The 56400-nt window shown below is 69.6% G+C and carries 51 protein-coding genes and 2 pseudogenes (1 of these 53 only partly in view); 25 read left to right on the top strand and 28 right to left on the bottom strand.

Annotated features, from left to right (window positions below):
* Together MFF55_RS17975 and MFF55_RS17970 are read right to left on the bottom strand one after the other, a co-directional pair.
* Positions 1 to 848, bottom strand: the 5' portion of a protein-coding gene (locus MFF55_RS17975; RefSeq protein WP_238245477.1) for a tartrate dehydrogenase. Its footprint begins 229 nt before the window's first position; the window shows 848 of its 1077 coding nt (coding positions 1-848); the start codon lies at positions 846 to 848; its stop codon lies beyond the left edge, outside the window.
* A 31-nt stretch (positions 849 to 879) separates the two neighbouring features.
* Positions 880 to 1074 (bottom strand): hypothetical protein, encoded by a 195-nt coding sequence (locus MFF55_RS17970; RefSeq protein WP_238245476.1) that lies wholly within the window; start codon positions 1072 to 1074, stop codon positions 880 to 882.
* A 179-nt stretch (positions 1075 to 1253) separates the two neighbouring features.
* Between MFF55_RS17970 and MFF55_RS17965 the strand changes: the two genes are divergently transcribed.
* Entirely contained in the window at positions 1254 to 1958 is a 705-nt protein-coding gene (locus MFF55_RS17965; protein WP_238245475.1) for a GntR family transcriptional regulator, read from the top strand.
* A gap of 45 nt (positions 1959 to 2003) precedes the next feature.
* On the opposite strand, the gene MFF55_RS17960 is transcribed toward MFF55_RS17965, so the two are convergent.
* On the bottom strand, positions 2004 to 3371 hold the full coding sequence (locus MFF55_RS17960) for an NAD(P)H-dependent oxidoreductase (protein ID WP_238245474.1): 1368 nt from the start codon (positions 3369 to 3371) through the stop codon (positions 2004 to 2006).
* Between the two features lie 148 nt (positions 3372 to 3519).
* On the bottom strand, positions 3520 to 3987 hold the full coding sequence (locus MFF55_RS17955; RefSeq protein WP_238245473.1) for an Lrp/AsnC family transcriptional regulator: 468 nt from the start codon (positions 3985 to 3987) through the stop codon (positions 3520 to 3522).
* A 127-nt stretch (positions 3988 to 4114) separates the two neighbouring features.
* On the opposite strand from MFF55_RS17955, the gene MFF55_RS17950 reads away from it, so the two are divergent.
* Complete coding sequence (locus MFF55_RS17950) at positions 4115 to 6472, top strand: thiamine pyrophosphate-binding protein (RefSeq protein WP_238245472.1); 2358 nt, start codon at positions 4115 to 4117, stop codon at positions 6470 to 6472.
* Positions 6473 to 6643: 171 nt separating this feature from the next.
* Positions 6644 to 6907 carry a cysteine rich repeat-containing protein gene (locus MFF55_RS17945; protein ID WP_238245471.1) on the top strand — a complete coding sequence of 88 codons (264 nt, stop codon included), beginning with the start codon at positions 6644 to 6646 and terminating at the stop codon, positions 6905 to 6907.
* Positions 6908 to 6937: 30 nt separating this feature from the next.
* Here the strand turns inward: MFF55_RS17945 and MFF55_RS17940 are convergent, their stop codons facing one another.
* Positions 6938 to 7108 carry a hypothetical protein gene (locus MFF55_RS17940; RefSeq protein WP_238245470.1) on the bottom strand — a complete coding sequence of 57 codons (171 nt, stop codon included), beginning with the start codon at positions 7106 to 7108 and terminating at the stop codon, positions 6938 to 6940.
* 206 nt (positions 7109 to 7314) lie between these two features.
* Here MFF55_RS17940 and MFF55_RS17935 point away from each other — a divergent pair, with 206 nt between their 5' ends.
* Positions 7315 to 7572, top strand: a complete 258-nt coding sequence (locus MFF55_RS17935; RefSeq protein WP_238245469.1) for a DUF6894 family protein — start codon at positions 7315 to 7317, stop codon at positions 7570 to 7572.
* Positions 7573 to 7604: 32 nt separating this feature from the next.
* Positions 7605 to 8420, top strand: a complete 816-nt coding sequence (locus MFF55_RS17930) for a hypothetical protein (RefSeq protein ID WP_238245468.1) — start codon at positions 7605 to 7607, stop codon at positions 8418 to 8420.
* A gap of 404 nt (positions 8421 to 8824) precedes the next feature.
* Here MFF55_RS17930 and MFF55_RS17925 read toward each other — a convergent pair whose 3' ends face one another.
* Positions 8825 to 9736 carry a LysR family transcriptional regulator gene (locus tag MFF55_RS17925; RefSeq protein WP_238245467.1) on the bottom strand — a complete coding sequence of 304 codons (912 nt, stop codon included), beginning with the start codon at positions 9734 to 9736 and terminating at the stop codon, positions 8825 to 8827.
* 134 nt (positions 9737 to 9870) lie between these two features.
* On the opposite strand from MFF55_RS17925, the gene MFF55_RS17920 reads away from it, so the two are divergent.
* Genes MFF55_RS17920 through MFF55_RS17905 form a run of 4 tightly spaced genes read left to right on the top strand, consistent with a single transcriptional unit; the run spans position 9871 to position 13365 of the window.
* Positions 9871 to 10818 carry an ABC transporter substrate-binding protein gene (locus tag MFF55_RS17920; RefSeq protein WP_238245466.1) on the top strand — a complete coding sequence of 316 codons (948 nt, stop codon included), beginning with the start codon at positions 9871 to 9873 and terminating at the stop codon, positions 10816 to 10818.
* On the top strand, positions 10815 to 11678 hold the full coding sequence (locus tag MFF55_RS17915) for an ABC transporter permease (RefSeq protein WP_238245465.1): 864 nt from the start codon (positions 10815 to 10817) through the stop codon (positions 11676 to 11678). Before MFF55_RS17920 ends, MFF55_RS17915 begins: the two co-directional genes overlap by 4 nt.
* A complete protein-coding gene (locus tag MFF55_RS17910) occupies positions 11671 to 12450 on the top strand; it encodes an ABC transporter ATP-binding protein (protein ID WP_238245464.1) in 780 nt (259 codons plus the stop codon). The genes MFF55_RS17915 and MFF55_RS17910 overlap by 8 nt, the downstream gene beginning before the upstream one ends.
* A gap of 9 nt (positions 12451 to 12459) precedes the next feature.
* On the top strand, positions 12460 to 13365 hold the full coding sequence (locus MFF55_RS17905; protein ID WP_238245463.1) for a polysaccharide deacetylase family protein: 906 nt from the start codon (positions 12460 to 12462) through the stop codon (positions 13363 to 13365).
* Between the two features lie 215 nt (positions 13366 to 13580).
* Here MFF55_RS17905 and MFF55_RS17900 read toward each other — a convergent pair whose 3' ends face one another.
* From MFF55_RS17900 to MFF55_RS17850, 11 genes are read right to left on the bottom strand one after another with little or no spacing between them, the layout of a single operon-like run.
* On the bottom strand, positions 13581 to 13928 hold the full coding sequence (locus MFF55_RS17900; protein ID WP_238245462.1) for a Rieske (2Fe-2S) protein: 348 nt from the start codon (positions 13926 to 13928) through the stop codon (positions 13581 to 13583).
* Complete coding sequence (locus MFF55_RS17895) at positions 13921 to 14625, bottom strand: ABC transporter ATP-binding protein (RefSeq protein WP_238245461.1); 705 nt, start codon at positions 14623 to 14625, stop codon at positions 13921 to 13923. The genes MFF55_RS17900 and MFF55_RS17895 overlap by 8 nt, the downstream gene beginning before the upstream one ends.
* Positions 14618 to 15433, bottom strand: a complete 816-nt coding sequence (locus MFF55_RS17890; protein ID WP_238245460.1) for an ABC transporter ATP-binding protein — start codon at positions 15431 to 15433, stop codon at positions 14618 to 14620. The genes MFF55_RS17895 and MFF55_RS17890 overlap by 8 nt, the downstream gene beginning before the upstream one ends.
* Positions 15430 to 16467: a branched-chain amino acid ABC transporter permease gene (locus tag MFF55_RS17885; protein ID WP_238245459.1), complete on the bottom strand. Its 1038-nt coding sequence runs from the start codon at positions 16465 to 16467 to the stop codon at positions 15430 to 15432. The genes MFF55_RS17890 and MFF55_RS17885 overlap by 4 nt, the downstream gene beginning before the upstream one ends.
* Positions 16464 to 17336, bottom strand: coding sequence for a branched-chain amino acid ABC transporter permease (locus MFF55_RS17880; RefSeq protein WP_238245458.1), 873 nt, complete (start codon positions 17334 to 17336; stop codon positions 16464 to 16466). The genes MFF55_RS17885 and MFF55_RS17880 overlap by 4 nt, the downstream gene beginning before the upstream one ends.
* 29 nt (positions 17337 to 17365) lie before the next feature.
* Entirely contained in the window at positions 17366 to 18514 is a 1149-nt protein-coding gene (locus tag MFF55_RS17875) for an ABC transporter substrate-binding protein (RefSeq protein WP_238245457.1), read from the bottom strand.
* 29 nt (positions 18515 to 18543) lie between these two features.
* Entirely contained in the window at positions 18544 to 19740 is a 1197-nt protein-coding gene (locus MFF55_RS17870) for a xanthine dehydrogenase family Fe-S subunit (protein ID WP_238245456.1), read from the bottom strand.
* The gene (locus tag MFF55_RS17865; RefSeq protein WP_238245455.1) at positions 19737 to 20603 is read right to left on the bottom strand and encodes an FAD binding domain-containing protein; all 867 of its coding nucleotides are present in this window, start codon (positions 20601 to 20603) and stop codon (positions 19737 to 19739) included. The genes MFF55_RS17870 and MFF55_RS17865 overlap by 4 nt, the downstream gene beginning before the upstream one ends.
* On the bottom strand, positions 20600 to 22954 hold the full coding sequence (locus MFF55_RS17860) for a xanthine dehydrogenase family protein molybdopterin-binding subunit (RefSeq protein WP_238245454.1): 2355 nt from the start codon (positions 22952 to 22954) through the stop codon (positions 20600 to 20602). Before MFF55_RS17860 ends, MFF55_RS17865 begins: the two co-directional genes overlap by 4 nt.
* Positions 22951 to 23835 (bottom strand): alpha/beta hydrolase, encoded by an 885-nt coding sequence (locus tag MFF55_RS17855; protein ID WP_238245453.1) that lies wholly within the window; start codon positions 23833 to 23835, stop codon positions 22951 to 22953. The genes MFF55_RS17860 and MFF55_RS17855 overlap by 4 nt, the downstream gene beginning before the upstream one ends.
* A 10-nt stretch (positions 23836 to 23845) precedes the next feature.
* Positions 23846 to 25120 (bottom strand): amidohydrolase/deacetylase family metallohydrolase, encoded by a 1275-nt coding sequence (locus tag MFF55_RS17850; protein ID WP_238245452.1) that lies wholly within the window; start codon positions 25118 to 25120, stop codon positions 23846 to 23848.
* 94 nt (positions 25121 to 25214) lie between these two features.
* Between MFF55_RS17850 and MFF55_RS17845 the strand changes: the two genes are divergently transcribed.
* Positions 25215 to 25733, top strand: a complete 519-nt coding sequence (locus tag MFF55_RS17845) for a MarR family winged helix-turn-helix transcriptional regulator (protein ID WP_373874830.1) — start codon at positions 25215 to 25217, stop codon at positions 25731 to 25733.
* Between the two features lie 144 nt (positions 25734 to 25877).
* Here the strand turns inward: MFF55_RS17845 and MFF55_RS17840 are convergent, their stop codons facing one another.
* Complete coding sequence (locus tag MFF55_RS17840) at positions 25878 to 26252, bottom strand: transposase (protein WP_238245451.1); 375 nt, start codon at positions 26250 to 26252, stop codon at positions 25878 to 25880.
* A gap of 235 nt (positions 26253 to 26487) precedes the next feature.
* Here MFF55_RS17840 and MFF55_RS17835 point away from each other — a divergent pair, with 235 nt between their 5' ends.
* The 12 genes from MFF55_RS17835 (at position 26488) to MFF55_RS17780 (ending at position 39915) form a co-directional block, all read left to right on the top strand.
* Positions 26488 to 27720: a transporter substrate-binding protein gene (locus MFF55_RS17835; protein WP_238245450.1), complete on the top strand. Its 1233-nt coding sequence runs from the start codon at positions 26488 to 26490 to the stop codon at positions 27718 to 27720.
* Between the two features lie 59 nt (positions 27721 to 27779).
* Positions 27780 to 29390: an urea ABC transporter permease subunit UrtB gene (gene urtB / locus MFF55_RS17830; RefSeq protein WP_238245449.1), complete on the top strand. Its 1611-nt coding sequence runs from the start codon at positions 27780 to 27782 to the stop codon at positions 29388 to 29390.
* The gene (gene urtC / locus MFF55_RS17825; protein ID WP_373874829.1) at positions 29387 to 30493 is read left to right on the top strand and encodes an urea ABC transporter permease subunit UrtC; all 1107 of its coding nucleotides are present in this window, start codon (positions 29387 to 29389) and stop codon (positions 30491 to 30493) included. Before urtB ends, urtC begins: the two co-directional genes overlap by 4 nt.
* Positions 30490 to 31200, top strand: coding sequence for an ABC transporter ATP-binding protein (locus tag MFF55_RS17820; protein WP_238245448.1), 711 nt, complete (start codon positions 30490 to 30492; stop codon positions 31198 to 31200). The genes urtC and MFF55_RS17820 overlap by 4 nt, the downstream gene beginning before the upstream one ends.
* Positions 31197 to 31934 carry an urea ABC transporter ATP-binding subunit UrtE gene (urtE, locus tag MFF55_RS17815; protein WP_238245447.1) on the top strand — a complete coding sequence of 246 codons (738 nt, stop codon included), beginning with the start codon at positions 31197 to 31199 and terminating at the stop codon, positions 31932 to 31934. The genes MFF55_RS17820 and urtE overlap by 4 nt, the downstream gene beginning before the upstream one ends.
* A 20-nt stretch (positions 31935 to 31954) precedes the next feature.
* Positions 31955 to 32902, top strand: coding sequence for an acetamidase/formamidase family protein (locus tag MFF55_RS17810; RefSeq protein WP_238245446.1), 948 nt, complete (start codon positions 31955 to 31957; stop codon positions 32900 to 32902).
* A gap of 80 nt (positions 32903 to 32982) precedes the next feature.
* Positions 32983 to 34473 carry an ABC transporter substrate-binding protein gene (locus MFF55_RS17805; protein ID WP_238245445.1) on the top strand — a complete coding sequence of 497 codons (1491 nt, stop codon included), beginning with the start codon at positions 32983 to 32985 and terminating at the stop codon, positions 34471 to 34473.
* Between the two features lie 35 nt (positions 34474 to 34508).
* Entirely contained in the window at positions 34509 to 35453 is a 945-nt protein-coding gene (locus MFF55_RS17800; RefSeq protein WP_238245444.1) for an ABC transporter permease, read from the top strand.
* A complete protein-coding gene (locus tag MFF55_RS17795; protein WP_238245443.1) occupies positions 35450 to 36352 on the top strand; it encodes an ABC transporter permease in 903 nt (300 codons plus the stop codon). The genes MFF55_RS17800 and MFF55_RS17795 overlap by 4 nt, the downstream gene beginning before the upstream one ends.
* 1 nt (position 36353) lies before the next feature.
* The gene (locus tag MFF55_RS17790) at positions 36354 to 37370 is read left to right on the top strand and encodes an ABC transporter ATP-binding protein (protein WP_238245442.1); all 1017 of its coding nucleotides are present in this window, start codon (positions 36354 to 36356) and stop codon (positions 37368 to 37370) included.
* Complete coding sequence (locus tag MFF55_RS17785; RefSeq protein ID WP_238245441.1) at positions 37367 to 38290, top strand: ABC transporter ATP-binding protein; 924 nt, start codon at positions 37367 to 37369, stop codon at positions 38288 to 38290. Before MFF55_RS17790 ends, MFF55_RS17785 begins: the two co-directional genes overlap by 4 nt.
* A 44-nt stretch (positions 38291 to 38334) precedes the next feature.
* On the top strand, positions 38335 to 39915 hold the full coding sequence (locus MFF55_RS17780; RefSeq protein ID WP_238245440.1) for a gamma-glutamyltransferase family protein: 1581 nt from the start codon (positions 38335 to 38337) through the stop codon (positions 39913 to 39915).
* 28 nt (positions 39916 to 39943) lie between these two features.
* On the opposite strand, the gene MFF55_RS17775 is transcribed toward MFF55_RS17780, so the two are convergent.
* The 4 genes from MFF55_RS17775 to MFF55_RS17760 are packed head-to-tail and all read right to left on the bottom strand — an operon-like array spanning position 39944 to position 45470.
* On the bottom strand, positions 39944 to 40864 hold the full coding sequence (locus MFF55_RS17775) for a polysaccharide deacetylase family protein (RefSeq protein ID WP_238245439.1): 921 nt from the start codon (positions 40862 to 40864) through the stop codon (positions 39944 to 39946).
* Between the two features lie 32 nt (positions 40865 to 40896).
* Positions 40897 to 43335 carry a branched-chain amino acid ABC transporter ATP-binding protein/permease gene (locus MFF55_RS17770; protein WP_238245438.1) on the bottom strand — a complete coding sequence of 813 codons (2439 nt, stop codon included), beginning with the start codon at positions 43333 to 43335 and terminating at the stop codon, positions 40897 to 40899.
* A 22-nt stretch (positions 43336 to 43357) separates the two neighbouring features.
* Positions 43358 to 44227, bottom strand: a complete 870-nt coding sequence (locus tag MFF55_RS17765) for a branched-chain amino acid ABC transporter permease (protein ID WP_238245437.1) — start codon at positions 44225 to 44227, stop codon at positions 43358 to 43360.
* Between the two features lie 55 nt (positions 44228 to 44282).
* Entirely contained in the window at positions 44283 to 45470 is a 1188-nt protein-coding gene (locus tag MFF55_RS17760) for an ABC transporter substrate-binding protein (RefSeq protein WP_238245436.1), read from the bottom strand.
* Between the two features lie 192 nt (positions 45471 to 45662).
* Between MFF55_RS17760 and MFF55_RS17755 the strand changes: the two genes are divergently transcribed.
* Entirely contained in the window at positions 45663 to 46079 is a 417-nt protein-coding gene (locus MFF55_RS17755) for a nuclear transport factor 2 family protein (protein ID WP_238245435.1), read from the top strand.
* A gap of 4 nt (positions 46080 to 46083) precedes the next feature.
* On the opposite strand, the gene MFF55_RS17750 is transcribed toward MFF55_RS17755, so the two are convergent.
* From MFF55_RS17750 to MFF55_RS17730, 5 genes are all read right to left on the bottom strand, one after another.
* Entirely contained in the window at positions 46084 to 46809 is a 726-nt protein-coding gene (locus MFF55_RS17750; protein WP_238245434.1) for a GntR family transcriptional regulator, read from the bottom strand.
* Positions 46810 to 47541: 732 nt separating this feature from the next.
* Complete coding sequence (locus MFF55_RS17745) at positions 47542 to 47799, bottom strand: hypothetical protein (RefSeq protein ID WP_238245433.1); 258 nt, start codon at positions 47797 to 47799, stop codon at positions 47542 to 47544.
* A gap of 268 nt (positions 47800 to 48067) precedes the next feature.
* Positions 48068 to 51040, bottom strand: a complete 2973-nt coding sequence (fdhF, locus tag MFF55_RS17740) for a formate dehydrogenase subunit alpha (protein ID WP_373874828.1) — start codon at positions 51038 to 51040, stop codon at positions 48068 to 48070.
* Positions 51041 to 51146: 106 nt separating this feature from the next.
* Positions 51147 to 52865, bottom strand: a complete 1719-nt coding sequence (locus MFF55_RS17735) for an NAD(P)H-dependent oxidoreductase subunit E (RefSeq protein ID WP_238245432.1) — start codon at positions 52863 to 52865, stop codon at positions 51147 to 51149.
* 126 nt (positions 52866 to 52991) lie between these two features.
* Positions 52992 to 53366 (bottom strand): hypothetical protein, encoded by a 375-nt coding sequence (locus MFF55_RS17730; protein WP_238245431.1) that lies wholly within the window; start codon positions 53364 to 53366, stop codon positions 52992 to 52994.
* Positions 53367 to 53649: 283 nt separating this feature from the next.
* On the opposite strand from MFF55_RS17730, the gene MFF55_RS17725 reads away from it, so the two are divergent.
* Entirely contained in the window at positions 53650 to 54207 is a 558-nt protein-coding gene (locus tag MFF55_RS17725; RefSeq protein WP_238245430.1) for a DUF2059 domain-containing protein, read from the top strand.
* A gap of 966 nt (positions 54208 to 55173) precedes the next feature.
* Here the strand turns inward: MFF55_RS17725 and MFF55_RS17720 are convergent.
* A pseudogene (locus MFF55_RS17720) lies at positions 55174 to 56085 on the bottom strand (LysR family transcriptional regulator).
* A gap of 138 nt (positions 56086 to 56223) precedes the next feature.
* On the opposite strand from MFF55_RS17720, the pseudogene MFF55_RS17715 reads away from it, so the two are divergent.
* Positions 56224 to 56400 (top strand): annotated as a pseudogene (locus MFF55_RS17715) (type 1 glutamine amidotransferase domain-containing protein); the annotation flags it as partial.

The following is a 56400-nucleotide window of genomic DNA, read 5'->3' as shown; positions in this document are numbered from 1 at the left end:
GAGCCGTGTATCGGCTCGAACATCGACGGGTAGGTGCGCTCCGGGTTCAGGTTGGCGGTGGGCGCGATGCCGAGCGAGCCGGCGAGCGCCGCGGCGAGGTCCGAGAGGATGTCGGCGTGCAGGTTCGTGGCCACGATGGTGTCCAGCGTCTCGGGCTTCATCGTCATGCGCATGGTCATGGCGTCGACCAGCATCTTGTCCCAGGTCACGTCGGGGAAGTCCCGGGCGACTTCCGCCGCGATCTCGTCCCACATCACCATGGCGTGGCGCTGGGCGTTCGACTTGGTGACGACGGTCAAGAGCTTGCGCGGCCGCGACCGAGCGAGCTCGAACGCGAAGCGGATGATGCGGTCGACGCCCGAGCGGGTCATCATCGAGACATCCGTGGCGACCTCGTTCGGGTGGCCCTGGTGGACGCGCCCTCCGACGCCCGCGTACTCGCCCTCGGAATTCTCGCGCACGATCACCCAGTCGAGCTCGGGGCCGGTGACGTGGCGCAGCGGGCTCGTGATGCCGGGCAGAATCCGGGTCGGGCGGACATTGGCGTACTGGTCGAAGGGCTGGCAGATGGCGAGCCGCAGGCCCCAGAGCGTGATGTGGTCGGGCACGTCGGGGGCGCCGACCGCGCCGAAGAGGATCGCGTCGTGGTTGCGGATCTGGTCGCGCCCGTCCGCCGGCATCATCACGCCGTGCCGCTTGTAGTAGTCCGAGCCCCAGTCGAAATGGTCGAAGGCGAAGGCGAACAACCCGGTCTTCGCGGCCAGGGCGTCGAGCACCTCGATCCCGGCGGCGATGACCTCGACGCCGATGCCGTCGGCGGGGATGGCGGCGATCCTGTAGGTCTTCATAGCGGGTCTCCGTAGGAACGAGGGCTTGGCGTCAGCGCGCCACGGCGCGGCCTGCCGCCCCGATCGGGCGACGATAAAGGTGACGGCCGCCGAGACTGCCGATCGCGTTGAGCGCGGTGACTGAGGCCGCGCCGCCGGTCGGCATCAGGCCCATGGAGGCGACGAGTCGGGCGACGAAGGAGAGAAGGCAGAGGAACGGAACCAAGCGCGATGCGACCTTGCGCATAGTGCCTGCCCAAAGGAGCGCCCCATCCCTTCCTCCTGCGCGCGTCTGACGGGCGGTAAAACTTGAGCGCCAACTTCCATGCAAGGTGATACGAGATAGGAGTCTGGCGGTTCGGCTGTCAATCTTCCATCACAACCTCCATGGAAGTTGGCGGGCATGGGTTCTGCTTGGAGATCGCGATGATTCGGGGCCGCGCTGACAAGGATGAGTCCGCCGACCGACGTCCGTCGCTCGTGGAGGACGCCTACGCGGCGATGAAGGATGAGATTCGCGAATCCCGCTTCCCGCCCGGCTATCAGGCGTCAGAGCAGGAGATCGCCCTGCGCCTGGGCATGAGCCGCACCCCCGTCCACGAGGCCGCCATCCGCCTGCAGGAAGACGGTCTGGTCCGGATCCTCCCCCGGAAGGGCATCCTCATCTGTGCGCTGGCGCCGGAGGATGTGCGCGAGATCTACGACGTCGTCATCGCCATCGAGGGACGCGCGGCGGCCTTGCTGGCGGATATGCCGGAGGTCCGGCGCGAGGCCACCGCCGCGGAGCTCTCCCGCCTGACGACGACCATGGCGGAAGCCGAGGCGGCAGGTGATCTCGCAGCCTGGGGGCGGGCGGATGAAGGCTTCCACCGCACGCTCGTCGAGCGGGCCGGGAACGGCCGCATGATCCGGATCAACCAGACGATCAACGACCAGGCGCACCGCGCTCGCATGCTCACCCTCAAGCTCCGGCGTGAGCTCAACGCCTCGGTGTCGGAACACCGGCAGATCATCGAAGCGATCCGGACCGGCGACGCCGAGGCGGCCCAGGAGCGGGCGCACCGGCATCGCGTGCGGGCCCGCGACGAGCTTCTTCCCTTGCTCGCCAGTTTTGGCCTGAAGCACCTCTGAGACCGTCGATGGCGAGGATTGCCAAGGGCTCGCTCGTCGGCGGCCTCAGGCGCCGGCCGGATCGAGGCCCATTTCCGTTCTGAACAGCGCCTCCATGTCTCGACGAAAGCCGATGGCGTGATGGGTCGCGTCATAGGTCACGTCCGACCATCGGATCGGCCGATGCTCTGCGACGGCGTTGCGCAGGATCAGCCCATGCGCCAAGCCCATGGGAACGGCCCCGAGGGACAACGATGTCTCGGCGGGGACGACCTTGCCGAACACCGTGAAGCCACCCTCGCCGTCGAGGGTCTCGCCCTCGGCGAGCGCACGCTTGGCGACGGCGATCACGTCGGCGCGCCAGTCCTTCGTCGCGCCGGTCGGCTCGCCGCGCGTGGCGATGCTCGCGACCGAGGTTCCGAGTTCGAGCCCGATCAGGTGATAGGGCTTGTACATCGCCGCGTAACGGCCGCTGGCGTCGGTCTTGAGGCCGTACTGCGCGAAGCAGTCCCGCACGTACTCGGTCGGCGCATGGAACACCGCGTAGACGCCCCAGCGCAGGTCGCGGAACACGGGCCGCCCATCGCGCTCCAGCGACGAGACGACCTCGACGGTGCCCCGCTTGGCGAGGATCCCCCCGTCCGCGGCGGGACGCAGCACGGTGGGCAGATCGTCCACGCCGCACGGGGGGAAGGCCAGCCCGTCGTCCGGCGGGCTGAGGTCGCAGGCATTGGCGACCGCCGCCATCTCGAGGGCCGACTTGGTGCCGTCGAGGAAGGAGTTGAACATCTGCGGGTTGAAGTCGCCGCCCGCGACCTGTTCCTCCGTGAAGCCGTAATGGCCCCAGACCGTGTCCGGCGTCGATTGGTGATAGGCCGGAAGGTACTTCGTGCCCTTGCCCGCGCAGATCACCTCGAGGCCGATGGTGCGCGCCCAGTCGACGAGTTCGGCGATCAGCGCCGGCTGATCGCCCGAGGCCATCGAGTAGATGATGCCGGCCTCCGCGGCGCGGCGGGCCAGAAGCGGACCGGCCAGCGCGTCCGCCTCCACGTTGACCATGACGATGTGCTTGCGGTGCTCGCAGGCCCTCAGCACGTGGCGGATGCCGGCCGCCGGGCTGCCCGTCGCGTCGATGACGATGTCGATGAAAGGGCTGGCGATCAGCGCCTCGGTATCCTCGGTCACGAAGGTGGCCGAAGTTCGGGCAGCCTCCTCCAGCGATCCGACCCGGAAGCGCGCGTCGGGCCAGCCGACGCGCCGCATCGCGTCCTGCGCGCGGGCGGGCGAGAGATCGCACACGCCCACCAAGTGGATGCCGGGAACCCGCCACGCCTGGGACAGGAACATCGAGCCGAACTTGCCGGCGCCGATCAGGCCGACGCGGGCCGGCCTACCCTCCGCCGCGCGAAGCGCGAGCTTGGCGAACATCGACATGGCCTTCCTCCGCTAACGGGGGACATGCGTGCGACGCCCCGGCTCTCGATCATTCGTCCATGGGTCCACGACAAGTCACCACGGCGGTTCCGGCGGGAACGCGGGCCCGAGCAATCCGTATGCGCAACAATCCCACGACGGGTGAGAGCTAAACCGGCAAGACGTTGGTGTACTTCACCTGTCCCAACGCGAAGCTCGACTCGATCGATCCGACGCCGTCGAGGCGCGTGAGCTTGTCCTTCAGGAAGCGCTCGTAGGCGGCGAGATCCGGCACCACGACGCGCACGAGGTAATCGTGCCGCCCGGTCATCAGGTAGCACTCGACCACCTCCGGCCAGCGCGCCACCGCCTCGGCGAAGCGGTCGAGTTCCTCCTCCCGCTGCCGCTCCAGCTTCACCGAGGCGAACACGCTGATCGGCAGCCCGACCTTGGCCTGATCGACGAGGGCGACATAGCCCTTGAGGATGCCTGCCTCCTCCAGCCATCGGATCCGGCGCAGGCACGGCGAGGCCGAGAGACCGATGCGGGCGGCGAGATCCTGGACCGTCACCCGGCCGTCCCGCTGCATCTCGGCGAGGATCTTCCGGTCGATGGCGTCGATCTGGCGCCTCTGCATGATTTCACCCTGAACCGGCGCGCGATTGGCGGATGTCACCGAAATCCTGGATGCGGGCGCCGAGTTTGGCAAATCCTGCCCCATCGGCGGTGGCATGGTACGGGTCTCCTTCGAGGGCCCGACATCGATGCGAAGCGACCCGCGCCTGCCCTACCTCGCCGCGCTGGAGCGCAAGGCGCTGTGGCTGTCCACGTGGATGATCCACCACGCCAACCACGTCCGGCCGAACCATGACGGGATGAAGGTCGGCGGACACCAGGCGTCCTCGGCTTCGCTGGCGACGATCATGACGGCGCTCTACTTCGCGGTGCTGCGGCCCGAGGATCGCGTCGCGGTAAAGCCGCATGCGAGCCCGGTCTTCCACGCGATCCAGTATCTGGCCGGCAACCAGACCCGCGCGAAGCTGGAGAACTTCCGCGGGTTCGGCGGCGCGCAATCCTACCCGTCGCGGACCAAGGACACCGACGACGTCGACTTCTCGACGGGCTCGGTGGGCCTGGGCGTCGCGCAGACGCTGTTCGGGTCGCTGGTGCGCGACTACGTCCGCGCCCACGGCTGGGGCCTCGACCGGCCGGAGGGCCGGATGGTGGCGCTGGTCGGCGACGCCGAGATGGACGAGGGCAACATCTTCGAGGCCCTCATGGAGGGCTGGAAGCACGGCCTGCGCCGGACGTGGTGGATCATCGACTACAACCGGCAGAGCCTCGACGCCGTGATCCGCGAGGGCCTCTACACCCGCTTCGAGGAGATCTTCCGCGCGTTCGGCTGGGACGTGGTGGTCCTGAAGTACGGCTCGCTGATGGATGCGGCCTTCCTCGAGCCGGGCGGCGAGCGCCTGCGCGCCTGGATCGACACGGCGCCGAACCAGCTCTACGCGGCCCTGACCTTCCAGGGCGGCCCGGCGTGGCGGCGGCGCCTGGAGGCCGACCTCGCCGACGATCCGGACGCGCTGGCGCTGCTCGGCCGCCGCTCGGACCAGGAGCTCGCGGCGTTGATGGGGAACCTCGGCGGACACGACCTCACCAACCTGATCCGCGCCTTCGAGGCCGCCGACAACGATCGTCCGACGGTGTTCATCGCCTACACCGTCAAGGGCTTCGGGCTTCCGCTCGCCGGCCACAAGGACAACCATTCCGGCCTGCTCACCCCGGCGCAGACGGCTCTGTTCCGCGAAAGCATGGGCATCCGGGAGGGGCAGGAATGGGAGCCGTTCGAGGGGCTGACGCTGGCCGCGGACGATCTGCGCCGCTTCATCGCCGCGGCGCCGTTCTTCGCCGAGGGGACGCGACTGCGCGAGGCGCCCCGGCTTCCGGTGCCGGCGGACTTCCCGTGCCCGCGCCAGGCCGTGCAATCGACCCAGTCCGGCTTCGGCCTGATCCTCAACGAGCTGGGGCGCTCCGACGCGCCGATCGCGGAGCGCATCGTCACCACCTCGCCGGACGTCACCGTCTCGACCAATCTCGGCGGATGGGTGAACCGGCGCGGCCTGTTCGCCCGCGAAGAGCGGCGCGACCTGTTCAAGGCCGAGCGCATCCCCTCGACCTTCGCTTGGGATGCCTCGGCCAAGGGCCAGCACATCGAGCTCGGCATCGCCGAGATGAACCTCTTCCTGCTGCTCTCGGCGCTGGGATTGTCGCACCGGCTGTTCGGCGAGCGTCTGATCCCGATCGGCACGCTCTACGATCCGTTCATCAGCCGCGGCCTCGATGCCCTGAACTACGCCTGCTACCAGGATGCGCGCTTCATCATCGCGGCGACGCCCTCGGGCGTGACGCTGGCGCCGGAGGGCGGCGCCCACCAATCGATCGCCACGCCGCTGATCGGACTGGCGCAGGACGGGCTGTCGAGCTTCGAGCCGGCCTTCGTGGACGAGCTGTCGATCCTGATGGCGCACGCCCTCGACCACGTGCAGGTCGAGGGGCCGGAGGGCGGCTCGATCTATCTCCGGCTCTCGACCCGCAGCCTCGCCCAGCCGCAGCGCGCCATGTCGGCGGCGCTGTCCGAGGCGATCGTCGCCGGTGCCTACTGGCTGCGTGAGCCTGGGCCGAACGCCGAGATCGTGGTCGCCTATACCGGGGCCGTCGCACCCGAGGCGATCGAGGCGGTGGGTCTGATGGCCGAGGATCGGCGCGACATCGGGCTCTTGGCCGTCACCTCCGCCGATCGGCTCCATGCCGGCTGGACGGCGGCGCAGCGCGCCCGTGAAGCCGGAGACCGGAGCGCTCGCAGCCATGTCGGCACGCTGTTGGCCGACCTGCCCCGGCATTGCGGCCTCGTCACGGTCATCGACGGGCACCCGGCGACGCTGGGCTGGCTCGGCGCGGTGGGTGGCCACCGCACCCGGGCGCTCGGCGTCGAGCGCTTCGGGCAGACCGGCACGGTCGCCGACCTCTACCGGAACCACGGCCTCGACGCGCGCGGCATCGTCAGCGCAGCCCTTGCGCTGGCGCCGGAGCGTCCGATCCGCAACCTGCGGACCGTGTGAGCGCGCGAACGCCGCTGCCGCGCAGTCGCGGGGGAATGAGGGCGGCATCACCAAAGCATTGCTGCAAGAGATCCTTACTCTCGTCACGTTGAGGCCATCGTCCCAGGTCAGTGCCCGCCGGCAGGTCGACCCGCTCCACGTGGTCGGCTTCGGCAACGGACAGGAGTTCACATGACCCCGAGCAAGGCGGCGTTCTTCGCCCTCGGCCTCATCCCCGTCGCAGCGTTCGCGCAGCAATCGCCCGGACGCGAGGCGCTGAAGCGGGCCTGCACCGGCGACTACATGCAGCATTGCAGCGAGTACGCACCGGGCGGCCCGGAGGTGGAGGCCTGCTTCAAGGCCAACCTGAAGAAGCTCAGCCCCACCTGCTCGGCGGCCATCACGGCCTACAAGCAGGAGCAGCGCACGACCCGACGCGTGAGCGAGGCCCGCTGACGCGCCCTGGGTGACAGCCGGCGCGACGGGTCAGTCTTCGCGGGACCGAAGAGCGTCGAGTGCCGAGAGAAGCCGGATCGAGGCCGTGTGCTCCTCGGCCGGCGGGAACGACAGGGCCAGGGCGCGCTGGATGCCCTCGATGGTCGGGCTCGTGGGCGTATCCGAGGGGGAGAGCCACAGAGGGGGCGGGCAAACGATCATGGTGGGTCCAAACACGGGGGCTGCGCAGGTTGCCGGGCGGGCCGTCCCTTCGCCTCCGTGACAGGGCAATGATGCGGGTGGCGTGAAGTTTCACCGCCGCCGTGCCGGACGGCACATGCGAGCATCGGGCGACCGCGCCGCTCAAGGTTGTGGTCGAACATCCACGTCCCTCGGGAACATCCGTCGGCCGCCGGGGATGTCGGCGCATGCCCCTCTATTTCTTCAACACCCACATCGACGGCGACGTCATCCCTGATCAGGACGGCATGGAGCTTCGCGACGCAGTCCAGGCTCTGGAGGTTGCCCGGGATACGGTTCAGGCGATGATGCAGGATCCGACCAATCAGATCACCCTCTTGGCCGCCGCCCTAGTCGTCACGAAGGAGGCTGGCGGGGTAGTGGGAGAGTTCCCGTTCGCGGACGCCTTCAAGCTGCTGCCCCGCGCTGCTGGGAGCGAGCGTTAGGGCCTCCCTCAGGGCCGGATGGGGTCACCCTGGTGGTGCAGCGCTCGGAGGATCGCGGCGCGACCCTGCGGGCGGCGGATGGCGAGGGCCGTACCACCACCTACCGCCGCGGCCCGCGTGGGCTGCTCTCCGAGATCGAGGACCTGCAGGGCGGGCGCGTCCGCCTCGCCTATGACGACCAAGAGCGCCTCGCCCAGGTTGTTAACCAGACCGGTCGCACCTGGAGCTTCGTGCGCGACGCCGTGGGCCACGTCGTCGAGGAGACGGACTTCGACGGGCTGACCACGGCCTACGCCTACGACGAGGCGGGCCGGCTCGGCGAGACCCGCCACGCCGACGGCACCCGCGCGGCCTACGCTTACGATAGGTCGGGCCTTCTGGTGCGCGAGGCGGTGCACGATCCGGGGCGCGCGGCCGCCTGCGTCACCACCTTCGGCTACGACGCGAGCGGGCTTTTAGTACGTGCCGAGAACGACGACGCGCTGGTGCTGTTCGAGCGCGACGAAATGGGCCGGGTCGTGGCCGAGATCGTCAAAGGCCGGCGGATCGAGAGCACCTTCGATTGCTGCGGCCGGCGGGTCGAGCGGCGCATCGGCGGGCAGGTGACCGAGTACGCCTACGATCCGGTCGGCGCGCTGGTGCGCCTGACCCTCGCGGGCCACGCCCCGCTGAACTTCACACGCAACGCCCTCTGGCGCGAGACGCGGCGGCGCAACGGCGGGGGCTTTCAGCTCGACCAGGGCTGGGACGCGGTGGGCCAGCTCCTGCACCAGAACGTGGCGTCCGCCGCGCCGCCTGGACCGGGCGGTGGCGCGGCGGGCCTGGGCGTGGAGCGGCGCTACTCTTGAAGCCGTGCCTTTGAGCCGCGCACCATCGTTGATGCCGGCTGGGGCGAGACGGCCTATGCCTATGACGGCAACGGGCAGGTGGCGCAGGCCCGTTTCGGCGACGGTGGGGCGGAACGCTATGAGTACGACGCGGCGCTCAACGTGGTCGGCTCGGACCAGCGGGAGCCGGGCGAGGCGTTGTCCCGCGAGCTTGCGGGGTCGAGCATGGTCTTGCCGCCCTGGCTGGTCTCACCAGGCGGGCGGGTGCGGCAGGCGCGCGGCCCGCGCGGCGAGGCGGTGAGCCTGAAGCACGACGCACGCGGGCGGTTGGTGGCGCGACGCGTCGAGCGGCGCGGCTTCCGGGTGCGGCTGTGGCGCTATGCCTGGGACGGGCGCGATTTGCCTGGTGATCAACACACGATGGCTCAATCCGTCACGGAGGACTGCATGCGTCGATGCAGGCTGGCGGCGAGCTGGTCGGCGAACTTGGCGGCGGCCACGGACAGCATCCGACCCTGCAACTGCGCCAGGACCACGGTCATCGGCTCCAGATCGCGATCGTCGATGGGCCTGCTCCGCAGGCGAGGATCGTCGGGAATGCCGTTGGGGATCTGCAGACTTACGACGTCCTCGCGCAGGGCGAGATTGCGCAGGAACTCGAGCGAGCCGGACTCTACGGCGCATTTCAGTTCAACGCCCCGTCGGGCCAACGCCTGATCCAGGTGAAGGCGAATGGCGAGCGACCGGTCGGGAAGCGCCATGGGATGGGCAAGGCAGTCGCGCAGTCGCACGGGACCGTCGGATTTCGCGAGGGGATGTTCGGCCCGCATCAGCGCGCGAAGCTGCTGCCGGCAGGAATATAGGAGGTGAAGCTCGGCGGAGGGCGGAGGCTGGATGATCAGGGCGAGATCCGCCTCGAAGGCGACGACCGCGGCCACCGCCTGGATGTGGTCACGGACCTGCACCGTGAAGCCGACCTGCGGGAACCGGGCGCGGTAGGCCTCCACCTCCTCCGGCACCACCCGCGTGACGAAGGCCTGGCTGCAGGCCAGGGCGACGTGGCCGCGACGCACACCCGACAGGTCGGCGATCTGCGAGCGGACCCGCTCCAAGTCAGCGACCTGGTCCCGGATGTGACGGACCAGCAACTCGCCCGCCGCGTTGAGGCGCATCCCCTGCGCCAGTCGCTCGAAGACCGGCGTGCCGAGCTCGTACTCGATGTCCTGAACCTGCCGCGTCAGGGCTGAAGGCGCGATATTGAGCCGCTCGGCCGCACGGCGGATCGAACCGCTGCGTGCGATCTCGGCCACGTAGCTGAGCGTGCGTAGGTGCTTCACGGCTCAAGCTCCTGTGTTGCGCGAGGCTGCATCGGTGTTGCCGAAAATGCAACGAGCCCTTCGAAAACTAGCACTCGCTCGCAACAGGCGAGCTGAGTAGCGTTCATGGGTCCGAACTTCGACGAGGCCGCCCCATGATTCACCGCCGCACGCTTCTCGCTGGCCTCGGAGCAGGCCTCGTCTCCGCGCCCCTCGTCGGTCGCGCCAAGGCCGCGCGGACGGTGATCCGCATGGGATCGCTGAAGCTGATCCACTCGATCGCCCCCTACTTCTACGAGCGCTTCACGCCCGAGGGCGTCCAGGTCGAGGTCGTGCCCTTCGAGAGCCCGACCGAGTGCAAGAACGCCGTCGTGACCAGGTCGGTGGATTTCGGGACGTTCGGCATCGCGGCGGCGACCCTTGGCGCAGCGGCCGGAGAACCGATCGTGGTGATCGCCTCCACCTGCAACCGCGGCATGGCGATCATCTCCAAGAGGGATTCGGAGATCCGCGCGATCAAGGATCTCAAGGGCAAGCGCGTGGCGATCTGGCCGGGCAGCACGCAGGAGGTCTTCGCGCTCGAGCGCATGCGCATGGAAGGGCTCAGCGTCCGCGACATCACGCCGGTCCGCATCTCCTTCTCCGAGATGCACATTGCCCTGGCCCGCGGCGACATCGACGCCTATGTCGGCGCCGAGCCCGGTCCCGGCGTCAGCCTCTCGACGGGCGTCGGCCAACTCGTCGAATACCCCTACGCGACCGAGATGGGCGCGCTGAACATGGTCTTCGGCGCGCACCGCGACACGCTCGCGCAGCGGCCCGAGGTGGTGCGCACCATGCTCGAGATCCACCGCAAGGCTTCGGATTTCGCGGGCAAGGACCGCGAGGCGATGATCGCCATGGCTGTGTCCAAGCTCGGGCAGAAGCGCGAGGCGCTAGAACTCTCCGCGCCCAACGTCGAGTTGAAGTGGAAGCTCGGACCGGACGAAGTGCGCCAGGCCAAGGCCTATGCCGAACACATGCTGGCCCTGAAGCAGATCAAGCGCCTGCCGGAGCCGGGCTTCATCGACACCCGCTTCGTCGATGCGATGAGGGACGCGTGAGCAACGCGACCGAGGCGGGCGCTCTTGCAGCGGCAAGCCTGCCCGCGGCCGAGCCTGTTGCACGAAGGAACAGTGTGTCGCTCTCGGCCCTGCGCCGAGCGGGCCTTGCGCTTGCTATTCCCCTCGGCCTTGCCCTCGTCTGGCACCTTGCCACCGCGGACCGGCCCTACAGCCTGATCCCGGCACCCGCTGCCGTCTGGACGCAGCTTCAGGACCTTGCCTTCGGCGGCATCAACGACGACGCCTTCAGCGGAACGCTGGGCGTGCATCTCCTCGCCTCGCTCAGCCGTGTCTATGGCGGCTTCGCGCTGGCCGCGGCGGCGGCGCTGCCGCTCGGTCTGCTGATCGGCCGCATCCCCCTGATCCGGGCGCTGCTGGACCCGACCTTCCAGATCCTGCGGCCGATCCCGGTGACGGCCTGGCTGCCGCTCGCGATGATCCTGTTCGGGCTGGGACCGCGCTCCGCCTACTTCCTCGTCTTCCTGGGCGCCTTCTATCCAATCCTCGTCAACACGATCTTCGGGGTACGATCCGTCGAGCCGCGCCTGTTCGAGGCCGCGGCGATGCTGGGCTGCACGGGGCCTGCCCAGTTCGCTCGGGTCGTGCTGCCCGCAGCGCTCCCCTCCATCTTCACGGGCCTGCGGCTCGGACTCGGCTTCGCCTGGGTCGTGATCGTGGTCGGCGAAATGACCGGCGTTCAGACGGGTTTGGGCGCCATCATCATGGAGGCGCGCCAGCTCTCGCGCACCGAGATCGTGATCTGCGGCATGGTCGTGATCGGCATCGCCGGCTTCGTCTCCGACTGGATCGTCATGCAGGTCGGTCGCCGCCTCCTGGCCTGGAGCCCGACCCATGGCTGATCCGACCGTCCCGATCCTCGATCTGCGCAACGTCGCGAAGACCTACGTGGCGCAAGGGCGCAGCATCGAGGCGCTGCGCGGCGCGAACCTTCAGGTCAGGCGCGGCGAGTTCGTCTGCCTGCTGGGGGCCTCCGGCTGCGGGAAGTCGACGCTTCTGCGCATCGTCGCGGGCTTCGAGGCGGCAAGCGCCGGACAGGCCTTGATGTGGAACACGCCAATCTCCGGCCCCGGTCCGACGCGCGGCATGGTCTTCCAGGATTACGGCCTGTTCCCGTGGCTCACCGTGCGCGACAACATCGGCTTTGGACCGAAGTCCCGCGGCCGACCGGTCGCCGAGGTGCGGGAGACCGTCGGCCGCTACATCGACCTCGTCGGGCTGCAGCGCTTCGCCGACGCCTACCCGCACCAGCTCTCGGGCGGCATGAAGCAGCGCGTGGCCATTGCCCGCGTGCTCGCCAACGACGCCGAGGTGGTGCTCATGGATGAGCCCTTCGGTGCCCTCGACGCCATGACACGCGAGCGGCTGCAGGACGAGCTCCTGGATCTCTGGTCCCGCACCGGGCTGACCGTGCTCTTCGTCACCCACGCGATCGAGGAGGCGATCTTCCTCGCCGATCGCGTGGTGATGATGTCGCCCGGGCCTGGGCGCATCGAATCCATCCACGAGATCGACCTGCCGCGGCGCCGCGACGTGTCGAGCCCCGCCTTCAACGACGTGCGGCGGATGCTCTCGGCACAGCTCCACAGCCATCACGCCCCGAAAGCCGCCTGAGGGTCGGGCGTGACGGACGATCCGCGCCGACCTGAGAACCGTCTGGCCTACCGGGCGGCGATCGACCGGCCGCCGCTCGCACTGCCTGGAGGCAAGCGGGTGGCGCTCTGGCCCGTGGTCAATATCGAGCACTGGCTGATCGACCATCCGATGCCGCGCCAGATCCTGGTTCCGCCGACGGCCGCGCCGCTTCTGCCAGACCTCCCGAACTGGGCATGGCACGAGTACGGCATGCGCGTCGGCTTCTGGCGCCTGCTGGCGGCCTTCGCGGAGCGCGGCCTTCGCCCGACGCTCTCGATCAACGCCTCCGTCTGCGAAGCCTACCCGCGGGTGGCCGAGGCGGCGCACGCGGCCGGCTGGGAGTTCATGGCCCACGGCTTCCATCAGGTTCCGACGCAGCGCATCGCGGACGAGCCCGACATGATCGCCCGATCGATCGCGACGATCACCCGGTTCACCGGGGCCCCGCCGCGCGGGTGGTTGGGTCCTGGACTGACCGAGACCCTCGATACGCCCGATCACCTCAAGGCGGCAGGGATCGAATATCTCGGCGACTTCGTCGTGGACGATCGGCCGTGCCGTGTCGCCACGCGGCACGGCCCGCTCATCGCCTTGCCCTACTCGGTCGAGCTGAACGACATTCCCCTGCTCGCCATCCAGCACCACCGCGCCGACGAGTTCGTCGAGCGGGCGCTGTCGAACCTCGACCGCCTCGTCGCGGAGGCCGGGAGCGATGGGCCGCTCGGGGGTGCGAAGGTGATGGGTTTTGCGATCCACCCCTACATCACGGGGGTGCCGCACCGGATCGGCCTCCTGGAGCGGCTGCTCGATGCCGTCACGGCGCGGGACGACGTTGTCGTCATGCAGGGGTCCGAGCTGCTCGACTGGTATCTCGGCACGGGCGACAATGCCTGAGGAAGGCGATGCCGGGTGACCTCGACCGCGGAAGCGGACGGATCTCTCTCGCGCTGCGGTCTCTCGGGGGCCCGCCTTTCTCGCCTCCCTTCACGGTGGCGCCTGGCAGCGCGACGCCAGGGAAGGCCTCACCTGGGTAGCCAAGGGTCCGCTCCAACGCATGGCCTCGACATGGAGCCGGTCGGCCATACGGCGGCGCCATCGGCAGTCTTCGTTCACTTCATGAGAAGCAGGTCCTCGTCCATCTCGAGCCAAAGCCCATCAGGAGTCGATACGACGGGGAAGAGGCGGAGGCTGCGAAACCGCCAACCCGGTGAGACGGATCCATCCCGAAGGTCGAAGGACGCGAGGTGCCGCGGGCAGAACAGCCGTCCTGCGGCACACCGTCCGAGCGAGAGGTCGGCGCCCTCGTGCGGACAGGCCCGCTCCGCGGCGGAGATGCGCCCGCCGTCCCGCAGAAGGATGAGCTGCTGACGGCCTACGACGATCGGCAGCACATCGCGCTCGCCGAGGAGGTCGGCAGGTCCGAGGTAGATCCAGGCCGGCCGGTCCGCCTCAGCCACCGAGATAGGCTTGCCGCACATGAGGATCGGCGATGAGGGCCTGGCCGCTGCCCTCGAGCACGATGCGGCCGGTCTCGATGAGATAGGCGTGGTCGCACAGCTCGAGCGCCGCGAAGGCGTTCTGCTCGACCAGGAGAACGGTGGTGCCCGCGTCGCAGATCGACCGGATCACCGCGAACATCCGCTCGACGATGTTGGGGGCAAGCCCCAGGGACGGCTCGTCGAAGAGCACGAGCTTCGGACGTGCCATCAGGGCGCGGCCGATCGCCAGCATCTGCTGCTCCCCGCCCGAGAGCGTACCGGCGGCCTGGGCCCGGCGCTCGCCAAGCCGCGGAAACTCGCCGTAGACGCGGTCGAGATCCGCCGCGATGCCGGCGCGGTCGCGGCGCAGATACGCGCCCATGGCGAGGTTTTCCGCGACACTCATCTGCGGGAAGACGCGCCGGCCCTCCGGGCAATGGGCGATGCCCTCGGCCAGGATGCGTCGGGGCTCGGAACCCGCGATGTCGCGGCCGTTCAGCCGGATCTCCCCGGAGCGGGCCGGCACCAGGCCTGAGATCGCCCGCAGCGTCGTGGACTTGCCGGCGCCGTTCGCGCCGACGAGGGCGACGAGCTGGCCCTCGCGCACCGAGAGGGTGAGGCCCTTGAGGGCGGTGACGTGGCCGTAGCCGCAGACGAGGTCGCGGATCTCAAGCATGAGCTGGTTCCTGCACCTCGGCGGCGGCCTGCCGGGCGGCTTTGCCCTGGCCGAGATAGGCCTCGATCACCGCCGGATCGCTGCGGATCCTGTCCGGCGGTCCCTCCGCGATCAGCCGGCCGTAATTGAGGACGAGGATGCGGTCGGAGACCTCCATGACCATCGGCATGTCGTGCTCGACGAGCAGGACGGTGATCCCGCGTTCGCGGATCTGGCGGATCAGCGACACGAAGACCTGCGTCTCGGAGGCGTTCATGCCCGAGACCGGCTCGTCGAGGAGGAGCATCGCGGGCTCGGTCGCGAGCGCCAGGGCCACGCCGACGAGGCGCTGCTCGCCATAGGCCAGCGCGCCGGCCTTCTCCCCCGCGCGCTCCGAGAGCCCGACCCAGTCGAGGAGCGCCTCCGCACGGGCGCGCAGGCGCCGCTCGCTCGCGCCGGCACGGCCGATCAGCGCGTCGAGGAGGGGGGCGCGCCTCGACTGCGCGCCCTGCCGGTGCAGTCCGATCATGACGTTGTCGAAGACGGTATCGTCGGGGAAGACGCTGGTGCGCTGGAAGGTCCGGGCGAGGCCGAGCCGGGTGATCTCGTGCGGCTGAAGATCCGTCAATCCGGTGCCCCGGAAGCGGACCTCGCCCTGGCTCGGTTTCAGGAAGCCGGTCATCACGTTGAAGGCAGTGGTCTTGCCCGCGCCGTTCGGGCCGATCAGGCTCACGATCTCGCCCTCGCGGACGTCGAAATGCAGGTCGGCGATGGCGACGAGTCCGCCGAAGCGGACGCCGACCTGCTCGACCGAGAGGATCGCGCTCATCGCGGCACCGCCGGGCTGGCTTCGAGAACGGGAACGGCCCTGGCCGCCCGGAGGCGGGCGAAGAGCCCCGCGATCCCCGGCACGATGCCTTTCGGCATCACGAACAGGATCGCGATCAGCACGATCCCGTAGATCATCCATTGGGCCTCCGGCGCCATCACCGGGCGGAGCACGACCGGCAGCAGACCAAAGATCAGGCCGCCGACGACGGGCCCCATCAGCGTGCCCTTGCCGCCCGCCACCACCATGATCACGATGGTGACGGTCGTGGCGAACTGGAACACGTCGGGATCGATGATGCGCAGGTAATGCGCGTAGAGGCTGCCCGCCGCGCCCGCCATCGCGGCCGAGATCACCGTCGCGACCGTGAGCGTGCGGGCGGCGTTGATCCCGACCGAGAGGGCGAGGGACTCGTTCTCCTTGAGGCCCCGCATGGCGCGGCCGAAGCGGGAGCCGACGAGGCGCGCGATGATGACGTAGCAGAGCGTGCCGACGGCGAGGACGAGGTAGTAGTTCTGCAGCTTGGTCTTGAGCGTCCAGCTGCCGAGGCCGGGAGCGCCCAAGGCGATCACGGGGATGTTCGTCAGCGCCAGCGGTCCTTGCGTCAGTTCCACCCAGTTGAGGGCGACGAGCCGGACGACCTCGGCGAAGGAGACCGTGACGATCACGAAATAGGCGCCCCGCACCCGGAAGGAGAGGCGCCCGATCAGGTAGCCGCAGGCGCCCGCCGCCAGGATCGCGAGCAGGAATCCAACCGCCGCCGGCCAGGGCTCGTGCACGATGCGGGTGCCGAAGCCGATCTCGACGTCGAAGCCGAGGCTCGTCAGGGCGCTGACATAGGCGCCGATGCCGAAGAAGGCGATGTGGCCGAGGCTGAGCTGTCCGGTGAAGCCGAGCAGCAGGTTCAGGCTCATGGCCGCGATGGTCAGGATGCCCGTCGTGATCAGCGCGTTGAGGAGATAGGGGTTCGACCCCAGTGCCAACGGCAGGGCGACGAGCGAGGTCAGGAGCGCGAGGGGGAGGAGGCGGCTCATCCGATGCGCTCTGCCTTCGCGAACAGGCCGGTCGGCTTGTAGAGCAGCACCGCGATGATGATCAGGAACCCCATCGCGTCGCGGTAGCCGGAGGAGACGTAGCCGGCACCGAGTTCCTCGGCGAGCGCCAGGATGAAGCCGCCGATGGCCGCCCCCTTCAGGTTGCCGAGTCCGCCGAGGATGACGATGGCGAAGGCCTTCAACTCGGCGAGGCCCCCCATCTGCGGGAACACCACGTAGACGGGACCGAGCAGGGCGCCGGCCGCGGCAGCGAGCGAGGAGCCCAGCGCGAAGGTCGCCGTGTAGACGAGGCGCACGTTGACGCCCATCAGCGCCGCGGTGTCGGCATCCTGGAAGGCGGCACGCATGGCGAGTCCGAGCTTGGTCCGGTTGATTAGGGCGTAGGTGACGACGATCAGGGCGAGCGCCGCGCCGAGCACGAACAGCCGGAGCCAGGAGACCGAGACCGGGCCGAGCTGAAGCGGGGCCTCCGGGAAGGGCGAGGGGATCGCCTTGGCGACGCCGCCGAAGATCCAGAGGGTGCCCGATTGCAGGACGATGCCGGCCCCGATCATCACCAGCATGGTGGTGTCGATGTCCGAGCCCCGGAACGGCCGCAGCAGCAGCAGCTCGATCGCGGCCCCGAGCAGGAGGCCGCCGAGGATCGCCACGGGCAAGGCCAAGAAGAAGTTCAGGCCGAGTGCCGCGACCGCGAGATACATGACGTAGGCGCCGACGGTGTAGAGGGCGCCGTGGGTGAAGTTCACCACGTTCATGATCCCGAAGATCAGCGTCAGCCCGATCCCGAGGAGAGCGTAGGTGCCGCCGAGGATAAGGGTGTTCACCAAGTGCTGGATCAGCTGGTCCATGTGCGGCCCTTCCGCTGGCAAGCGTGCCGTCAGAGCGTCGGCACGGCGACGCGGCCGTCCTTGATCTCGATAAGGTAGACGTCGGGCTTGCTCTGCCCGCTCTCCTTGCCGGCGGGCCCGGACTTGGCGAAGCGGATGGGGCCGTTCAGGCCAGTGAAGTCGACGGACCAGAAGGCCTTGGTGATGGAAGCGGGCTCGGCCGAGCCGGCCTTCTCGATGGCCTGCGCGATGGCGCGGATGCCGTCATAGCCGCGGAAGCTCTCGGTGACGCCCGCGAACTGGAAACCGCGCTTCTTCCACTCACTGATGAACCCCTCCGTGGCCTTCGGGTCGGGCGTCTTCTCCGGCAGCCAGGGCAGGAAGGTGGTGAGGTGCATGGTGCCCTCGGCGGCGGAGCCGGCCTGGGCGATGATCTGGTCGGGATTCTGCGAACCGCCGGTGGTGATGACGCGCTTCTTGAGGCCGATCGCCGACATCTGCTTGAAGAGCAGCACGAGCTGGTCGACGGCGCTCGTGATCATGATGGTGTCGCTGTCCGACGCCTTGAGCTTGGCGAGCTGAGCGCTCATGTCCTGCGCGCCCTGGTCCATGGTCTCGACCAGGCCGACCGTGACGCCCTTCTCCTTGAGCATCTTGCCGAAATCGGCCGCGGCGCCGCGGCCGAAATCGTTGTTGAGCACCAGGAAGTCGACCTTCTTCAACCCGAGCTTGGCGACCGTGGGGGCGAAGGTCTCAGCCTCCAGCGCCGAGGGCGGCGAGATGCGGAAGACGTAAGGGTTGCCCGAGGTCGTGATCTTGCCCGACGAGGAGGTCTCCACCAGCATCGGCACCTCGTACTCGGCGAGCTTAGGCATCACCGCGAGCGTCAGGCTCGACCCCCAGGCGCCCATCATCACCGGGGTCTTGTCGCTGGTGATCAGCTTCTCCGCGACCGCCGCGGCCTCGGTCGGGTTGCTCTTGTTGTCCTCGATGACGAGTTCGAGCTTCTTGCCCAGCACCCCGCCCTTCGCGTTGATCTCGTCGGCGGCGATCCTGGCGCCGTTGACGACGTAGGTGCCCGACGCGGCGAAGGCGCCGGTCAGCGGCTCGTTGACGCCGATGCGGATCGTGTCCGCCCGCGCCGCCGTCCCGGCGAGGACCAGCAGGATCGCGGTGGTGAGGGTGAACCTGCTGGGCATTGCGTGTCTCCGGTGCGGTGGGGTTGAAGTCAGGAGCGCCTGAGCCAGGCCGAGATCCGCGCGCGGGCGAGGCCGAGGACGAGACGAAGGGGATTGAGGCTGACCGGTATGGGGGTGGTGCCGGACAGACGGGCGTCGAGATTGCGGGAGAAATCCGCCGCGATGCGGCCCGCGAGATCGCGAACGAGTCCGGGCCGCCCGAACTGGGCAAGCGGTCCGGTCAAGCTGTAGCCGACCTCCAGCGCGACCTTAGCCGTGCCGGGCGCTTCGCCCGGCCCGACGCGGTAGCGGATCTCGCCCTGCGTGGCCGAGCGCCCGCCCGCGTCGCTGCCGGCCCCGCGAACGCGCCCGCTCAGCGCCGCCTCGTCCCGCTCGATGCGGGCGCGTCCGCGGAAGGTCGCGGCGATCGGCCCGATCCGCACCTGCAGGCCGCCCTCGACCGTGTCGGGCGCAGGATGTCCCGTCAGCACGGCGCCGGGCAGGCAAGCGGCCACGGCCTCGATGTCGCCGAGCAACGCGAAGACCGCCTCCGGTGGATGTGTGAGATCGATCGCCTGCGTGAAGCGGTGTGCCGGCTCGAAGGTCCCGGAGAGCTCCTGCGCCGTCGCGGGCGCGACCGAAGCGGCTCGGCCCGGCAATGGCGGCAAGGGCGCTGCGACCGTTCCGCCGATGCGGGCGCCGACCGGGCCGAGGGCGCGCGCCGCGCCGGTGTCGGGGAGGACGCCGCGAGCGCGCCGCGCGGCGATCACGCTCATCACGGCCCGGACGATGCCGGCATAGCCAGTGCAGCGGCAGAGGTTGCCCGCAAGGCCGATGCGGATGCGCCGCTCGTCGGCCTCGGGCAGCCGCAGGACGAGATCGCGCGCGGCCACCAGCATGCCGGGGGTGCAGTACCCGCACTGGAGGGCGTGCTCGCGGTTGAAGGCGGCGCGGAGTTCCGTCGCGACCGGATCGTCGTCCAGGCCCTCGATCGTGGTGACCGCGGCGCCGGCGGCGGCACCCGCGAAGGTGAGGCAGGCCCGCGCCGGCTCGCCGTCGAGGAGCACGGTGCAGGCGCCGCAGACTCCGTGCTCGCAGCCGAGATGGGTGCCCGTGAGATTCAGACCCTCGCGCAGCACGTCGCCGAGATGGCTCCTGGGCTCGGCCTCGACCCGCAGGGAGCGCCCGTTCACCGTCAGCGAGAGGGCCATGCGGCCCGCGGCGGGTTCCGCCAGCCCGGCGCTCATGCGGCCTCCCGGAGCGATAGGGGCGTGGGCTTTGCCGCCTGTGCGACCGCGCGCGCCAGCACCGTGACGTGGACGTGGCGCTCGACCGCATCGGTCATGCCGGCGGCGGCAAGGGCCGCATCGGCCGCGCGCCCGTCGAAGCGCTCAGCGAAATCGGGGCCGATGCGGCCGCCGAAGAGCGGCCGGGCGTCGGCGAGGAGCAAGGGCGGCCCCTCGACGGCGCCGATCACGATACGTCCGCGTCCCGCGTCCGGTTCGAGGCGCACGGCCCCGATGGCGTGGGCGAACTCGCCGATCTTGGCGCAGTGCTTGACGTAGCCCCAGGCCGCGCCGGCGGGCCGTGCGGGCACGCGGACGGCGACCAGGATTTCGCCAGGCTCCAGCGCAACCTCGAGCGCTCCTGTGACGAAACGCTCGACGGGCAGGGTGCGGCGGCCGCTCAGGCTCGCGACCTCGACGTCTGCACCGAGAGCAATCAGAGCGCTGACCCAGTCGGCCGCGGGATCGGCATGGACGAGGCTGCCGCCGACCGTGCCGCGGTTGCGCACCGGCCGGTAGGCGATGGCGGCGGCCACCCGCTGGAGGGCGCCGCCGGTCAGGTCGGGCACGCGACCGTCCTCGATGTCGGCATGCGTGACGCAGGCGCCGAGCACGAGGGTCTCGCCCTCGATCCGGGCCTGGCGGAGTTCTTCGATCCCGGTGATGTCGAGGACGAGGTCCGGCTCGACCAGGCGCAGGTTCAACATCGGCCCGAGGGATTGGCCGCCCGCGATCAGCTTCACGCTGCCCGCCGCCCCGGCGAGACGGTCGAGAAGCGCGGGCAGGCTCGCCGGGCGCTCCCAGGCGAAGGGCGCGGGCTTCATGCGGCTTCCCTCGCGCGCTCCGGGCCAACGCGGGCGGCGAGCACCGCCTCCACGATCCGCCGCGGGGTGACGGGGGAATGCCGCATCTCGACGCCCAGCGGTGCCAGCGCGTCGTTGATCGCGTTGGCGAGCGCTGCCGGGGGCGCGATGGCGCCGCCCTCGCCGATGCCCTTCTGGCCGAAGCGGGTGTAGGGCGAGGGCGTTTCCATGTGCTCGATGCGCGCCATCGGCACCTCCGCCGCGCCGGGCAGCAGATAGTCGGCTAAGGTCGAGGCCAGCGGCTGGCCGCGGGCGTCGAAGCGCATCTCCTCGTACAGGGCCGTGCCGATGCCCTGCGCCAGGCCGCCATAGATCTGACCGTCCACCACGAGGGGGTTCACCAGGGTGCCGCCGTCCTCGACGATGACGTAGTCGAGGATCTCGACCGCCCCGAGGTCGGGATCGACCGCCACCAGTGCGGCGTGGGCCGCGTAGGAGAAGGTGCCGGAATCGCGCTGCGGCTTGTAGCCGGCGGTGACCTCGAGACCGCCCGGATCGGTGTCGGACGTGAGGTCCTGCGGGCGCCGGTACCAGGTCCGGGCGATGGTCTCCAGCGGCACGTCGCCGGAGGGTCCGACCACGTGGCCGCCGATGAACTGGCACTCCTCCGGCCGGGCCTGGAGGAGGTGGGCGCCGATGCGCAAGGCGCGGTCGCGCAGGGTCTCGCAAGCGGCAGCCACCGCGCCGCCGGCCATCACCATCACCCGGGACCCCCAGGAGCCGGTGGAGTAAGGCGTCATGGCGGTGTCGCCGTGGACGAGGCGGGTGCGCGCGACCGGCACGCCGAGGATCTCGTGGGCGACCTGGGCGAGGGTCGTCTCGAGGCCCTGGCCGTGGGAATGCGCGCCGATCCTGAGTTCGAGGCCGCCATCCGGCGTGAGGCGGGCGCTCGCCTGCTCGTGGCCCGGCACCATCGGGATTCCCCATCCGGAATACACGGAGGTGCCGTGCGCGGCCTGCTCGCAGTAGATCGCAAGGCCAAGGCCGATCCGGCGCCCGTCCGGCTCAGGGCTACGCTGGCGCATGCGCACGGCTTTCACGTCGATGGCCGTCAGTGCGCGGGCCAGCGCCTGCGGGTAGTCGCCGCTGTCGAAATGCTTCTTGGTGATGTTCTCGAACGGCATCTGGTCGGGCCGGACGAGGTTCTTCTCGCGCACCGCTTCCGGAGGGATCCCGGCCTCGCGGGCGACCGCGTCGAGCACCAGTTCGAGGGCGAAGCAGACGCCGGTCCGGGCGACGCCGCGATAGGGCAGGATCGGGCACTTGTTGGTCGCGACCGACCAGGTCCGGCAGCGATAGGCCGGGAAGTCGTAGGGGCCCGGCAGGATGCTGGCGACCTGCGCGGCTTCGAGGCAGGCCGAGAACGGATAGGCCGAATACGCCCCGGAATCGACGACCGCCTCGCAGTCGATGCCGCGCAATCGGCCGTCGCGCTCCGCATAGGCGGTGATGCGGTAGTGGTGCTCGCGGCAATTGGCGTTGGCGGTCAGATGCTCGCGCCGGTCCTCCAGCCAGCGGACCGGGTGGCCGAGGCGCAAGGCCAGCCAGCACAGGGCGACATCCTCGGGCAGCAGGATCGCCTTGTAGCCGAAGCCGCCGCCGACATCGGGCGAGACGATGCGGATGCGGCCCTGCTCGATCCCGAGACATTCCGAGAGCCCGTTGCGCACGATATGCGGCATCTGGCTCGCCGTGTGGACGACGAGCTGGTCGAGGCGGTGGTCGAGCTGTACCACCGTGCCGCGGCCCTCGATCGGCGCCATGCATTGCCGGCCCGTCGAGATGGTGCGGCTGACCTTGATCGGCGCGTCGAAGGCGGATTCGATGTCGATGTCGACCAGCGTCTCCAGGAAGACGTTGTTGCCCCAATGCTCGTGGACGAGGGCGGAGCCCGGCTCGCGCGCGGCCAGCATGTCGTGCACGGCCGGCAGCTCCTCGAGGTCGAGGACGATGGACGCGGCAATGTCCTCGGCCTCGGCGCGGGTCGGCGCGACGCATATCGCGACGAGTTCGCCGACCTGCCGGACCTTGCCGGTCGCGAGCACCGGCTGCTCGGAGACCTTGAAGCCCGGCAGCCCAGAGACCGCGCGGATCGACTGCACGCCGTCGAGGTCGGCGGCGGTGAAGACGCGGTCGCGGAACGCCTCCGGCACGTGGATCGCCCGGATGCGGGCATGGGCCAGCGGGCTGCGGACGAAGGCCACGTCCTGCATGCCGGCCAGGCGGATGTCGCCCACGTACTGCCCGCGGCCTCGCATCAGGCGATCGTCTTCCTTGCGGGGCAGAGGCGCGCCGACGCCCTCGGCGCTCATCGGGCGTCTCCGAGGAGGTCCTGGGCTGCCCGGACCAGCAGGCCGTCGGGCCGGCGGAATTCGTCGAGGATCGAGAAGTGGTCGGCGCCCGGCACCGGCAGCAGGGCGCCGGGTGCGTGGGCGGCGCTGCGGAGCGCGTGGAGATTGCGACTGTCGTGGACGAGGGCGGGGAGCTCCCAGCTGCCATAGGTGATCGTCATGGGCTTCCGCACCACGAGGCGCCGCAGCGGCGAAAGCATCTCGATCTCCGCGTCCGTCAGGCCGAGCTTCTCGTTCAGGTAGGTCTCGCGGATCGGGGCGAGGTCGTAGACGCCTGAGATGGCGAGGACCGCGGTCACGGCCGGGTGGCCGAGATGAAGAGCGGCGAGCTGCGCCCCCGCCGACCAGCCGGCGAGGATGATGGGCCCGCCGATGCCGTGCGCAGCCCCATGCTCGGTGAGCCAATCGAGGGCGGTCCCGATCTCGGCGACGATGCCCGCGAGGCTGGCGTCCGGCGCCAGGGTGTAGCCCGGCATCGCCACCGACCAGCCAGACGCATTCGGCCCTGCCGCGAAGCAGGCGAAATCCGCCCGCGCGTTGCGTTGCCAATAGCCGCCGTGGACGAAGACGAGGCAGGGCGCGGAAGGGTCCGCCGCCGGGTACAGGTCGAAGGCGGTGCGGGTCCCTTCGCCGTCGGGGATTTGGCCGTAGGCGATGTCGAGGCCTGCGGGATGGGTGGCGCGGTATTCGGCCGAGGCGGCGTTGCGCGCTGTGACCTGGGCCGCGCTGTCGGGGACGCCCGCGTTGTTGTCGTAGCACGCATCCCTCGCCGCCTGGTCAAGCCGGTCCCAGGCGCGGCGCGGATCGGCGGGCGTCGGGTCGTCGAGGACGAATGCGGGCACCGGCGCCACCTCAGGCCGCGATCGCCTGGGGCAGGATCGGCGAGTCGGCCTCGAAGCGCTTGCCGGCGCGCAGGCAGAAGGCGGGGCGCAGCAGGCGCTCGGCCACGACCCGCGTGTCCTCGTTGTCGCGCAGGAGGAAGCGGCCGCGATCGTCGTGCAGCACCGAGACGTCGGCCGAGAATCCCACCGTCAGCGCGCCGATGCGGTCGCTCATGCGCAGCATCTCGGCCGGGTGCGAGGTCACCATCGGCACCACCTCCTCGAGCGGGATACCCAAGGCCATCATCGAGCTCATCGCCTGGGTGAGGCTGAAGCGGGCCTGGCCGAGGAAGGGATGGTTCTCGTCGTCGTGGTGCTCGTCAGGCGTTCCGGCGGGCTGGGGCACCTCGGTGTTGTAGCCGTGCATGTCGGCGCCCAGCGTGTAGGGGATCACGCCGGCCGGCAGCGAGGCGCGGGCGACGCGGTAGGAGAAGTGGCTGCCGTGGCCGACATCGACCTTCAGCCCCGCATCCATCGCCCGTCGGATGATGTGGTGGACCTCGCCCGCCTCGTTGATGAAGCCGCCCGGATGGCGGGTGAAGGGATGGGCCAGCACGTCGCCGGGGCGCAGCAGCGGGATCACTCGCTCGACGATGGTGTCGGCATCCTCGCCGTTGGCGCCGGATTCCGGCAGGCCCCAGAGCTGGCCGAAATGCACGTAGAGGGGAAGGTCGGCCTGCCGGCTGATCTCGGCGGCCATCTCCATGACCTTGATGCCCCAGCGGGCGAAGCCACCGATCTCGGCATGGCCCTTGATGCCGCGCACGAGGTCGCGGTTCTCGGTGGCCGACTTCACCGTCGCATCGATGTCGACGCCGTCCGGACTGTAGAGGTTCGGGTAGAAATGCCCTTCGAGGCCGCCGACGAGGTAGGCCGAGAGGAAGGCCAGGGCCTGCGTCTCGCAGCGCTCCGCGATAAAGTGGCGAAAGCCCGGCAGCGTCATGCAGGACGCGCCGCCCTGGTCCACCACCGTGGTGACGCCCGAGCGCACGCCGACCATGTCGGGGTTCAGGCCGAAGCGGCCGGTGACGTACTGGTAGACGTGGGCGTGGGTGTCGATCATGCCGGGCAGGACGAGCTTGCCCGAGACGTCGATGGTCTCGGCCGCGGCGGAGGGCAGGATCGCCTCCTCGACGGCGGCGATGCGCCCGTCCCGGACCGCCACGTCGCGGAGGCCGTCGATGCCGGAGGCGGGGCAGATGACGCGCCCACCGCGCAGGATCAAATCGTAGCGGCGATTGTCCATCACTCGGCCTCGTTCTTGCCAGATGCGAAGCATGCTTCGCATCAGCGTCTTGCACGCCGCGTGCCAAATCGGAATTTTTCCAAGGTGAGGGTTCATGGACGAGGAGGCATCGGCCGCCGTGGTGGGTCCGGCGACGGGAGAGAACCCGCGTGCGCGTGCGAAGTCATGGCCTCTCTGGGAGCGGCCCGGCTTTCTCGCGCGCCGGATGCATCAGATCCATGTCAGCCTGTTCTCGGAGCGGTGTGCCGAATTTCGCATCACGCCGCTGCAGTACAGCCTGCTCTCGCTGCTGCGGGACCTGGGGGAGGCCGACCAGACGACGCTCGCGAACGCGGTGGCCCTCGATCGGACGACGACCACGGGCGCACTCAAGCGCCTTGCTATCCGCGGATTGGTCAGCCGATCGACCTCGCCGAACGATCGCCGTTCGCAGATCTGCCGATTAACGGCCGACGGAGAAGCGCTCCATCTCGCAATGCAGGGCGCGGCGCGGGAGGCTCACGCCCGAACCGTGGAGACACTCGCACCATCGGACCGGGACCATCTCATCCGCCTCATGAGGCGCGTCATCGCCGGCCATGATCATCGGCGAGGCGATGCCGGCTTAGGTTGAACCGGCTTGCCCGGAAGGTGACTTGCCGCCGCGACGAGAGTGGGGCTCAGCCGAAGCAGCCTCTCCAGGGTCCGACCTGCGATGAGGCCCGCGCGGTTCGCGCAGCCCAGGCACAAGCCGCACTGTCGCAATCTGCCGGCTCCGCTAATGCGTGGTGCGGACGAACGCGAAGCGGCCGACGGCAACGTCGCCGCCGCGATGAACGAGCCTCGGCTGCCGCTCCATGCTGTTCCAACTCGCTGGGGGAACGGCACGGCGTTCCCCCACTTCGGCATCGAGCCTGCGGCGGGTCCCCTGCGTCAGCTTGGCGACCTCGGCACGCAGCCGCCCGTTCTCCTCCTCGATCTGCCTCAGGCGAGCGACCGCGGCGGGAGGCAGGCCGCCGAGGCGCCTGCGCCATCGATAAAAGGTGCCGAGCGAGACGTTCGCTGAGGCGCAGATCGCCGCCACCGCGATGCCCTGCTCGGCCTCCTTGAGCAGGAAGGCGATCTCGTCGTCCGTGTGGCGGGATCGGCGCATGGGGTCCGTCCTCTCCGATTCGACGGTTCGAGGGCAGGCAAAACCCGCGCCTTCGCGCGGCCGCCACGGAAGCCATTGTGAGAATTTTGCCGTTTCCGACGGGCCGCGCCTATCCGCCGGGCGATCCGCCGCCGATTTCCGCAACGGCTCTCCGGTCTGCAGGGTCTTTGGGCTTTCCTGCGCCCGGTGCTCGCCGGACAATGGCAGCGAGTTGGAGAAGAAGGGCGAGAAACGCATGGTCGGGCTCACGAGGCGCTCACTCCTCACCGCGTCCGGCGCGGCCGCGATGGGCCTTGCCGCTCCGGCGATCATCCGACCGGCCTGGGCGGCGGACAGCGTGAAGCTCGGCTGCCTGTTCTCGTCCTCGGGCACGATGGCCAACATCGAGGGCCGTCTCAACTACGTCGTGCGCATGGCCGCCGACGAGATCAACGCCAAGGGCGGCGTCAACGGCCGTCAGATCACCGTCTCGATCTCGGACCCCGCCTCCGACTGGCCGCTCTACGCCCAGGTCGGCCGTCAGATGCTGCAGCAGGAGAAGGTCGCGGCCCTGTTCGGGTGCTGGACGTCCGTCTCGCGCAAATCCGTCCTGCCCGTGGTCGAACAGAACGACGGTCTCCTGTTCTATCCCCTGCACTTCGAGGGCGAGGAGAACTCGAAGAACATCGTCTACGTGAACTCGCCGCCGACGAGCTCCGTTCTGCCGGCCGTCGACTACCTGATGGGTGGCGAGGGAGTCGGCGCCAAGCGCTTCTTCATGATCGGCTCGGATTACGTCTGGCCGCGGACCATCAACAAGCAGCTCAAGGCCTATTGGAAGGGCAAAGGCATCGCCGAGACCGCTTGGCGCGAGGAATACGTGCCGCTCGGCTTCTCGAACTTCCAGACCCTGGTGAGTCAGGTCCGCGCCTTCGCGGCCCAGCCCGGCGGGCAGCCGATCGTGGTGCTCACCGTCGTCGGCTCGTCGATCCCGGATTTCCTGCGCGAATTCGCCAACCAGGGCATCCGCGCCACCGACGTCCCGATCCTCGGCCTCGACATGGTGGAGGCCGACCTCGAGGGCCTCGATACGGCGCCGCTCGTCGGCCACCTCAATTGCTGGGCCTATCTCCAGGCCGCCAAGGGCGAGCGCAACCAGACCTTCCTCAAGGCCTGGGCCGATTACGTGAAGGCCAAGAACGTGCCCTTCAAGGGCGATGTCGTCATCGATCCGATGGTCTCGGCCTATGACAGCGTCCATCTCTGGGCCCTCTCCGCCGCCAAGGCCGGCAGCTTCGACGTCCCCGAGGTCCGCAAGGCCTTCGCCGGCCTGAGCTTCGACGATCCCTCCGGCTATACGCTGAAGATGACGGCGGAGAACAACTACGTCTCGCGCGGCGTCTTCATCGGCTCGGTCAACGAGAAGCAGGGCTTCGACGTGCTCTGGCAGTCGCCGGATGCGCCCAAGCCCGTGCCGTTCGGGATCTAGTTCATCGGATCGGAGGCGCGAGGCCGAGCGGATTGTTCAGCGGCAGTGTCAGGACCGATATGAAAGTCGCCATCGGCGCGATTCTGGCCGTCTTCCTTTGGACGGGCACCGCGTCAGCGGACGTTCTCGACCGGGGCGCCTTCGCGGCCGCTCTCTGCGGCGACGCGGCTAGCCTCGGCAGCGCCGCCGAGGCGGTCACCAGACGGGCGGCAGACCTCTCCCGGGACGATCTCGCCTGGGCGGCACAGCCCCTGCGCGGCATCCTCGAACGCCGCCTGGTCTGCCTCGGCACCAGCGCGGTTTTGCTCGACCGGCCCGGTGCGGGCGAGGGCAGATCCGTCGTCTCCGGCGACCCTCAGCCGGCCGCGGGAGCCCGCGCATCGGTGCTAGGCCTGCGCCAGCGGGCGCTGGTGGAGACCGCCGACGGGGTGCTCGCGCTCCTCGCCGCGCCGCAGGTGGAGGCCCGCGCCGCCGGCTTGTGGGCCGCCGAGCGGCGCATCGCCGCCGTGCCGGACGGGGTCTTCGCCCGCGCCGAGGCGGCCGAGACGGATGCCGGTCTCAAAGCCGCCATCGCCCGCGTCGCCGAGGCGGCGGCCCTGTCTTCGCCCGATCCGCAACGCCGCCTGGCGGCCATCGACCGTGTCGCGGGGGCACCGTCGAGCAACGCGCTCTCGCGCCTGTCCGCCCTCAAGGCCGATGCCGCCTACGCCGCCGATCCCGCCTTCCGCGCGGCCCTCGATGCCGGAATCGCGCAGGTGGAGCGGGCGGTGGCGGTCGGGAACGGGCTCGCGATCCTCTACAACGGGCTGAGCTTCGCCAGCATCCTGTTCATGGCCGCGGCCGGCCTCGCGATCATCTTCGGGCTGATGGGGGTGATCAACCTCGCCCAGGGCGAGTTCATCATGATCGGGGCCTACGCCACCTACGGCGTGCAGGAGGCCCTGCGCCTGATCGCGCCGGCCTGGCTCGACCTCTACCTGATCCTGGCGATCCCGGTCGCCTTCCTGGCCACTGCCCTCGTCGGCATCGCGATCGAGGCCCTGGTGCTGCGCCACCTCTACCGCCGGCCCCTGATGAGCCTGCTCGCCACCTGGGCGGTGAGCCTGTTCCTGATCAACCTCGTGCGCGTCGCCTTCGGCACCCGCAACCTGCAATTCACGATGCCGTCCTACGTCAGCGGCGGGATCGCGCTCTATGCCGACTTCGTCGTGACCTGGAACCGGCTCTTCGCGATCGGTTTCGCCGCCGGCACCCTCGTCCTCACGCTTCTCGTCCTGCGTGCGACGCCGCTCGGCCTGAACATCCGCGCCGTGACCCAGAACCGCGACATGGCGGGGTGCCTGGGCATCCCGACGCGGCAGGTCGACCGCCTCGCCTTCGGCTTCGGTTCGGGGCTGGCAGGGCTCGCCGGCGTGGCGCTGGCGCCGATCTACAGCGTCAACCCGCAGATGGGCGCGACCTTCATCATCGACAGCTTCATGGTGGTGGTGCTCGGCGGCGTCGGCACCGTGGTCGGTACGCTGATCGCGGCCCTCGGGGTGGGACAGATCAACGTGCTGATCGAGCCGTTCTACGGCGCGGTGGCCGCCAAGGTCATCGTCCTCGTCGGCATCATCCTGTTCCTGCAATGGCGACCCGAAGGCCTCGTCGCGGCGAGGCGGCGGCGATGAACGCGGTGACCGGCTCCCTCGCCGCGACCCGGGCTGCCGCGCCTATGCCGGTGCAACGGCGATACGACGCGGGCCTCCTCGGCCTCGTCGCCGCCCTCGTCGGGGTGGCGCTCATCCTCGGCCTCGCCAAGCCTGAGACCTACCTCGTCAACGCTATCGGCCAGCTCGCCGCGCTGGCGATCCTCGCCGTCTCCCTCGACCTCGTCTGGGGCTATCTCGGCATCCTCTCGCTCGGCCACGGGCTGTTCTTCGCCATCGGCGGCTATGTCTGCGCCATGCATCTGTCCGCCCATGCCTATGCCGTCACCGGCACGGCGCCGGACGTCATGCAGTTTATGGGCTGGGCCAGCCTGCCGTTCTACTGGACCGGCATGACGAGCGCGCCCTACGCGCTGGTCCTCGCCATCGCGCTCGCCGTCCTCGTCGCCTTCCTGTTCGGCTGGGCCTCGTTCCGCTCGCGGGTGAACGGGGTCTATTTCTCGATCATCAGCCAGGCGCTGGTCTACGTCGCGATGCTGCTGATGTTTCGCAACGACACCGGCTTTGGCGGCAACAACGGCATGACCAGCTTCACGCTGCTGTTCGGCTTTGCGATGGGCGCGCCGGGCACCGTGCTGACCCTGACGATCGTGACGATCCTCGCCCTGGCGGCGGTCCTCATCGGCTGCGGCAGGCTGGTGGCGAGCGGCATCGGCCGGCAGATGCTGGCCTGCCGCGACGACGAAACCCGCCTGCGGACGCTCGGCTACGGCACCACGGCGCTCAAGCTGAAGATCTGGTGCCTGTCCGCCGCCATCGCGGCGCTGGCTGGCATCCTCTACGTTCCGCAGGTCGGCATCATCAACCCGCGCGTCCTCGCCCCCGACCTCTCGCTCGAGATCGCAGTCTGGGTCGCGATCGGCGGCATGGGGCGCCTGAGCGGCGCCGTGATCGGGGCCGTCCTCGTCAACGCCCTGAAGTTCTGGCTGACCGCCGCGATGCCCGAGGCCTGGCCCTTCATCCTCTCGGGCCTCGTGCTGCTCGTCGTCCTCGTCCTGCCCAACGGCCTCCTCGATCTCGGGCGCCTGAAACCCACCTGGCTGAGCCGCGGGATGCCGCGATGAGCGCGCTGGTGGTCGAGTCCCTCAGCGTGGTCTTCGGCGGCTTTCGCGCCCTCGACGACCTGTCGCTGGCCATCGATGCCGGCGAGATCCGCGGCGTCATCGGCCCCAACGGGGCCGGCAAGACGACGCTGCTGGACGTGATCTCGGGCATCACCCGCGCCCGCTCGGGTCGCGTGACGCTCGGCGAGGCGATCGATCTCACACGGTCCTCCGAGGCCGAGATCGCCCGGGCCGGCGTGCGGCGAAAATTCCAGAGGCCGAGCGTATTCCCGGCGCTCAGTGTGCGCGAGAACCTGGAGATCGGCTGCGGGGCGGGCTGCCCGCCCGCCGAGCGGTCGCGCCGGATCGTCGAGGCGCTCACCATCGCAGGCCTCGAGAGCCAAGCCGACCGGCTTGCCGGGCTCCTGGCGCATGGCGAGAAGCAATGGCTCGAGATCGCGATGGTGCTGGCCTCCGACCCGCGGGTCATCCTCCTCGACGAGCCCGTGGCCGGGCTCTCCGACGAGGAGACCGAGCGCACGGTCGGCCTCATCCGCGGCCTGCGCCGGCCCGATCGCGCCATCGTCGTCGTGGAGCACGACATGGCCTTCGTCGAGGCGGTGGCCGACCGGGTCACGGTGCTGCACGAGGGTCGCACGCTCTACGAAGGCGCCATGGCCGGCGCCCGCGCCGCACCGCGCGTCATCGAGGTCTATCTCGGGCGATGACGTCTCAGTCGCCCCTCGGCCTCACGATCGCCGGCCTCGACCAGCATTACGGTAGCGCGCAGGTGCTGCGCGGCATCGATCTCACGCTCGCGCCGGGCGCCTGCCTCGCCGTGCTCGGCCGCAACGGGGCAGGCAAGACCACGCTCCTGCGCTGTGTCGCGGGCGTGCTGCCGGCGACCCGCGGCCGGATCGACCTCGGCGACGTCGCGATCGCAGGCGAACCGCCCCATCGCCGCGCCCGGCGGGGCCTCGCCTACGTGCCTCAGGGCCGCGAGATCTTCCCCGATCTGACGGTGCGCGAGAACATGCTCGCGGCCGCCCGCGCCCACGGCGAAGTGCGCAGCGGCGCGATCGAGGAAGCGGTCGACCTTTTCCCCGCGCTGCGCGACCTCTGGAGCCGGAACGGCGGCAACCTCTCGGGCGGCCAGCAACAGCAGCTCGCCATCGCCCGTGCCCTGGCGACGCGCCCCCGCCTCCTCCTGCTCGACGAGCCGACCGAGGGTATCCAGCCTTCGATCGTCGACGCGATCGAGCGGGTGATCGCGGGGCTGAGGGGCCGGATCACTGTGCTCCTCGTCGAGCAATATCTCGATTTCGCCCTTCGACTCGCCGACGCCTTCCTCGTCCTCTCGCGCGGCAGCGTCGTCGAGCGCGGCGTCATCCAGGAAGGCACCTTGGACCCACAGAGCCGCGCCGAGGCTAAGGCCGCCCTGTCCCGCCACATCGCGATCTGAGCGAAACTCCGGAGGACGTCATGTCGAGGCACCACGAGATCCCCGCCACGCCCGAGAACATGGTGCTGGGCTTCTTCGATGCCGCCCTGCCGCCCCTGCTCACGGTGGAATCGGGAGACACCGTGACGCTGCACTCGTTTCCAGCCGGAGGGCGCGAGAGCCTCCACCCGGATCCCGCGCGAGTCCCCGCCGACTACCTCGCCGCCCTCGACACCCTTCCGCCGGGACCGGGACCGCATTTCGTCACCGGCCCGGTCCATGTGGCCGGTGCGATGCCCGGCGACGTGCTTCAGGTCGATATCCTCGACCTGAGGTTCCGCATGGATTGGGGCTTCGTCGCGATCCTGCCGCTGCTCGGCACGCTCCCGGACGAATTCACCGATTACGAGACCATCCATCCCGACATCGACCTCGCCAAGGGGGTCTGCCGGATGCCCTGGGGCGCCGCGATCCCCCTCGATCCGTTCTTCGGCATCATGGGGACGGCGCCGCCCGCCGCCTGGGGCCGGGTCGGCTCGCCGGTGCCGCGGTGCTTTGGCGGCAACATGGACAACAAGGAGCTGAAGGTCGGCACCACCCTCTACCTGCCCGTCTTCAACGAGGGCGCGGGCTTCTATGCCGGCGACGGCCACGGCGTGCAGGGTGACGGCGAGGTCTGCATCACGGCCCTGGAGACGGGGCTCACGGGCACGTTCCGGCTCACCCTGCGCAAGGATCTCGGCGACGCCTGGCCCTTCGCCGAGACGGCGACGCACCTGATGTCGATCGGGCTCGACGAGGATCTCGACGATGCCATGAAACAGGCGGTGCGCGAGATGATCCGCCATGTCTGCGCGAGGACCGAGCTGACGCGCAACCAAGCCTACATGCTCTGCTCGCTCGCCGGAAACCTGCGCGTCACCCAGACCGTCGACGGCAACAAGGGCGTCCACATGCTGCTGCCCAAGGCTGCGCTCGCCGCCTCTTGAGATCGTCCGCCGGGAGCCGCACGATGAGGCATGACCCGCCACTCGAACACCGTCGAAACAATCGCTGGATGAAAGAGCCCATGACGCGCGTCGTTCTCGCCTGCCTTGTCGCTGCCGGGCTTCTCTCGACGCCGCTGCAGGCGCAGACCTTGCGCTTCGGCCTCATGGAAGATCCGGACGCCCTCGACCCGACGCTGGCCCGCACCTTCACGAGCCGGATGGTGTTCGCCGCGCTCTGCGACAAGCTCGTCGACATTGGCCCGGACCTGAAGCCGGTCCCGCAGCTCGCGACCTCGTGGAACCTCTCCGCCGACGAGAAGGTGCTGACAATGACCCTGCGGCCGGGCGTGAAGTTCCACGACGGCGAGCCCCTCGACGCGGCGGCGGCGAAGTTCAGCATCGAGCGCCATCTCAAGATGCCGGGCTCGCAGCGCCGCGGCGAGATCTCGCCGATCGACACAGTGGAGGTGGTCGACGACCTGACCTTCCGGATCAATCTGAAGACCCCCTTCGCACCCTTGCTCGCGCAGTTCACCGACCGCTCAGGGATGATGGTCTCGCCCAAGGCGGCCCAGGCGCTCGGCGACAAGTTCTCAACGGCGCCGGTCTGCGCCGGGCCGTTCAAGTTCGTCGAGCGCGTGCCGCAGGATCGCATCGTGGTCGAGCGCTTCGACGGCTATTGGAACCGCGATCAGATCCAGATCAAGCGCGTGGAGTTCCGCCCGATCCCGGATGGCACCGTGCGGCTCACGAACCTGCGCTCCGGCCAGCTCGATCTCCTGGAGCGCCTCGCGCCCAACGACCTCGCGCAGGTCAAGCGCGATGCGAAGCTGAAGGTCGGCTCCACCGTCGAGCTCGGCTTCCAGAGCATCGTCTTCAACACGACCAAGGACACGCCGATCGGGCGGGACGCGCGCGTCCGGGCCGCCTTCGAGGCCGCGATCGACCGCAACGCCATCAACCAGGTGGTGTTCAACGGCGAGTTCGTGCCGGGCAACCAATGGGTCCAGCCCAGGAACCCGAACTACCTGGCCGAGTTTCCGCTGCCCAAGCGCGACGTCGCCAAGGCGAAGGCGCTGCTCGCCGAGGCCGGCGTGACCAATCCGGTCGTCAACCTGATCGTCTACGCCAACAGCGAGGCGCCGCTCGTCGGTCAGGTGATCCAGGCCATGACGAAGGAGGCGGGCTTCGACGTCCGCATCCAGGCCACCGACTTCACGACCGCCCTCGACCTCGCCGACAAGGGCAACTTCGAGGCCTACCTCTACAACTGGAGCGGCCGCCCCGATCCCGACGGCAACACCTACAGCTTCCTGGCCTGCAAGACGCCCCTCAACTATGCCCGCTACTGCAACCCGGAGGCGGATGCGGCCATGGCCGCCTCGCGGCTCTCGACCGATCCTGATAAGCGCCGGGCAGCCTGGAAGACGCTCGCCGACCGGGTTCAGGCCGATCGGCCCTTTCTCTACCTGTTCCACCGGCGCCTTCTCTGGGCCTACAGCGCGAAGCTGACGGGCTTCGGCGATTATCCCGACGGGCTCGTGCGGTACACCGGGCTGGCACTGAATTGATCCGGTTCGCGCGGTCGGTGGACTAGAGGCGTCCCATGCTGCGATTCCTCGCCCGCCGCCTTGCCATCGCGGTGCCGACCCTGGTGATCGCCTCGATGATCATCTTCGCCCTGCAGCAATTGCTGCCGGGCGACACCGCGACCGCGCTGTCGGGCGAGGAGCGGGACCCCGAGGTGATCGCCTTCATCCGCGAAAAGTACCACCTCGATCGGCCCCTGCCGGTGCGCTACGTTCTGTGGGCCAAGGGCGTGCTGCAGGGCGACCTCGGCGAGTCGATCCGGCTGCAGAAGCCGGTCCTCGACCTCGTGGCCGAGAAGCTGCCCGTGACGCTCCAGCTCGCCTGCATGGCGATGCTGATCGCGCTGATCATCGGCGTGCCGATGGGCGTCCTCTCGGCGGTGAAGCAGGGCCAGACCGCGGATTACGTGGCCAACGGCATCGCGCTGTGGGGTCTCTCGATCCCCAATTTCTGGCTCGGGATCATGATGATCCTGTTCTTCTCGGTCTATCTCGGCTGGTTGCCGGCCTCGGGCTACGTGCCGCCGAGCGAGAGCCTGATCGAGAACCTCAAGGCGATGATCATGCCGGCCTTCGTGCTCGGCAACGCCATCGCGGCGGTGATGATGCGCCACACCCGCGCGGCAATGCTGCAGGTCCTTCAGAGCGATTACGTGCGCACCGCACGCGCGAAGGGGGTCGCACCGCTCGCCGTCATCCTGCGCCACTGTCTGCGCAACGCGGCCGTGCCGATCATCACGCTGGGCGCGCTGGAATTCGGCCAGCTTCTCTCTGGCGCTGTCCTCACCGAGCAGATCTTCTCCGTCCCGGGCTTCGGCAAGCTGATGGTCGACGCCGTGTTCAACCGCGATTACGCGACCGTGCAGGGTGTCGTGATCTGCACGGCGACGACCTACATCGTGCTCAACCTGATGGCGGACGTGGCCTATTTCCTCGTGAACCCGAAGCTGCGCCGGGCATGAATGCGGGGACCGCGGCAGCCGGCGCGAAACCGACGACGCCCCGGGTCGAGAAGCCCGAGGCCGGACCCCTGCGCGAAGTCTGGCTCAGGTTCCTGGAACGTCCGAGCGCCGTCGTCGGCCTTGCCTTCGTCGTGGCGCTCGTCGCCATCGCGGCGCTGGCCGACGTGATCGCGCCCTACGACCCCTTCGCGACGGATTGGGGGGCGGTCCGCTCCCCGCCGAGCCTTGAGCACCCGTTCGGCACCGACGAGGTCGGACGCGATCTGCTCGCCCGCATCATCCACGGGGCGCGGGCCTCGCTCGCGGCGGGCCTGACCTCCGTCGCGCTCGCCGTCGTCCTCGGTCTGCCGCTCGGCCTGCTCGCGGGCTATGCCGGCGGCATCGTCGACGGCGCGATCATGCGCCTGACCGACGCCCTGCTCGCCATCCCCTTCCTGATCCTCGCCATCGCGCTGGCCGCCTTCCTCGGCCCAAGCCTCACCAACGCCATGGTGGCGATCGGCCTGTCGGCGACCTCGATCTTCGTGCGCCTCTCCCGGGCGCAGGTGCTGGCGATCAAGGCGGAGGAATTCATCGAGGCGGCGCGCGCGGTCGGCAACCCGCCCTGGCGGATCGCGCTGCGCCACATCCTGCCCAACATCGTGCCCGCGATCCTCGTCCAGGCGACGCTCACCATCGCGGCGGCGATCATCGCGGAGGCGAGCCTGTCCTTCCTCGGCCTCGGCCAGCAGCCGCCCGCCCCCTCCTGGGGGTCGATGCTCAACGTCGCCAAGAACTTCCTCGATCAGGCTCCCTGGATGGCGATCTGGCCGGGCGTGTCGATCTTCGTCGCCGTGCTGTCCTTCAACCTGCTCGGCGACGGCCTGCGCGACGCCCTCGACCCGCGGCAGAGGCGCTGACATGGGGGTCCCGCTCCTCGACATCCGCGACCTCACGGTGGCCTTCGCCAGCGACGGCGGCACGGTCCACGCCGTCAACGGCATCTCCTACGCGCTCTCCGAGGGGGAGACCCTCGGGATCGTGGGGGAGTCGGGATCCGGCAAGAGCGTGCACGTGCTGGCGATGCTCGGCCTCATCCCGATGCCGCCCGGCCGCATCGAGCGGGGCGAGGTGCTGTTCCAGGGCCGCGACCTTCTCACCCTCGACGACCGGGCGTTGCGCCGGGTTCGGGGCGGCGAGATCGGCTTCGTGTTCCAGGACCCGATGAGCTCGCTCAACCCGGCGATGACGGTGGCGGCGCAGATCGTCGAGCCGCTGCGCATCCATCTCGGGCTGGACGGCGCGGCGGCGCGGCGCCGCGCCCTCGAGCTCCTCGACCTCGTGCGCATTCCCGACGCGGCCCGCCGGCTCGACCAATACCCGCACGAATTCTCCGGCGGACAGCGCCAGCGGGTGATGATCGCCATCGCCATCGCGTGCAAGCCGAAGCTCCTCATCGCCGACGAGGCGACCACGGCGCTAGACGTCACCATCCAGGCCGAGATCATCGGGCTCGTGCGCGAATTGAAGCGCGAGATCGGGATGGCGATCGTGTGGATCACCCACGATCTCGGGGTGGTGGCCGGCATCGCCGACACGGTGCAGGTGATGTATGCCGGGCGCATCCTGGAGCGCGGCCCGGTGGACGACCTCTTCGCCGACCCGCGCAGCGCCTACACGCTGGGCCTTCTGCGCTCGCTGCCGGACCTTGCGGGCGGCACCAAGGGGCGGCGGCTTCAGCCGATCGAGGGCGCGCCGCCCGACATGCGCGATCCACCGGTCGGCGATCCCTTCGCGCCGCGCAACCGCTACGCCACCGAGCGCTGCTTCCGCGAGGCGCCGCCGCTGGCCCAGGCACCGGGCGCCGCCCCCGGCCACCTCGTCGCCGCCTGGTACGACCTGCGCGGACTGCTGGCGCGCGAGCGGGCCGCGCCATGACGAGGGCCGCGCCCTATCCGCTCCTGTCGGTGCGCAACCTCAGCAAGCACTATCCCCTGCGTTCCTGGTGGGGCGGTACGGCCTCCGTGTTCAAGGCGGTCCACGACGTCAGCTTCGACATCCGGCCCAACGAGACGCTCGGTCTCGTCGGCGAATCCGGCTCGGGCAAGTCGACGATCGGGCGCGCGGTGACGATGCTGAACCCGCCCACGTCGGGCACCGTCGCGTTCCAGGGCACCGACCTCGCGCGCCTGTCGGCCCGCGAGATGCGAGGCATGCGCCGCCACATCCAGATGGTGTTCCAGGACCCCTATTCCGCGCTGAACCCACGCATGAATGCCGGCGCTTACGTGATGGAGCCGCTCCTGCTCCACGACACTGGCCGGAGCCGGGCCGAATTGCGCGACGAGGTGGCCGGGCTGTTCGAGCGGGTCGGCCTCGATCCGCGCTTCGCGCGCCGCTATCCGCATCAGTTCTCCGGCGGCCAGCGCCAGCGCATCTGCATCGCCCGCGCGATCGCGCTCAAGCCCCGCTTCATCGTGGCGGACGAGCCGATCGCGGCGCTGGACGTCTCGATCCAGGCGCAGGTGGTGAACCTGCTTCAGGACCTGCAGGACGAGCTGGGGTTGTCCTACCTCTTCATCTCGCACGACCTGCGGATGGTGCGCTATCTCTGCCACCGGGTCGCGGTGCTGTGGCGGGGTCGCATCGTCGAGATGGCCGACAGCGAGACCCTCTACGGCGACCCGCGCCACCCCTATACCCGGCGACTGCTCGCGGCCGTCCCGGTCCCCGATCCGGTCGTCGAGCGCCAGCGCGTCTCGGCGATCGGCCTCACCGCGCCGCCATCGTCGGAGACGGGTCACGACCTGACCGAAGTGGCCCCCGGGCACTGGGTCGCGCAGAGTGCGGCCGGCTGAGCGGTGCCAGACGAACCATTCACGAGACAACAGGAGAGGACGACATGAGGGATTTTGCGCTGCCCGGGCGCTCGCCCGTCCACGCCGCCAACGCGGCGGTCGCGACCTCGCATCCCCTCTCCACGCTCACCGCCATCGACACCCTGCGCCGGGGCGGCAACGCGGTCGACGCCGCCATCGCCGCCTGCGCCGTGCAATGCGTCGTCGACCCGCTGATGACCGGCATCGGCGGCGATTGCTTCGCCCTCTACACGCCCAAGGGCGCCGCGGTGCCCATCGCCCTGAACGGCTCGGGACGCGCCCCCGCGGCCGCGCATGACGCCTGGTACCTGGAGCGGGGGATCACGATCGAGCCGACATCGCCCCATGCGGTGACGGTGCCCGGCGCCATCGCCGCCTGGGAGGCCTTGATCGCCGCCCACGGGACGATGAGCCTCGGCGAGGTGCTGCAGCCGGCCATCGGCTTTGCCGAGACCGGATACGTCGTCCAATCCCGCGTCGCCTTCGACTGGGCGCGCAACCGCGACAGGATCGGCAGCGATCCGGATTCGGCGGCGACCTACCTCATCGACGGGGAGGCGCCCCGGGCCGGCACGATCATGCGCCATCCCAAGCTCGCCCAGACCCTGCGGCGCATCGCCGAGCAGGGCCGGCGCGGCTTCTACGAGGGGCCGGTGGCGCAGGACATGGTCGCCAAGCTGCGCTCGCTCGGCGGCCTGCACACGCTGGAGGATTTCGCGGGCGCCGCGCCCGACTTCGTGACCCCGATCACCACCCGCTATCGCGGCTACGACGTCTACGAGTGCCCGCCCAACGGCCAGGGGCTCGCCGCGCTCATGATGCTCAACGTGCTCGCGCATCACGACATCGGATCGCTGTCGCAGACCGACCGGGTCCACCTCTTCGCGGAGGCCTGCAAGCAGGCCTACCACCATCGCGACGCGCTCTTCGCCGATCCCATACTGAGCAGCGTGCCCGTGGAGCAGCTTCTGTCGGACGCCTGGCGGGCGAGCGCGCACGGGGCCATCGACATGGCCCGGGCCCAGGCGCCGGTGCTCTGGCCCGAGGTCGCGCAGCACAAGGACACGATCTACCTCTGCGTGGTCGACCGCGACGGCAACGCGATCTCCTTCATCAACTCGCTGTTCCAGGGCTTCGGCAGCGCCATCACGGCGCCCGAGAGCGGCGTGCTCCTGCACAATCGCGGCCTGTCGTTCCGGATCGAGCCGGGCCACCCCAACACCATCGCGCCCGGCAAGCGGCCGATGCACACGATCATCCCGGGCATGCTGATGCGGGACGGCCGGGCGGTGGCGCCGTTCGGCGTGATGGGCGGGCACTACCAGGCGATGGGGCATGTCGAGCTGCTCACCGGCCTCATCGACCGCGGCCTCGACGTTCAGGAGGCGTTGGACGCGCCGCGCAGCTTCGCCTTCGGCGGCTTGGTCGAGCTGGAGGCGGGGTTCTCGGGCGATCTCGACGCGGGGCTGATCGCCCGCGGGCACGCGGTCGCCCGGGCGCCGATCCCGCTCGGCAGCGGCCAGATCGTCTGGATCGATCAGGCGAGCGGCACGCTGGTGGCCGGCTCCGATCCGCGCAAGGACGGCAGCGCCCTCGGGTACTGAGTTCTCGGTGCCGGCCTGCTGCCGGGGCTCATGCCGGTAGGTTGGGGAGTTCGGCGGCGTAGGCGGCGATGGCGCCGGCGGTGGTCGGCCAGATTGCGTCGCGGTGATCGGCGATGTGGGCGAGCGCCCTGCGCAAGGGACGCAGCCGGTGCGGCTGGCCGACGATGTAGGGGTGGAGCGCGATGCCCATGACCAGCGGCGCGCTCACGGATTGCTCCCGCATCTCGTCGAAGGCCGCCACGATGGCGTCGGCGAACTGCGCCGGGCTGTCCTTGCGGGCGACGATCGCCGGGATGTCGTTGAGCTCCTGCGGGTAGGGCACCGAGAGGATGCGGCCGCCGCCCCGCGTCGCGAACCAGACCGGCTGGTCGTCGTGCGCCCAGTCGAGGAGGTAGCGGTAGCCGGCCTCGGCCAGGAGGTCAGGCGTCACCGTCGATTGCGAGATCCAGGGCCCGAGCCAGCCGGCCGGCGCCCGTCCCTCCTCGCGTGTCAGGATCGCGGTCGCCTCGGCGATAAGGGCGCGCTCCTCCGCCTCGTCGAGAACGCCCTGGCGCTCGGCGTTCGTACGCCCGTGGGCCACGATCTCGTCGCCGCGGGTCCGGAAGGCTTCGACGAGACCGGGGCAATCGGCGTAGAGGCGGCTGTTGACCAGCACGCTGGCGGGCAGCCTGAGCGCGTCGAAGGTCTCCTTCATGCGCCAGGCCCCGACCCGGTTGCCCCAATCGCGCCAGGCGTAGTTGAGGACGTCCGGCTGCGGCCCGCCGGGGGCCAGCTCGGCCCCGAGGCCGCCGCCGAACTCGAAGGTCTCGAGGTTGAGGGCGAGGTAGACCGCGAGGCGCTTTGCTCCCGGCCAATCGTAGACCGGCCGGTGGGGCAGGGCGCTGTAGCCGTAGCGGCCATGTCCCCTCGATGCATGTCCCGTTGATGCCTGTCCGTTCGATGCGTCCATCGTTCCCATCCGTGATCAGGGCTCGCCCGCGCTCACGCCGCCCCGAGATAAGCCGCCTCGAGCCCCTTGTCCGCGGCGAGGTCGGCCGCGCTCCCCATTGTCACGACGCGGCCCTGCTCCAGAACGTAGCCGCGGTCGGCGACAGTCAGGGCGAGTGCGGCCATCTGGTCGACGATCAGGATGGTGACGCCCTGGTCCCGCAACTCGGCGATCACCGCGTAGAGGGTGTTGATCATCGCCGGCGCGAGGCCGAGCGAGGGTTCGTCGAGGAGAAGGATTCGCGGCCGGGCCATCAGGCCGCGGGCGATGGCGAGCATCTGCTGCTCGCCGCCCGACAGCAGGCCAGCCCGGCTCCCCGCCCGCTCGCGCAGGCGGGGAAAACGGTCGAGGAGCGCCTCGACCTCCGCCGGGTCGATGGAACCGCGGCCGTGGGCACCGAGGCGGATGTTCTCGACGATGGTGAGCTCCGGGAAGACCTGACGGCCTTCGGGCACTAGGACGAGGCCGCGGCGCGCGATGGCATGGGCGGGCAGCCCAGAAATCGCGCTGTCCTCGAGGATCACCGAGCCGGAGACGGGCCGCAGCAGCCCTGAAAGCGCCCGCATCGCCGTCGACTTGCCGGCGCCGTTGGCGCCGAGCAGCGCCACGGTCTCGCCCGGCCGCACGTCGAGGGAGAGGCGGTCGAGGACGGGCGCCGCACCGTAGCCGGCGGTCAGTTCGAGGGCGGAGAGCACCGCGTCGGCCGGTCCCCTCCAGGGCGCCGCGCGGGGACGGGCCGGCGTGTCGGCACCGCCGAGATAGGCGCGCAGCACCGCCGGGTCGCGCCGGACGATCGTCGGCGGACCGTTCGCGATCGGCCGCCCCGCGTCCATGACGAGGACGTGGTCGGAGACGCCCATCACCAGCGGCATGTCGTGCTCGACGAGCACCACGCAGATCCCGCAGTCGGCGATGCGGCGCAGCAATCCGCCTAGACGGTCCGTGTCGACGCGGGTCAGGCCGGCGGCGGGCTCGTCGAGGAGGAGCACGCGCGGCCGTCCGGCGAGCGCCCGGGCGATCTCGACGAGGCGCCGGTCGACATGGGGCAGGTCGCCCGCGGGGCGGTCGAGGGGTCCGGCATAGCCGGCGAAGGCGAGGAGCGCGGCGGCCCGCTCCGCGTCGCTCGAACCACCGCGGCGGACGAGCCGGCCCGGCTCGAAGGCGAGGCGGACGTTGTCGAGCACGCTGAGCGAGGCGAAGAGGCGCGTCGTCTGGTAGGTGCGCGCGATCCCGGCCCGGGCGATCCGGTGGGAGGCGAGGCCCGCGAGCTGCCGCTCGCCGAGGTGGATCGTGCCGGCATCGGGTCGGTAGAAACCCGAGACGACGTTGAGCAGGGTGGTCTTGCCCGCCCCGTTCGGGCCGATCACGCTGGTGATCCGGCCGGGCTCTGCCGTCAGCGAAACCCCCTCGGCCGCGCGGATGCCGCCGAAGGCGATGCCGATCCCCTCGACCCGCAGGGATTGGCCATCCGCGCGGGCGAGGAAGCCGCCGATCTCCCCGGCCGGCGGCGGACGGCGATCGGCCTCGCGCGGCAGCAGGTGCGCCAAGCTGCCGACGATCCCGGAGGGGACCAGCCAGAGCACCACGAGGGTGGCGAGGCCGAAGAAGAGCAGGCGGTATTCGGCGAGGCCCGCGAGCGTCTCGGGCAGGAGCACGGTGACCAGCGCGCCGAACAGGGGGCCGAGCACCGTGCCGGCCCCGCCCACCACGACGGAGAGCACGAACAGGATCGATTGCGAGAACGGGAACGAGCTCGGGGCGATGAAGAGCATCAGCGGCGGCAGGATCGCCCCGGCGAGGCCGGTCAGGGCCGCCGAGATCGCGAAGGCCAGGGTCTTCACCCGGACGGGATCGAAACCGAGCGAGGAGGCCGCGACATCCGCGTCCCGCACCGCGCGCATGGCGCGGCCGAGGCGGCTCTGGGCGAGGATGTGGAAGCCCCACAGGCTGAGCCCGGCCCCGATGACGGAGAGGATCGCGAGCTCGCGTTCCGTCAGGATGAAGCCGAACAGGCTCGGGCCGGTCGCGACGACGAGGCCGTTCTGGCCGCCCGTCACCGCGCCGCCCTCGATGAGCCCGTGCTCGACGAGGAAGCCGAAGGCGATCGTCACCATCGCGAGGTAGGGACCCTTCACCCGCATCGCCGGCACGGCGAGGAGGGCCCCGACGAGGGCCGACACCCCTGCGGCGGCCGGCAGGGCCAGCCAGAAGCTGAGGCCTGACAGGGTGAGGATCGCGCTGGCATAGGCGCCGATCGCGTAGAAGCCCGCGTGCCCGAACGAGATCAGCCCCGTGAGCCCGAGGAGCACGTTGAGGCCGGTGCCGGCGATGGTGGTGAGGGCGACGAGCGCGATGACGAAGTGGCTGTAGCCGCTCGTCGCGGCGATCAGGCCGAGGGCGGCAAAAGTCAGGGCCGCGAGGCCGATGGACATCGCCGCTTCGCGCCGCATCGGCTCAGACCTTGTTGACGGCCGCGCGGCCGAGCAACCCGTCCGGGCGCAGCGCGAGGGCCAGGATGATCACCGAGAACACGACGAGCTGGGTGTAGGTGGAGCCGAGGGTCGTGGTGACGCCGGCCTCGACCAGCCCGTAGAGGAGGCCCGCCAGCACGACGCCGGTGGCCGAGCCGATGCCGCCCAGGATCGCCACCGCGAAGGCCTTGATCCCGAACAGCGTTCCCATCTCGGCGGAGACCGAGAAGAGGGGCGCGATCAGCAAGCCCGCCATGCCGGCGAGCAGGGCCGAGAGCGCGAAGGCGCAGGCCACGGTGCGACGCACATCGATGCCCATCAGCCGGGCGGCATCGGCGTTCTGGGCGACCGCCAGGAGGACGCGTCCGAGATCGGTCCGCCGAAACACCGTCCGGATGGCGTAGGCTGCGCCCAGGCCGACCACGGGGATCACGAGCTGCAGCGGGTAGACGCCCGCGCCGAGGATCTCGACGGGCTTCGCGGCCAGTGGGGAGGGCAGGCTGCGCGGCTCCTTGCCGAAGGTGAAGAGCATGGCGTTGTCGAGGACGATGCCGCCGGCCACCGTGGCCAGCAGCCAGGCGTCGGAGCCGCGCTCGACGAAGGGCCGGACCAGCAGCCGCTCCACGGCGAGGCCGAGGAGGGCGCAGCCCGCGAGCGCGCCGGCGAAGGCCAGCGGCATCGGCCAGCCGAGGGTGACGGCGAAGGCATAGCCGAGCACGGCCCCGAGCGTCACCGCGCTGCCCTGCGCGAAGTTCACCGTGCCGGAGACCGCGTAGGTGATGTGGAAGCCCAGCGCGATCAGCCCGTACATGCTGCCGAGCCCGAGGCCGGTCACGAGGGTGCCGGTCAGCATCGCATCTCGCCTCTCCTCGGCGCGAAACTTTCGGCCGTCGTTCGATCGCGGGGGCTCAGTTCGTGACCGCGACGATCTCGCCGTTCTGGAAGCGGGTGAAGACATAGTCCTGCGGGCCCAGGGCATCGTGCTGGCCGGGAGCGAAGGGGTTGTCGTAGGTCTTGATCAGACCCTCGTAGCGACCGACCTTGTAGAAGGCGTCGCGGACCTTCGGCCCCTCCGTCGCGCCGGCCGCCGTGATCGCCAGCGCGAGGAGATGCGTGGCGTCGTAGGCATTGGCGATGCCGACCGCCGGCGTCACGTCGGCCATCGACTTGATCGCCGGGTACTTCTTCTTGAGCGCGTCGAGGACGGCACTCGCCTTCGGCGAGGCGTTTCCGGCGAAGGTGAAGGTCTGGATGAAGTGGACCTTGGCGGCGCTCGGGCCCGCGAGCTCGTCGAAGCGACCGCCGGCAGGCCCCCAATGCGAGACCACCGGGACGGTCCAGCCCATGCGGTCGAGGGACTTCACCACCTGCGCCGAGGGGCCGACATTGCCGACGAGGAACAGGGTGTCGGCGCCCGCCTCCTTCAGGCGGGTGAGCTGGGGCACCATGTCGACGTCGCTGGCCTCGTACTTCTCGATGCCGGCGGCGGGCAGGTTGGCCGCCTTCAGCGCCGCGGTGAGGCCCTGCTGGTTCGATTCGCCCCAAGCGTTGTTGACCAGGATCATGCCGGGCTTCTTGGCCGCGTAGGTCTTCACGGCGTAGGCGACGAGCGCCTCGTCGACGAGGGCATCCACCGCCGAGACGCGGAAGGCGTAATTGTCGGCCGCGCCGTTGCGCGTGATGCCGGTCCCGGCTGCCCAAGGACCGATGAAGGGCACCTTCATCTGGTTGGCGATGGGCACGATCGCCATCGAGACCGGGGTGTCGAGGCCGCCGACCACCGCCACGACGCCGACCCGCTGGATGAGCTCACGGGCCGCGAGCACGCCCTTGGACGGGTTCGCCTCGTCGTCGCGGGCCACCAGCTCGAGGGGCCGTCCGAGCACGCCGCCCCTGGCGTTGATCTCGTCGATGGCAAGGCCGATGCCGCGCGAGATCGCCTCGCCGGACTTGGCCGATTGGCCGCTCAGCGCCGTGACGAGGCCGATCTTCACGGATTCCGCCGCCTGCGCGGGGCCAGCGAAGGCGAGGCTCGCCAGCAGCGCCGTGCCGATCGCGAGACGGCGGGTGATCGCGGGACGAGAGCGCGTGCGCATGGGGAGGGGCTCCGGGCGTTTCCTGTCGGGCCTCACAGCAACCCCTATGCCACCGGCTTAAGCCTTGCGATCACGGGAGAATATCGATCCGAACCGCGAAGGATCGGGTCGTTGTGCCCAGACTTGCACCAAAGTGCATACACTTGTTGCATGCACTTTGGCCTGCTTGCGCCAGAGATCGGAGACCTCAGGATGACCTCGACAGAAACCCTCGACGCGGCGCAGCGCGATGCGCAGATCGTCACTGCCTATCTCGAGGCCTCGATGGTGCCTGACCCCGAGAGGGCTGCGACCTACATGGCCCCGGGCATCGAGATCGTGTTCACCGGTGCGCGCCGCTTCCGCCATCCGCGCGAGGTCACGGCCTTCAATGCCGGCCGCTATGCCTGGGTGAAGAAGCGGATGGAGCGTCTCGATGTCGTGCCGGGCCCCGACGCGACCACGGTCTACAGCCTCGGCACGCTCTACGGGGCATGGCCCGACGGCACATCGTTCGAGGGCAACCGCTACGTCGATCGCTTCACCGTGAAGGAGGGTCGCATCGTCACGATGGAGGTCTGGAACGACAGCGCCGAGCGCCTTCTGACGAGGCACGGCATTACGGCGTGAAGCCTCAAGCCGTTCGGCGTCGCCGGCCCGGGGGCGCCTCGACATAGGGGGCGAGCAGCCGGCCGAGATCGCGCTCTCGCGCCGGTTCGGCCACGATACGGGCCCGCTCGGCCACCGCGTCGAGATGGTGGTCCATCAGGGAGGCCGCCCGATCGGCATCCCCCTCCATCAGCGCCGCCACGATGGCGCGATGCTCGCTCACGGCGCAATCCGAGGAATGCGGCCGGCTGAACAGGGAGAGCGTCAGCGCGCAGCGATAGCCGAGCTCGCTCACGTAGCGATCGAGGACGGGGCTGCCGGTCATGCCGGCGAGCAGCAGGTGGAATTCGGTGGCGAGCCGGATCGACGTCGCCTCCGGGCCGCCGCTCGCGGCCTCCTCCTGCTCGATATGGGTGAGGAGCGCCCGGTGCTGATCCGCGGTCAGGTGCCCGGCGAGGCGGCGCACGACGATGCGCTCCAGGCCGATGCGCACCTCGAAGGTGTCGCGCGCCTCCTGCCAGCTCGGACTCGCCACGGTGGCGATGCGGTTGCGGCGCAGCTCCACCAAGCCCTCGCCGGCAAGCTGCCCGAGCGCCCGCCGCGCGGTGGTCCGGCTGACCCCGAAGCGCTCCCCCAGCGCATCCTCGGGCAGCCGGTCACCAGGCGCCAGGGCCCGCTCGACGATTGCCCGGCGCAGGGACCGGCAGATCGCCTCGGCCCCGTCGGCGCCGCTTCGCCCGTCACCCGCCATCCACCCAGTCCCTCACCCACCAGTCCCTCGCCCATCGGGAGTTCAACCCCTGCTTGGCGATGGGGCAAGCAGGAGTGGGACCAAGTGATCGTGCCGTATGGGTCATCCCGGACGACGTCCAGGGACCGGCGTTGGCTGGTTCCCTCGGAAAGACCGAGGGGGGAAGGCTCGATCGTTTATGTCCTGTCAGCGTCCGTAGGCCACGACCGGACCTTGGCGCCATGCGCAGCAACCGGACCTTGAGCTCCCGACCACCCTCGCCGTCGAGTTCAGCCGAGGCGCTGCTCGAAGCAGACGTGCCGCATCGTTGTTCGGGCTATCGCCTCCCCTGCGTGCGTATGCTCGCCACACGGAGGTCGAGGCTCACCGGCACTTCGATGATCACGGGGCCGATGCGTCCGGGGATTACCATCAAGACTTGCGCGAGCTGCTCGTCGAAGCTCGCGCCGACAGGCCAAGCGCATCTACTGGATCGGCCCAGGTTCCTTTGGGACTGTTCCTCCAAGCGTCGGCGTTCGGATTATTCGAGCAAGCGACCGATGTGAACGTCGCCGGCGCGGACGAGAGAGGGATTTCGGCGACGGGCTGCCACAGGGATGAGATCGCGGCTGCTTCGAAGCGATGACCCGACGAGGACCTGGGATGCGCAACCTCCGCGGCCTGCAGACGCCCCAGGCCGCGATCCGCAAGACCTTCTTGGACGCGGTGCCACTACGCCGTTCCCGCTCACGCCTATACCGGTCGCGCGAGCAGGATCGCGGTACGAACCGCGATACGCTTGGAAGCCGGCTTGGCGTCGGGCGTTGCGAGCACGCCGAGCGCGAAGGGGCTTGCTGCCACAGCAGCATGAAGATCCAGCGCATAGCCATGGCCCATGAGGAAGGCCGACGTGTTCGGATTGGCCATGAAGGCCTCCACCGCGGCGACGACGTCCTCCTCAGGGATCAGCTTCGCCTGGTACAGTTCCGCCGTGGTTGGACGCTTGGCCATCGCGAGAGCAGCCCCCACACTCGCCCATCACGTCCGCCCGCGGGACGGACGGAATTGAATCCACCGGCACCGACCCAGGTTCCGGCTCACGGCCGTTGCGGCGGCTAGGGCAACACTCGAGGTGGCGTGACGTCAGCCTCTCCAGAGAAAGCCGCCTGGACGCATCGGCGACACGCAGGTCGACGACGCGTCCATCCGCTTCCGGTCTTGCCGAACCCCTCCTCAGACCATTCCCGAGCCGCCGCTCAGGTCCGCGGACATCGGTGGTCTACTCGGCCGCGATCGGAGCCCGCTCGATGGCCTCGATCCGCGCCGCGCAGAACTTGAACTCGGGGATCTTCCCGAACGGATCGAGAGCCGGGTTCGTCAGGAGGTTCGCCGCGGCTTCCGCGTAGCAGAACGGCATGAAGATCATGCCGGTCGGCACGTCGCGATCGGCGCGGACCTTCACGTTCAACGCGCCGCGCCGCGTGGCCAGCCGCATGGTGTCGCCGGCCGTGAGGCCGAGGCGATGCAGCTCGCGCGGCGCCATCAGGGCGACCGCCTCCGGCTCGAGGGCATCCAGCACGCCGGAACGACGGGTCATCGAGCCGGTGTGCCAATGTTCGAGCACGCGTCCCGTCGAGAGGATCATCGGGAACTCGGTGTCGGGCACCTCGTCGGGCGAGACGATGTTGGCGGGCACGATCCTGGCGCGGCCGCTCTCGGTGGGGAAGCCGGCATAGAAGATGATCTCGTTGCCAGGCTGATCCGGCGCGTCGACCGGATAGGTCACCGCCCCCTCGCGCTCCAGGCGCTCCCAGGTGATGTTGTTCAGGGACGGCATCACCTGGGCCATCTCGCGGAAGATGTCGGCGGGACCCTCGTAGGTCCAAGACAGCCCCATGCGGTTGGCGAGCTCCTTGATGATCCACCAATCCTGGCGGGCATCCCCGGGCGGCGGCACCACCGGACGGGCCATCTGCACGCGCCGATCCGTGTTGGTGAAGGTCCCCGCCTTCTCGGCGAAGGCCGAGGCCGGCAGCACCACGTCGGCGTGGAAGGCGGTCTCCGTCAGGAAGAGATCCTGCACGACGAGATGGTCAAGCATCGCCAGGGCGTGCCGCGCATGGTTGAGGTCCGGATCGGACATCGCCGGGTTCTCGCCCTCGACGAACATGCCCCGGATCGTGCCGGCATGGATCGCCCGCATGATCTCGACGACCGTGAGGCCGGCCTTCCGGTCGAGGGACTGACCCCAGAAGCTCTCGAACAGCTCGCGGACGGCGGCCTTCTCGACGGATTGGTAGTCGGGATAGACCATGGGGATCAGGCCGGCGTCGGAGGCCCCCTGCACGTTGTTCTGGCCGCGCAGCGGGTGGAGCCCGGTGCCGGGCCGTCCGATCTGGCCGGTGACCAGGGCCAGCGCGATGAGGCAGCGGGAATTGTCCGTGCCGTGCACGTGCTGGCTGACGCCCATGCCCCAGAAGATGATGGAGGCCCGCGACCGGGCGTAGAGGCGGGCGACGTCGCGCAGGGTCTCCGCGTCGATGCCGCAGACGGGCGCCATCTTCTCGGGCGGGAAGTCGCGGATGCGCTCCTTCAGCTCCTCGAAGTTCTCCGTGTATCCGGCGATGTACTGCTCGTCGTAGAGCCGCTCCTCGACGATGACGTTCAGCATCGCGTTCAGCATCGCCACGTCCGTGCCGGGCTTGAAGGCGAGGTGATGATGGGCGAGGCGCGACAGGGCCTGCCGGCGCGGATCCATGACGATCAGCTTGGCGCCGCGGTCCTTGACGGCGTTCTTGATGAAGGTTGCGGCCACCGGGTGATTGACGGTCGGGTTCGCCCCGATGATGACGATGACCTCGGCATCCAGCGCCGCGCTGAACGGCGCGGTCACGGCGCCCGAGTTGAGCCCCTCCATCAGGGCTGCGACCGACGAGGCGTGGCAGAGCCGCGTGCAATGGTCGACGTTGTTCGAGCCGAAGCCCAGCCGCACAAGCTTCTGGAAGAGGTACGCCTCCTCGTTCGAGCCCTTGGCCGAGCCGAAGCCCGCCAGGGCGCGGGGGCCGTGGCTGTCGCGGATCTGCGTGAGACCGCCGGCCGCCCGGTCGAGGGCCTCGTCCCAGGTGGCCTCGCGGAAATGGGTCCAGGGATTGGCCGGATCGACCTGATCGTTGGCGTCCTTGGCCACGTTGTCGAGGCGGATCAGGGGCTTGGTCAGCCGGTGCGGGTGCTGGATGTAGTCGAATCCGAAGCGGCCCTTCACGCAGAGCCGGTTGTGGTTCGCGGGTCCGTCGCGCCCGTCGGCGTAGACGATCCTGTCGTCCTTGACCTTGTAGGAGACCTGGCAGCCGACCCCGCAATACGGGCACAGCGAATCCACCTCGCGGTCGGGGTAGACGGCGCGGGTCTGGTTCGCGTCGAGATAGGCGGCCGGCATCAGCGCGCCGGTCGGGCAGGCCTGCACGCATTCCCCGCAGCTGACGCAGGTGGATTGGCCCATGGGATCGTCGAAGTCGAACACGGGCTTGGTGCCGGCGCTGCGGTAGGCCATGCCGATGACGTCGTTGACCTGCACCTCGCGGCAGGCGCGGACGCAGAGATTGCACTGGATGCACGCGTCGAGGTTGACGCTCATCGCCGGGTGGCTGACATCCGCCTCCCAGCGCGGCGCGGTCGGGAAGCGGCTGTCGCTGAGATGGACGTGGTCGGCCTGGTGCCAGAAGTGGGAATCCGGGTCGTGCGAGGTCGCGCGGGCCGGCTGGTCGGCGACGAGGAGCTCCAGCACCATCGCCCGGGCGCTCTCGGCGCGCACGCTGTCCGTCTTCACCTTCATGCCGACGCCCGGCACCCGCTTGCAGGAGGCCGCGAGCACGCGCTCGCCCTCGATCTCGACCATGCAGGCGCGGCAATTGCCGTCGGGCCGGTAGCCCGGATCGGGCTTGTGGCAGAGGTGGGGAATGTGGTTGCCCAGGCGCTTGGCCACGGCCCAGATGGTCTCGCCGGGAGCCGCCTCGACCTGCTCGCCGTTCAGCTCGAACACCACGCCCGGGATGCCGGCCGGGATGTTCTTGAGACCCAGCGTGCCGCTGGCGACGGGGCCGGCCTGCCCTCCGGATTTCGGGCCCGGCGAGTAGGCGCCACCCGCCTCGGGCGGGGTGCCGGGCCCCTTACCCCCGGCATCCTGCGAGGCCTGCGGGCCCTTGACGAGCGGATCCGTGCCGTCGGGATTGCTGTTCTGGGTGCCGCTGCTCATGGGGTCCTGCTCCCGCCGCCCTGGCTTACGCAAGGTGGCCGCTTCTCGTCAGAGGAACGCGCCGGGCGCGCTTTCCGTGTCACGCAATCCGTATCCGCCGCCCGACCTACTCCGCCGCCTGGGGAAGAGGGGTCGGAAAGAGGTCGGGGAAGAACTTGATCACGCTGGTGAGCGGGTTCGAGGCCGCCTGCCCGAGCCCGCAGATCGAGGCATCGCGCATGCACTGGGCGAGCTCGCCCAGAAGCTCCGTGTCCCAGGCGCCCCGCTCCATCAGCATCCGCGCCTTCTGCGTGCCGCTCCGGCAGGGCGTGCATTGCCCGCAGGACTCGTCCTCGAAGAAGCGCATCAGGTTGAGCGCCGCGCCCCGGACGTCGTCCCGGTCCGACAGGATGACGACGGCCGCCGACCCGATGAAGCAGCCGTACTTCTCCAGCGTGCCGAAATCGAGGGGAATGTCGCTCATCGTCGCCGGCAGGATGCCGCCGGAGGCGCCGCCGGGCAGGTAGGCCGCGAAGCTGTGACCCTCGGCCATGCCGCCGCAATACTCCTCGATGAGCTCGAGCACGGTGATCCCCGCCGGCGCGAGCTTCACGCCGGGCTCGCGCACGCGCCCGGAGACCGAGTACGAGCGAAGGCCGACGCGACCGTGGCGGCCGTGGCTCTTCCACCACTCGGCCCCGCGTTCCAGGAGGTCGCGGACCCAGTAGAGGGTCTCGACATTGTTGATGAGCGTCGGGCGACCGAACAAGCCGACCTGGAAGGGGAAGGGCGGCTTGTGGCGCGGCAGGCCGCGCTTGCCCTCGATCGACTCGATGAGAGAGGATTCCTCGCCGCAGATATAGGCCCCGGCGCCGCGCCGCAGGTGCAGGCGCGGGCCGCCTTCCGGCAGCCTGGCGATCTCGCGCGCCAGGATCTCCAGCGCGATCGGGTACTCGTCCCGGATGTAGAGGTAGACGTCCTCCGCCTCGACTACGTGCGCGCCGATCAGCGTGCCCTCCAGGAAGCGATGGGGGTCCGTGTTCAGGTAGTGCTGATCCTTGAAGGTGCCGGGCTCGCCCTCATCGCCGTTGACGGCCATGAGGCGGGGCCCCGGCTCGCCGCGCACGGAGCGCCACTTGCGTCCGGTGGGGAAGCCCGCGCCGCCGAGGCCGCGCAGGGAGCCGTCGTCGAGGACCGACAGGACGGTCTCGACGGTGAGCGCGCCCGACCGCAGCCGATCCAGCGTCTGGTAGCCGCCGCCTTGGCGATAGGCGTCGTAATCGACATAGCTCGGCAGGTGGGCGTGCGTGTCGCCGGCCGCGACCGCCGCCTTCACGGCCGCGACGTCGGCGCGATGCAGGAAGTTGTGGCCCACCTCGACGGCGGGCGCATGATCGCACAGGCCGACGCAGGGGGCCCGTACGACGCGAACGTCCGGACCAAGCTCCGCTCTCAGAGCCTCTAGCAGCGGCTCCGCCCCGTGCATGGCGCAGGTGATGCTGTCGCAGACCCGGACCGTCAGCGCCGGTAGGGAGGCATCGCCCTCCTTTCGCACGTCGAAATGCGCGTAGAAGGTGGCCGTCTCGAAGACCTCCGCGAAGGCGAGCTTCATCTCGTCGGCGAGGGCCGCGAGATGGGCCGAGCTGATCTGGCCGTAATGATCCTGGATCCGATGCAGGTGCTCGATCAGCAGGTCGCGCTGGCGCGACGCGGTTCCGAGGAGCGCGCGGACGTCGTCGATCGCCTGGGTGTCGACTTGCCGGCCTTTGGGAACGGCACGGGCATCCGCCCGACCGCGGCCAGGGTGATCGAAGCGGCGCACCTGGGAGACATCATGCTGGCTCATGTCCGCATCCTACCCTCTGTATACAAAATACCAAGGTCTTTTGTGTCGCTCCGGACCTGCTGGCGTCGGGAGGACGACGCCAGCAGGTCGCGGCGAGGACCTGACGACCCAGGAATGGCGGGCACCCTACTGCCCGCCGAAGGCGCGTAGCGGATGGCCTGCCTCCGAACGATGGGCCATCTCCACGGCACCCGATGCAGGGTCAATGGCAAAAAGCCGCGGACCGCTGACCGCATCAAGATCGACCTCGAACTGATCCAACACGCCGTTGATTGCTGCGACATCCTCGTGAGTGAACGCGGCGAGGCTGTCCACCCTGATGCAAGCGTCCAGAATAGCGGCATGCAGCCTCTGCATGAGTCCGCCGGTCAAGGGCGGCTTGCTTCCGGCTGCATAGGTTTCCGTGATGATGGTCGACCACTCTTGTGGTCCTCTTGATGGGGCGCTCATGGGCTTTCTCTCTTTCCCGGGACGGTAGCTTTGATCGATGTCGAGGTCCAAGGATGGATCACGGGCCGTGTGAGGCGCAACCGGATGAGCCCTCGACGGATCCTCGGCCATCCGACCAACGCGGCACAGCTGCAGCCGGTCTCGTTCCTGGCCCCCACGCGGTGCTGCCCCGACCCTGGCCCGGGCGATCGATCGGATGAGCCTCGACCCGCTCCGGCACCGAAGCGCAGGATCGGGGAGCAGAATGCTCGCCCCGCGCTCACGCGGGCGGCGTGATCACGCGCCGATCAGGGTGTAAGTCGACCCACCGCAACCCTATCACTCGGATCAGACCATGCGCCCCCTGCTCACCGTCACCAGCCTCTGCCTCAGCGCCGTCATGTCCTGCACCGCTCTCGCACAACCGGCCGCCGCTCCGAAGCCAAGCCCCGGTGCGGCCCCCAGCGCGGCAGCACCGGACCCGGCCACCCTCAAGGCTGCCAGGGACCTCGTGGCGCAGATGCAAGGTGATCGCACCACCGTCCTGGCCGCCATGGGCGCACCGATGGTTGGGCTCATTCAGCAGATGGGTGTCAAGGAGGCCGATCGTGCCCAGGTGCTCGTCCAGGACGTCGTGATGCCCGTCCTGACCTCGCGCTACGACGAACTGATCGACATCCAGGCGCGCAGCTACGCGGCTGCCCTCGGCAAGGAGGATCTGCAGGCCATCGGGGTCTTCTATGCCTCGCCGGCCGGGCGACGATTGGTTGCCGCGCAGCCGCAACTCGCACAGGCGCAGATGACGGGAATGACACAGTGGATGCAGTCCGTCACACCGGAGATGCAGGCCAAACTCGTGCAAGCCATCCAAGCACGAGGCTGGTCCACCGGTGCTCAGCCCAAGCCACGCTGAGGCTCGAGGCGGATCTCGCACGATCCGGATACGCGAACGGCCACGGAAGCTGGAACCCGGTGCGCGTACATCCGGCGTCACCCGATCCCGGCATCGTGGCCGTATCCGATCCAGCGACAGCGCCGCGGCCGGTATGCCCCCGGGATAGGGCCGGGATGATTAACGGTCGGTGAAGGAGCCGATCGAGCAGCCCAGGTCTGCGCCCAGAGGAGGGGCCGCCGGGTCGCCGGCGCCGTCCATACGCCCCCAGCGAGCCCCGCCGCCCGATCTGATCACGGGCTGGCGGGGCACATCGTGTGGGAGGCACGACGGAGCCGATACGCAACCTGGCTCGCCGGCAGGATCGGCGAGGGCCGTTACGCCGAGATGAACCGGGCGTATCCGGGTCAGGCCCGCAATGGGAAACCAGCCGAGACGCGCTCGACACGCCCAGACCCATCGGTGCCCTCTCGCCTGCTGCTCGCGATGGCGCCCGGCATTTCCTCTCCCGAACGATGTCGGGATCAGGAGGTGAGCTCGGCATTGCAAGGATGGTTGGGGCAGGGGCCGGCCAAACCATTCATTGACCATGACGGCAGCAAAGGCCGCCCGGGATGATAGGGTTCTCGCACTGCAACAAACGCGAAAGGTTATCGATCCTATCCACCCTCCCTTAAGGATGAGGGTGCGGGCAATGAGCTCGAAGGTGCTCCTGGCATTGACCGTGTTGGTCTACATGACGACGGGACACGCCCCGAGGATGCGCGAGGTCAGAAACCCGGACGCGGAGCAGGGGTGCTGCCGGGTCATGACCGCGCAGAAGCGGCAATCCGTCTGAAGGCAGCTGGCTGCCGGGCCGCCAGCTTCGAACGCCTCGAGGCGATGGTGACGCCGGGAGGGCCGAACGGGAGCGGGTCAACCGCGGGCGGAGTCCGTCTGACAACATCCGGGGCTGACCTGCCGGCCGAGCTCCTTGCCGTGATCCGATCAGGAACGCTCTGCCGAAGATCGCTTCGCGATCTCGGAGATGATCGACCGCAGCCAACGATGGGCCGGATCGTGGCGATAGCGGACATGCCAGGCCATCTCGACCGGGAAGGTCCCCAGATCAACGGGTGCCGGCACCACTCGCAATCGCGGGTCATCGGCAAGACGTTGGCAGATCAGGCGCGGCAGCGTCGCGCAGTAATCGGTGACCGCGATCACTTCCGGCACCGCGAGGAAGCTGCTGACGGACACCGCGACGTCCCGTCGGAGATCCTGCCGATCCAGCGCCTCGAACAGACCCGCGCGAAGCCGACCGGGCGGCAGCACGTTCACGTGCTTCAGGCCCGCGAACCGCTCCCGCGAGAGATTGTCGCCGACCGTCGGATGGTGCGCCCGCACCACGCAGGCGAAACCGTCATCCATGAGATGCTGAACGACCAGATTGTCCGGCGGATCGGGGATACGACCCAGAACCAAGGCGGTGATGCCGGACGTGACGCCGGTCTCGATCAAGTCGTTGCCGTAGGGCGTGAGCCGAAGCTGGATGCCGGGAGCCACCTCGCCGAGCCTGGCGGCGATGGCCGGAGCAAGCACGAACTCGGCATAACCGTTCGGCGCGATGGTGAGCCGCCGCTCGGACGCGGCCGGATCGAAGTCCTGCTATCCGAGCACCGCATCGTCGATCCTCGCGAGCGCGTCCGCGATGACCGGCGCGAGCTCGAGCGCGATCGGGGTGGGCTGGATCCCATAGCGCGTGCGGACGAAGAGCTGGTCCTGCAGGGTCGTCCGCAGCCGCGCCAGCGCGTTCGAAAGCGCCGGCTGCGTCATGCCTAGACGTTCGGCCGCGCGGGTCACGCTGCGCTCTTCCATGAGCGCGATGAAGATCGGCAGCAAATTGCGATCGTAGCGCACGAGTTATGTAGTTACACGAATGTCTCAAATCCAAAAGATGAATTTCTTGAATATCTCGCGCCGGCCTATGTTGGGGACAGCCGAAGGGGCGAGGCGCATGCCGGCCCCTTCGAACCCTCGAGACGACGGACAGCAACGATGAAGATCCTGATGGTACTGACCTCGCACGACGCGCTCGGAGACACGGGCCGAAAGACCGGCTTCTGGCTGGAGGAGCTTGCCGCCCCCTACTACGTGTTCAAGGACGCCGGTGCGGAGATCGTCCTGGCGTCGCCCCGGGGAGGGCGGCCGCCGCTCGACCCCAAGAGCAACGAG

The sequence above is a fragment of the Methylobacterium iners genome (genome assembly GCF_022179305.1).
GTDB classification, from domain to species: domain Bacteria; phylum Pseudomonadota; class Alphaproteobacteria; order Rhizobiales; family Beijerinckiaceae; genus Methylobacterium; species Methylobacterium iners.
The sequence above is the reverse complement of the archived record's forward strand: the minus strand, read 5'-3'. Positions and strand labels throughout refer to the sequence as shown.

Coding starts and splice junctions, on each gene's coding strand:
- MFF55_RS17780 (WP_238245440.1), top strand. CDS start 38,335: ATGAGGGATTTTGCGCTGCCCGGGCGCTCGCCCGTCCACGCCGCCAAC.
- MFF55_RS17895 (WP_238245461.1), bottom strand. CDS start 14,625: ATGCTTGAGATCCGCGACCTCGTCTGCGGCTACGGCCACGTCACCGCC.
- MFF55_RS17875 (WP_238245457.1), bottom strand. CDS start 18,514: ATGCCCAGCAGGTTCACCCTCACCACCGCGATCCTGCTGGTCCTCGCC.
- MFF55_RS17835 (WP_238245450.1), top strand. CDS start 26,488: ATGGTCGGGCTCACGAGGCGCTCACTCCTCACCGCGTCCGGCGCGGCC.
- urtB (WP_238245449.1), top strand. CDS start 27,780: ATGAAAGTCGCCATCGGCGCGATTCTGGCCGTCTTCCTTTGGACGGGC.
- fdhF (WP_373874828.1), bottom strand. CDS start 51,040: ATGAGCAGCGGCACCCAGAACAGCAATCCCGACGGCACGGATCCGCTC.
- MFF55_RS17725 (WP_238245430.1), top strand. CDS start 53,650: ATGCGCCCCCTGCTCACCGTCACCAGCCTCTGCCTCAGCGCCGTCATG.
- MFF55_RS17945 (WP_238245471.1), top strand. CDS start 6,644: ATGACCCCGAGCAAGGCGGCGTTCTTCGCCCTCGGCCTCATCCCCGTC.
- urtE (WP_238245447.1), top strand. CDS start 31,197: ATGACGTCTCAGTCGCCCCTCGGCCTCACGATCGCCGGCCTCGACCAG.
- MFF55_RS17820 (WP_238245448.1), top strand. CDS start 30,490: ATGAGCGCGCTGGTGGTCGAGTCCCTCAGCGTGGTCTTCGGCGGCTTT.
- MFF55_RS17935 (WP_238245469.1), top strand. CDS start 7,315: ATGCCCCTCTATTTCTTCAACACCCACATCGACGGCGACGTCATCCCT.
- MFF55_RS17810 (WP_238245446.1), top strand. CDS start 31,955: ATGTCGAGGCACCACGAGATCCCCGCCACGCCCGAGAACATGGTGCTG.
- MFF55_RS17745 (WP_238245433.1), bottom strand. CDS start 47,799: ATGGCCAAGCGTCCAACCACGGCGGAACTGTACCAGGCGAAGCTGATC.
- MFF55_RS17845 (WP_373874830.1), top strand. CDS start 25,215: ATGGACGAGGAGGCATCGGCCGCCGTGGTGGGTCCGGCGACGGGAGAG.
- MFF55_RS17880 (WP_238245458.1), bottom strand. CDS start 17,336: ATGGACCAGCTGATCCAGCACTTGGTGAACACCCTTATCCTCGGCGGC.
- MFF55_RS17865 (WP_238245455.1), bottom strand. CDS start 20,603: ATGAAGCCCGCGCCCTTCGCCTGGGAGCGCCCGGCGAGCCTGCCCGCG.
- MFF55_RS17920 (WP_238245466.1), top strand. CDS start 9,871: ATGATTCACCGCCGCACGCTTCTCGCTGGCCTCGGAGCAGGCCTCGTC.
- MFF55_RS17800 (WP_238245444.1), top strand. CDS start 34,509: ATGCTGCGATTCCTCGCCCGCCGCCTTGCCATCGCGGTGCCGACCCTG.
- MFF55_RS17770 (WP_238245438.1), bottom strand. CDS start 43,335: ATGTCCATCGGCCTCGCGGCCCTGACTTTTGCCGCCCTCGGCCTGATC.
- urtC (WP_373874829.1), top strand. CDS start 29,387: ATGAACGCGGTGACCGGCTCCCTCGCCGCGACCCGGGCTGCCGCGCCT.
- MFF55_RS17840 (WP_238245451.1), bottom strand. CDS start 26,252: ATGCGCCGATCCCGCCACACGGACGACGAGATCGCCTTCCTGCTCAAG.
- MFF55_RS17735 (WP_238245432.1), bottom strand. CDS start 52,865: ATGAGCCAGCATGATGTCTCCCAGGTGCGCCGCTTCGATCACCCTGGC.
- MFF55_RS17940 (WP_238245470.1), bottom strand. CDS start 7,108: ATGATCGTTTGCCCGCCCCCTCTGTGGCTCTCCCCCTCGGATACGCCC.
- MFF55_RS17960 (WP_238245474.1), bottom strand. CDS start 3,371: ATGTCGATGTTCGCCAAGCTCGCGCTTCGCGCGGCGGAGGGTAGGCCG.
- MFF55_RS17890 (WP_238245460.1), bottom strand. CDS start 15,433: ATGAGCGCGATCCTCTCGGTCGAGCAGGTCGGCGTCCGCTTCGGCGGA.
- MFF55_RS17775 (WP_238245439.1), bottom strand. CDS start 40,864: ATGGACGCATCGAACGGACAGGCATCAACGGGACATGCATCGAGGGGA.
- MFF55_RS17750 (WP_238245434.1), bottom strand. CDS start 46,809: ATGGCGGGTGACGGGCGAAGCGGCGCCGACGGGGCCGAGGCGATCTGC.
- MFF55_RS17755 (WP_238245435.1), top strand. CDS start 45,663: ATGACCTCGACAGAAACCCTCGACGCGGCGCAGCGCGATGCGCAGATC.
- MFF55_RS17970 (WP_238245476.1), bottom strand. CDS start 1,074: ATGCGCAAGGTCGCATCGCGCTTGGTTCCGTTCCTCTGCCTTCTCTCC.
- MFF55_RS17760 (WP_238245436.1), bottom strand. CDS start 45,470: ATGCGCACGCGCTCTCGTCCCGCGATCACCCGCCGTCTCGCGATCGGC.
- MFF55_RS17805 (WP_238245445.1), top strand. CDS start 32,983: ATGACGCGCGTCGTTCTCGCCTGCCTTGTCGCTGCCGGGCTTCTCTCG.
- MFF55_RS17790 (WP_238245442.1), top strand. CDS start 36,354: ATGGGGGTCCCGCTCCTCGACATCCGCGACCTCACGGTGGCCTTCGCC.
- MFF55_RS17860 (WP_238245454.1), bottom strand. CDS start 22,954: ATGAGCGCCGAGGGCGTCGGCGCGCCTCTGCCCCGCAAGGAAGACGAT.
- MFF55_RS17765 (WP_238245437.1), bottom strand. CDS start 44,227: ATGCTGACCGGCACCCTCGTGACCGGCCTCGGGCTCGGCAGCATGTAC.
- MFF55_RS17795 (WP_238245443.1), top strand. CDS start 35,450: ATGAATGCGGGGACCGCGGCAGCCGGCGCGAAACCGACGACGCCCCGG.
- MFF55_RS17910 (WP_238245464.1), top strand. CDS start 11,671: ATGGCTGATCCGACCGTCCCGATCCTCGATCTGCGCAACGTCGCGAAG.
- MFF55_RS17885 (WP_238245459.1), bottom strand. CDS start 16,467: ATGAGCCGCCTCCTCCCCCTCGCGCTCCTGACCTCGCTCGTCGCCCTG.
- MFF55_RS17785 (WP_238245441.1), top strand. CDS start 37,367: ATGACGAGGGCCGCGCCCTATCCGCTCCTGTCGGTGCGCAACCTCAGC.
- MFF55_RS17870 (WP_238245456.1), bottom strand. CDS start 19,740: ATGAGCGCCGGGCTGGCGGAACCCGCCGCGGGCCGCATGGCCCTCTCG.
- MFF55_RS17950 (WP_238245472.1), top strand. CDS start 4,115: ATGCGAAGCGACCCGCGCCTGCCCTACCTCGCCGCGCTGGAGCGCAAG.
- MFF55_RS17955 (WP_238245473.1), bottom strand. CDS start 3,987: ATGCAGAGGCGCCAGATCGACGCCATCGACCGGAAGATCCTCGCCGAG.
- MFF55_RS17965 (WP_238245475.1), top strand. CDS start 1,254: ATGATTCGGGGCCGCGCTGACAAGGATGAGTCCGCCGACCGACGTCCG.
- MFF55_RS17850 (WP_238245452.1), bottom strand. CDS start 25,120: ATGGACAATCGCCGCTACGATTTGATCCTGCGCGGTGGGCGCGTCATC.